The sequence below is a fragment of the Abyssibacter profundi genome, assembly GCF_003151135.1.
GTDB classification, from domain to species: domain Bacteria; phylum Pseudomonadota; class Gammaproteobacteria; order Nevskiales; family OUC007; genus Abyssibacter; species Abyssibacter profundi.
In genome coordinates this window covers 1-41,126 of record NZ_QEQK01000021.1, presented here as the reverse complement: position 1 = coordinate 41,126, position 41,126 = coordinate 1, and the positions used below count along the sequence as shown (strand labels likewise).

Genomic DNA, 41,126 nt, shown 5'->3' with positions numbered 1-41,126 from the left:
GGTGTGAGCCAGGTCCGCCTGAACGACGTCGCGTGGCTGCTGAACACCCGGCCAAGAAAACGTTTTGACTTTCAGACCCCGCAGGAGCTTTTCGACCAAGCAACGGCGGATTATCTCAATCATGTTGCACTTGATTCTTGAATCCAAGTAGTGCGCCCACATTGGGATAACTGAAGGTGATTTAGAAAAACATGTGGTGGCGCGTTGAGGAAGATTCCCCACTGTTTCCGCATAGAAAGCCAGAAGTTCGGGCTTCTGATTGTAGTCGACGGCCAGAAACAGCTCATACGGGTCATTGAAGTCTTTCGGAAGTGAGCATTTGAAGCGACACTCTCCCTCGTTACTGAAAGATTTTTCGAGTATGTCAGGCCCAACATACTTGTATATCGGCTTACTCATGCTCTTTGCCTTGAAGCCCAACGCCCACCATGAGCGGCATATTTGGAGTGGAGCGCGAAGCGCGTAGCGGAGAATACGTCTCGCTCCATGGCGATGTTAGAGGGCATGCCACGACACCCAAACGAAATGAGCCGCCAACAGGCCGGCAAACAAATAAAGCAAGATGGTGCCGGTGATTGAAACCATCCTGCGTCTCTTGCCGGTACGGTCTGCTGCAATCCATTCTTCCGAAGGCACTAACTGAAAGACGATCGGGCCCGCTAGAAATCCGACGAGTGCCGCCGGCCAGAAACCTTCCAAGAACCATTCCGCTTTTTGTAGCCAGCGCTCCCACAAGGGCACACCAGTTGCGGCCCAATCAGCGGTGGGTAGCGCGTGCTGGAATTTCCACATGCCACCGACAACCCAACCAGAGATCAGTGCCAGAAAAAGAGAAAACCAGAGGTATGTGCGAATGCGCTTCATGCGCTCTAACGCTCATCGGATTGCAAAATGCCGTATAGCACGCAGGATGCTTGCGGTATAACGAGCGCTAATGCTCTGTAAGTCACTGAATCACCTAGGCGTTGTCGTGCAATTGCGGTGTGGCGAGCGTGGAGTTACGGCCAAATGCCGTATAGCACGCGTCTTGAGCCAGCGTAGTGCCCTAAATTCCATCACATACTACGAGTTCTGCGGAAAAAAACGGACACAGCTGGTGTTTGAGGGTATGACTAGGTGCCGTGTGCTGGTGTCGTCTCGTTGGTAGTCTGCGATGCAGGGAGTGTGGGGCGGTACCAACACAACAAGGGAGAGACGCGTGCGAGCAGTGGTTTGCCAGAACACCGCGATGACGGTGGAGGATTTACCCGAGCTGGTGCCTGCCAAGGGGCAGGTGTTGATTGAGGTGGAGCGCTGCGGGATTTGCGGGTCGGATCTGCACTTGCGGCATGCCTGCGATGAGATGAAGGGCTTGCTGGGGCGCGTGGGTGCAGGGCACTTGGTGCCGTCGAGCTCGGATCGTCTGGTGTTTGGGCATGAGCTGTGCGGGCGGGTGCTGGAGCATGGGCCGGGTACGCGCAAGCGATTAAAGGTCGGCACGCGGGTCGTGGCGCAGCCGTTTTTGCGGGTGGGGTCGGATATCCACCTCTGCGGGCTATCGCCGATTGCCACCGGTGGGTACGCCGAGCGGATGTTGTTGCAGGAGTCGGCCCTGCTGCCGGTGCCCAATGGGCTGTCGGCGGATATGGCGGCGTTGACGGAGCCCATGTCGGTGGGCCTGCATGCGGTGCAACGCAGCGACATCGGCAAGCGCGATATGGCGGTCGTGATCGGCTGCGGGCCGGTGGGGCTGGCGGTGATCTGCCTGCTCAAGGCGCGGGGCGTGGCCACGGTGGTGGCCAGCGACTTTTCACCGGGGCGGCGGGCGCTGGCCCGGCAGTGCGGGGCCGATGTCGTGGTGGACCCGGCTGAAGACAATCCCTATGCCGACCGGGGCAAACATCAGTTTTTCCATGAGTTACCGGATCTGCTGAAGCTGGGCGTCGATACCCAGGATGCGCTGGCGCGTCTGCCCATTCCGTCGCATCTGATCTGGCGTGCGGTTGAAACACTGGGTGTCGGTATGCCCCAGCGGCCGGTGATTTTCGAGTGCGTGGGCGTGCCGGGCATTGTTCAGCAGATCATCGATCAGGCGCCGATCATGTCGCGCGTGGTGGTGGTGGGCGTGTGTATGCATGTGGATCGATTCGAGCCGGCTTTGGCCATTCAAAAAGAAATCGACCTGCGCTTTGTCTTCGGGCAAACGCCGCTGGAATACCGCGACACCCTGCATCTGATTGCCGAGGGCAAGGTGGCCTGCGAGCCGATGATCAGCGGCGTGGTGGGGCTGGATGGTGTGGCCGGGGCCTTTGATGCGCTGGCCGATCCCGAGCAGCACGCCAAAATTCTCATCGACCCCAGCTCGGTCGCCACAACGCCGGAGCCGCTGCAGCGCTGATGGGCTGCGCAGCCGCACGAGGGTGGCTGCGCGTGCTCTATAGTCTGGGCGATCTGATCCGAGCCACACCGCAGGGACCGCCGCGTGCCTCAACCCATGAATGACCTGATTCTGTTTGGTGCCACCGGGTTTACCGGCGGCCTCACGGCGGAGTACCTGGCGCGCCATGCGCCGGACTCGCTGCGCTGGGCGCTGGCCGGGCGTAGCGTGCGCAAGCTGGCCGATGTGAAGCGTCGCTTGGCCAAGCTGTCGCCCGCCTGCGAGTCGCTGGGGCTGGTGCAGGCCGATGTGAACAATCCGGAATCGCTGGCCGCCATGGCGGCGTCGACCCGGGCGGTGGTCACGACGGTGGGGCCGTACATTCACTACGGCGAGCCGCTGGTTAAAGCCTGCGCCGAGGCCGGGACGCATTATCTGGACCTGACCGGCGAGCCGGAATTTGTCGAGCTGTGCCTGCAGCGCTACGACGCGGTGGCCCGCGACACGGGCGCAAAGATCATCAATTGCTGCGGCTTCGATTCCATTCCGCATGATCTGGGCGTGCTGTATACCGTGTTGCAATGCCCGCCGGATGTGCCCTTGCGGATTCGCGGCTATGTGTCGCTGTCTATGGATGTGTCTGGAGGCACCTGGCAGTCGGCCATCCATGCGTTCTCGCGGGCCAGGCATTACCTGCAGCTGCGCCGCCAACGGGGGCGCTCACCCGCGCCCTCGGGCCGGCAGGTTCGGGCCTTGCCGCCGGGGCTGCGCCGGGAGCCGCAGATCGGCGGCTGGGCGGTGCCGTTTCCTACCATCGACCCGCAGGTGATCCGGCGTTCGGCCCGGGCACTGGACCGCTACGGACCGGATTTTCGCTACGCCCATTATCTGCAGCTCAAGCACTGGCCGCTGGTGCTGGCAGGCGGGGCCGGGGCGACAACGCTCTTCGCACTGGCGCAGATACCGCCAACCCGGCGCTGGCTGTTATCGCGACGTACGGCCGGGCAAGGGCCCAGCCCGGAGCGGCGAGCCAGAAGCTGGTTTGAGGTGCGGTTTCTGGCTGATGCCGGGGGGCAGGCGCTGCGCACGCAGGTCAGCGGTGGCGACCCCGGTTATGACGAAACCGCCAAGATGCTCGGTGAGGCCGCGCTTTGTGTGCTGCTGGATAAGACGCCGGACCATGCCGGTGTGATCACCCCGGCCATGGCGTTTGGCGAGCCGCTCATCCACCGCCTGCAACAGGCCGGCATGCGTTTCGACAGCCAATGGACGCCACGCCCAGGGAGGGCCGTATGACACCGCTGGATCTTGCACTGATCGCGCTGGACGACGGGCTGAAGCCATACCAGGCGGCGCTGGGTACCGATCTGGTGGCCTACCGCAACCACTGTGCGCGTGTGCTGCACGCATTCGACTCGCTGGTCAGTGACGAGACCGCCATGCGACAGGCCGCGGTGGCCACGATCTACCACGACCTCGGCATCTGGACGCACGGCACGCTGGATTATCTGGACCCTTCAGCCGACCTGGCGCGCGACGCTCTGGTCGAGATGGGTGAGCCCGGCTGGGTGGATCCAGTCGTGGCCATGGTGGTCTGGCACCACAAGCTCCGGCCTTATACCGGCCCGCATGCCGATGTGGCCGAGCCCTACCGGCGGGCGGATTCCGCCGATGTCATGTTGGGGCTGGTGCGTTATGGCATCGACGGCGAGGTGCTGCGGGCGGGGCGCGCCCGCTTCGCCAACGCCGGCTTTCACAAGCGGTTGATGCAATTGGGCGGCCGGCGCTTTCTGCGCAAGCCCTGGTCACCGCTGCCGATGTTCCGCTGGTAACGGCCCACCGGCAGCAGGCGGCTTAGCCCCCGAACAGGCGATCGGCCGTGCGGTCGGTGGCATCCACCAGTCGGTCGACGATGCCGGGCTCGGTGGCCGAATGGCCGGCATCCGGCACCATGTGGAACTCGGCTTCCGGCCAGGCCCGATGCAGGTCCCAGGCCGTTTGCGGCGGGCAGACCACGTCGTAACGGCCCTGGACGATAAAGCCCGGGATGTGGCGGATGCGCTCCACGTTGTGGATGAGCTGGTCAGGGTGGTCGAGAAACCCGCCATGCACGAAGTAGTGGGCCTCGATGCGGGCAAAGGCTTCTGCGAACTTGGCATCCTCAAAAGACTGCACCAGCGAATCGCTGGGGATGAGCTTGCTGGTCGAGGCCTCCCAGGTAGCCCAGGCGCGGGCCGCCGGGATACGAACCTCGGGGTCGTCGTGGGTCAGGCGGCGGTAGTAGGCCTGCAGCAGGTCATCGCGTTCCGCTTCCGGAATGGCGTGGTAGTAACGCTGCCAGGCATCGGGAAACATGCGGCTGGCACCGTCCTGATAAAACCATTCCAGCTCCTGCTGCCGCAGCAGGAAAATGCCGCGCAGAATGATGGCCAGGCAGCGGTCGGGATGGTTTTGCGAGTAGGCCAGCGACAGTGTCGAGCCCCAGGAGCCGCCAAACACGACCCAGGCCTTGATGTCCAAGTGCTCGCGCAGTCGCTCCATGTCGCTGACCAGCGCCCAGGTGTTGTTGTGTTCCAGCTCGGCGTGGGGCGTGGACCGACCGCAGCCGCGCTGGTCGAACAGCACGATGCGATAGCGGTCGGGATCGAAAAAGCGGCGGTACAGCGGCTGGGTGCCGCCACCGGGGCCGCCATGCACGAACACCACGGGAATTCCGTCCGGGTTGCCCGACTCTTCGAACCACACGGTGTGGCCGTCTTCGGGGGGCAGGGTGCCGGTCACACGGGCCGGCAGTTCGGGATATAGGGTTTTCACGGCATCCAGTCATACGGTGAAGTCTGCCCCGCAGTGTCGCACGAGCGCGGGCGGCTTTGCGCAGCGCGCGCAGCAACTTGGCGGTGCGAATAGATTCGTGTTTCCTTAACGCATGTATACCGCTGCCTTCTCCCGTTTTCTGGCCGACCCCGAGCGGCTGCACTTTGCCGCCCATAGCCACCATCCCTGGCCGGATGTCGCGCGCGATGCCCAGCTGCAGGCCTGGGATGATGCCGCGCGCTGGATCGACGCCAAATGGGAGCCGGTGTTCGACACTGTAGTGCCCACCGCGCAGCGGCACATCGCCCGGCTGCTCAAGCTGCCCGCGGCGGAGAGCGTGGTATTCGCCCCCAACCTGCATGAGTTTGTCCTGCGGCTGGCCAGCACGGTGCAGCGTCAGCCCATGCGCGTGCTGACCACCGATAGCGAGTTCCACTCCTTTGCCCGTCAGCTGGCGCGCTGGGAGGAAGCGGGCCTGGCCACGGCGGTGCGCGTGCCGGTGGCCCCCTTCGACAGTTTCCAGTCGCGCTGGGCCGAGGCCGCCGCCGGCGCGTTCGATCTGGTCTACCTGTCGCAGGTGTTCTTCAACTCCGGCTTTGTGGTGCCGGATCTACCGGCGGCGGTGGCCGCCGTGCAATCGCCCGAAGCGGTTGTCGCCATCGATGGCTACCACGCCTTCATGGCGATGGAGGTGGATTGCTCGACCATCGCCCACCGGGCGTTCTACCTGGCCGGTGGATACAAGTACGCCATGGCGGGAGAGGGGGCCTGTTTCATGCACTGCCCCCCTGGCTGGGGCGAGCGGCCGGTCAACACGGGCTGGTTTGCGGGGTTCGACGGATTATCGGGTGCCCAGCAGGGCGTGGCCTATGCCGCGAATGCCATGCGCTTTGCCGGGTCCACCTTCGACCCGACGGCCTTGTACCGCTTCAATGCCGTGCAGGGGTGGTTGGAGCAGCAGCACCTGACGCCGGGACTCATCCATCTGCATGTCGAAACCCTGCAGCAGCAGTTGCTCGATGGCCTGCCGGCGGGTGGACTGACGCGCGACATGCTGGTGCCGCCCGAGCCGCATTCGCGCGGCAATTTTCTGACCTTTCGCACGCCGATGGCCGCCACGCTGCACCAGCGCCTGGCCGAGGCTGGGGTCATGACCGATGTGCGAGGTGACCGCCTGCGTTTCGGGTTCGGGATCTACCAGACCGGCCCGGACGTGGTGGCCTTGCTCAGGCGGCTGGCCTCGCTCGCGGACTGACGCCCGGCGCCGGCGCAACCCCCAATTTACGAGGCGTGGTTGCCGGCCTGTCGCTGTTCGGCAAATTCCAGCGAGTAGCGGTCGTCGGCAATGGCGCGCATGGCGTCCAGTTGTTCTCGAATCAGCGGCCAGGGCGATTCGCTGGTCGGGCCGGGTGTCGCGCTGTTGCGGCTGGCCTCATCCGAAGTCGCCAGGCGAATCGACCAGCCCACCGCGGTGCTGATGACCACGACCTCACGCTGCGCTTCCAGTCGCTCGACGGCATCGATGACGTCGCTGGCGCGCAGCTTCATGCGTTCTGTGAGCGCCTCGACGATATCCAGCAAGGGTTTCGGGCAACTGACGGGGAGTTCGGAGCCCAGGCGCAGCACGTCCTTAACGGCGCGATCCACCAGCGTTTGAAATAGCTCGGTGCCGGGTGAGCGGTCATCCGAGCGACGGTCTTGTCGGGCTGGGTCGTCTTGATGCTCCATGAATCGTCTCTTCGCCGCACTTTATTGTGATGCTTCGACGGTAGGCGTTTTCTGCTGAATCTTGTGTCAAGTTTTGACTGAACGTGCTGCTAAAAAACGCGTTCTTGCCCGCCGCTCGTCGGCAAGTTGGCGGCTTTTTGTAAAGCCGCCGTAAAGGCCTGGGTGCGGGTCGGCGGTGTCGGCGCCCCGCCTGCCACCGGTCGGGCCTGTTGTGGCCTTGAGTCATTTTTACGATGTGATGAACCCATCGATTGGCGCAGACTGAACGATCAATAAGGTGGCCCGTCGTCTGAGCGGGCCCCGCTAATGATTCGACCGGTGTGGCGACCTGCAGGCTGCAGGTTGTGGGAGACGACAACATGACGATGCGTCGCGTGCTGGCCCTTGCGGCCACGAGCTTGGTGTGTGCCTGTGGGGGCGGTGGCAGCGGTAGCGGTGACAATCCGCCCGTGACTCAGCCGCCCGAACGCCTGAGCGGCGTCTTCGTCGATGCGCGCGTGGCCGGCTTGCAGGTACGCGCCGCGGGGCAGCAGCAGCTGACCAATGCGCTGGGCCAGTTCGATTACGACGCGGGCGAGTCGGTGCAGTTCAGCATCGGCGATATCCAGCTGGGTTCGGCCCCTGGCGCCGCCGTCATCACGCCGGTGGAGCTGGTGCCGGGTGCCACAGGCGAGGATCTGTTCGCCGATCCGCCGGCCGTGCTCAACATCATTCGCTTGATGCTGACGCTAGATGCGGACGCCGATCCCGACACCGGACTCACGCTGACCCGGCAAACCCGCACGGCGGGGCTGGGTCGCAGCCTGGACTTTGCCCAATCCCTGGACGAGTTCGGAGCTGACCCGGCCGTGGCCGAGTTCATTGCCGCAGCCACGGGTGGGCTGGCCGCTCGCAAGACCAGTCGCAGCCTGGTCAGCGCCGAGGCGGCGGCTGCGCATTTCCAGCAGACACAGGACGAACTCGCCGACCCCGAGCCCAACACGCCGCCCCTGGTCACGGCGCAGGCGCCGGCCGAGGTGTCCGAAGGCAGCAGCGCCACCTTGTCGGCCAGCGCCACCGACAGCGATGGCAGCGTGACGGGGCTGGCATGGACGCAGGTCGCCGGCCCGGCTGTGAGCCTGACGGCTGCGCAGTCCGCCAACGCCACGTTCTCCGCGCCGCAGGTCAATACCGATACGCGGCTGGAGTTCCAGGTTGTCGCCACCGACGACCAGGGTGCGCGCTCGGCCGATGTGGTGTCGGTCATCGTCCGTGATGTGCCGGGCAACCCGCCGGTGAATGCAGTGCCCACGGCCGATGCAGGTGCCGATCAGACCGTCGACCCGGCAGCGGACGTCACGCTGGATGGTCGCGCCAGTGCCGACAGCGACGGCGCGCTGGTCAGCTACGCCTGGCAGGTGCTCAACAGCAGCGCGATCACGCTTGTGGATGCCGACACCCCGCAGGCCCGGTTCGTGGCCCCGGATACGCCGGCCGAGCAAGTCCTGGTTTTTGAACTCACCGTGACCGATAACGACGGCGCCAGCGCCCGCGATCAAGTGCGGGTGACGGTGCGGGCCGGTAATGCCCCGCCCGTGGCGGCGGCGGGCGATGATCAGACTGTCAACGAGCAGACCGAGGTGACACTGGATGCCTCGGCCAGCAGCGATGCCGACGGCGATGCGTTGCAGTTCGCCTGGCAGCAGCAGGCGGGCACCGCGGTGACATTGGAGGCCGCCGACACCGCCCAGGCGCGGTTCGTCGCGCCGGTGACGACCGAGGTGTTAAGCCTGCGGTTTGAGGTGACGGTGACCGATGCCGAAGGCGCAACGGCCAGTGATCAGATGACCGTGAACGTGCAGCCGGTAAACGCCGCGCCGACCGCGGCGGCCGGTGAAGACCAGGCCGTCGATGCGCTGGATGTGGTGACGCTGGACGGCCAGGCGAGTGCCGACAGCGACGGCACGATTCAGCAGTACGCCTGGTCGGTGATCGACGCCGATCTGACCATCGATGATGCCGACCAGCCGGTGGCGCAGTTCACGGCGCCGGATGTCGACGTGCCCAGCACGCTAACCCTGCGCCTGGTGGTGACCGACAACGAGGGCGCCTCGGCCAGCGATGAGCTGAGCGTGACGATAACGCCCAACGAGCCGCCGGTGGCGGATGCCGGGGCCGATCAGCAAACCGACGAAGGCCAGACCGTGGTGCTGAGCGCGGCCGCCAGTACCGATGCCGATGACGAGATCACCGACTACGCCTGGACCCAGCTCAGCGGGCCCACGGCCGAGTTGACCGAGGCGGACTCCGCGGTGGCCAACTTCGTCGCACCGGAAGTCGAGGCCGACAGCGAGCTGGTCTTCCAGGTGACGGTGACCGATGCGCGTGGCAAATCGGATACCGATACCGTCACCGTCGGTGTGTACGACATTCCCGTGGGTAAGCTGCGCATCGGCGCAGCCAAAGCCTCGGTGGTGCCGTCCCAGGCGCATATCGACGGCATCGAAGAGCCGCGATTCGCAGGGGCGACCCACCTGCAGAAGTTCAACCTGGGCGGCTTTGGCATCGACCCGGCCGGGAATTTCCCCGATCCGTTTGGTGCCCTGGGCGAGAACCTGACGGAGCCGGCGTCCGAGCGTTTCCATGAAGGGCCGCATGGCCCTGAGCAGACCTGGATTCGTGCGTTGTTCGTCGAACAGCGCAACGCCGATGACTCGCGCACCCAGGTGTTGTTCCTGGTGCTCGACGCCATCGGGGCCGGCAATGTGATCCAGAACGAGCTGCGCGCGGCCGTTGTCGCGGCCACGGGCATCGCGGCGGACAACATTCTCTTTGGCCAGACGCACAGCCACGCCGGCGCCGATCTGCAAGGCTTGTGGGGTGGTGTGCCGCAGGACTGGATTCGCAACACGCTGTACCCGGCGGCTGCCCAGGTCGCGCTGGAAGCCATGGCCGGGCTGGAGCCGGCGCAGCTCGAGGTCAGCCATGGCGACATGGCGCAGTGGAACAACTACCGGCGGCCTCGCCGGCTCGACCCCGAGGAAGACGCCGACACCCTGGCCACGCTGATGAAGGCCCGCGGCCTGCGCAGCGGTGAGGTGCTGGGCACCTTGCTGCAGTTCAACGCCCACCCGACCTCGATCAACGAGGACCCGCGTGTGCCGCACCCGGACTACATCCTCGGTGCGGTGGACCATCTGGAGCAGCAGTATCCGGGCAGCGTGTCCCTGTACTTCAACGGCCCCATCGCCGATGCCTCGGCCTCTGGGCCGACCAGCGGCGAGACACCCTACGACCGGGTGCGCAGCCGCGGCGCCGGCATGGCCACAGATGCCGAAGGCTTCACGCTGGACCGCATCATCGATGGTGGCCTGACCGTGCGGCATGAAACCGTGTTGCTGCCCGTGACCAATCCTTTGTTCATCGGTGCCGGGCTGCTGGGCGCATTCAACCGCTACTACGATTTCCTGGAGCTGCCGGTGGCGGATATTCCCGGCATCGGTCCGGAGATCGCCCCGGTGCTAACCACGCTGCCGCAGGTCACGCCCACCGCGCAGACGCTGGTGTCGCGGGTCAGTCTGGGTGAGACCGGAAGCGGGCTGGAGCTGGTGACATTGCCCGGAGAGGCAACCGGCACGTTCGGCGCATTCGTCCGCTCCTTGGCCGCGCCCGGCGATCATGTGATGTTGCTGGGCCTGACCCAGAACTCCTTCGGCTACATCCTGCCCGAGGAGGAGTTCAGCTACATCAACGCCAGCGGCGACGATGGCTTCACCCTGCCGTTTACCGGCTACGAGGAATTTGTCTCGCTGGGGCCGCTGACGGCGCCGCTGCTGCGCGCACAGGGTTATCTGCCCTTGTTCGATGCCGAGAACAGCGAGCAGGTGCCGCCCTATCTGCAGGCCTGCGAGGCCGACCCGGCGGCCGAGGGTTGCATCTTCAACATCATCGGCCAGCGGATGGACTACGTGCAGCGCGGTCTGGCCGGTGCCTGTCTGGACAATGGCGGGCCGGAGGAATTCTGCAGCCTGCTCAACCCGGATACCCCGCTGGCTGAACCCTGCCGCGATGCCGGTCTGCCCGAAGGCGTGTGCGCCGTATTCGAGGGCGCGGGCAGCGATGAGCCCGACGACAGCATGCTGATCGGTGATGCCCTGCAGGCCGCCGTGGCCGGTTGTGATGTGCTGGACCCGGCGCACTGCCTGCTGCCGTTTCCCAGCAACCATTTCACCGTGACCGCACCGGAGGGCAGCCCACAGGCGGCGGGGACCGGCCGACGGGTGAATTTTGATGTGCTGGCCATGCCGCGCAACACCGCGGGCAAGCCCATCGAACCCACCGAGTGGAACCGCAATGACGGCTTCTCGCCAGGTCAGATGCTGGTCACGTTTGTGCCGGATCTCGCCGCGAACGCCGATGGCAGCATCCCCGGCGCGCCGCCGCTGAGCCATATCCCGGCGTCGCTGGATGTCGCCGGCAGTTCGGTGGTGGTGCTCAATGCCGAGACGGGCGAGCCGCATCCGGTCTGGGCCGAGATCAACCTCAATGCCGGCCTGCTGTTGCCGGGGCAGGGCACGCCCAACCCCGCGGGTGCGCAGGCGGCGATGTTAATCCGTCCGGCAACCAACTTTGATGAAGGGCAGCGCTATGTCGTGGTGCTGAAGTCGTTGGTTGATCAGGCCGGTGCTCCGATCACCGCCCAGCCCGCGTTCGCCACCTGCCGCGACGCCCGGGCCACGCAGCTGCCACCGGTGGCCGAGCGCTGCGATGCACTGGCCCGCGACGTGTTCCCGGTGCTGGAGTCGGCGGGGATCGCCACGGCCGGTAACGAGGCGCTGTATCTGGCCTGGGACTTCACGGTCGCCAGTACGGAAAACAATATTGCCCGGCTGCGGCATATGCGTGACGACGCCTTCCGCAATCACCTGGGTCAGGTTGAGGACGCCAGCGGCGCCATCACCGATCTGGGTGCGGCGCCGGGCTTCACCATCGACCGTGTGACCGAGCAGCCCTACGGTGATAGCAGCTCGCGGCGCATTGCTCGGCGTATCGAGGGCACATTGACCGTACCCAGTTATGTCACGCCGACGGACCCCGCCCCGGTGGACAATCTGTCCCTGCAGCTGGAAGCGCTATGCAACAGCTTCCCGCAGGCCGACATTGCCGATGGCTGTGCCGAGGTGCTGGGTATCGCCGATGGCGGTTCGCTGCCGCCTAACCGCTTGTTCTACAACCCGGCGGATGGTCTGAACCCGGCCGATCCCGTGGGCTCGCGTTTCGGCGACGGGCTGCCAGATTCAACCGGTACGATGACCACGCGCTTCACCTGCCAGATACCGGCCGATGCCTCGCCGGACAACCCTGCGCGGCCCGGCGTTTACGGCCACGGCCTGCTCGATGGCCATCAGGCAGTGAACTATGACCGCGTGCCGGAATTCTCTTCGGATCACAATTTCCTGTTCTGCGGCGTCGACTTGTTCGGCTTTTCCACCGGCGATCTGGTGAACGTGCTGGGCTCGCTGCTGGACCTGTCCAATTTCCAGGTCGTGCCGGATGCCTCGCAGCAGGGTTTGCTGAACTTCCTGTTCCTGGCGCGTGCGCTGCGCCATCCGGACGGATTCGGCGCCCACCCGGCGTTCCAGCAGGCCGGGCAGCCGGTGTTTTCCAACCGCGAGGTGTTTTACGACGGCAACTCCCAGGGCGGCATCAGCGGCGGTCCGGTGGTGGCCTTGTCCAAGGACATTACCCGTGGCGTGCTGGGCGTGGTCGGCATGAACTATTCGACGCTGCTACGGCGTAGCGTCGATTTTGACAAGGCCTACAACTTTGACGGGCTGCCTCCGTATGCGTTGCCACTGTATCTGTCCTACACCAACGATCTGGATCGAGACCTCGGCTTTGCCTTGATCCAAATGCTGTGGGATCGCAGCGAGAACAACGGCTACGCCCATCACATCACCGATAACCAGGCGCTGGGTGGGCCGGACAATCAGGTGCTGCTGCACCCGGCCTTTGCGGATCATCAGGTGACGCACTGGAGTGCCCAGGTGATGGCGCGGACCATCGGCACCCAGGTTGGCGATTTGTACCACCGCCGGCCGGGCGAGGATGTGCCTTTCGTCTATGCCTCACGCGAGGCGTTCTTCGACGCGCGTGATCCCGATACCGCGCCGTTCTGGGACATCCCGCTGGTCGGCCGCGATGCCGAGGCCCGCTACGACGAACCCGGCTGCGCCGTCGCGCCCTGCCGGACGGACAAGTCCGGATTCATCGAGTTCGACGAGGGCAAGACGGCCTCGCCGCCCATTGGCAATGTGCCGCCACGGGCCGATGACGAAGACCCCCACCAGTACCCGCGCCGGACGGCGTTCGGCATGTGTCAGAAATCGCACTTCCTGCATGAGCAGGGGCGGTTGATCGATACCAATACCCAGCGGATCGTCGCCAGCCGCGCCGAATGCCCGGCCGTGCCGCCGGTGCTGCCGGGTGACGCGGGCACAGGCAGCGGGGGCACGGGTGGCTTCACCGAAGCCGACTGTGTGGACGCGGCCAGCCAGATCAGCGAAGAGGGTGCGGAGGCCTTCTGTGCCGCCGTGTTTGCGCTGTCGCCACCGGATGTCGAGGGCTTTGCCGCGGCGATCCAGCAATGTGGTTTCGACGAGAGCGGACCGAACTGCGTGTTCAATGCCGGCTTTGATCATCTGGGCGGCGACACGCTGGCCCTGTTGCTGGCCACGGTGGCCGAGCAATGCGATGCCTCGGGCGATGATCTGTGCGCAGCCTTTAATGACGCCGTGCCGGATGTCCTGCCTGCATTGTCGCGCCCGCTGGTGCGCGGGGGGCTGGTTTCCGAAGCGCTGCCGCCCGTCGTTCCCAGCCACAAGACTGTCGATGGCAACCCGTCCGACTGGGCGGGGGCGTCCAGCTATCTGGGGGGTACGCAGCATTGGTCGGCGGGCGAGCATGTCTACACCGACTACCTGTTCGACGCCCGGGGCGCGGACAACGGCGACGACGCTCGTCGGCTGGCCTTGTTGGGGCCGGTGATCGAGATCAACGATCGCGCACGCCGTATCGATCAGCTGGAACAGGCAGTGGGTGATCAGTTGGGCGTGCCCAAGCCAGTGGGGGCCTCCGACAGCTACGGCGAGACCGGCTTGGCCGATGGGACCGACCTGCATGAATTGCGGCTGGCCTCCAACGGCAGCGAGTTGTTTGTGTTGGCCCGGCTGGTGAATCTGGTCGATGCCGCGACAGCCGATCTGCTGCTGCTATTCGATACCCAGGATGATGCGCCGCGTGGAGCCGGTATTGGCCACGGGCTGCAAACGGATCAGTTCGATCTGGCGGTTCGCCTGCGCCAGGGCAGCGTCACGGCCTGGTCCATTGCCTCGGGCGAGGCCGTGGAGCTGGGTGGTGTCGTGCAGGCCAGTGCCGAGCACAACGCGGTTGAAGCCGTGCTGCCGCTGGAGGCGCTTGCCGTCGATGGGCTGCTGCGCATGACCGCGCTGACCCTGGATGCTGAGGGCCGGCCGTCCAATGTGGCCTATCGCTTCGGCGAGCCCATTGCCGGGGTTTACAACGAACAGCATCAGGCGCTGGCGCTGCATGCCGGCCGTGTCGATGCCTTCGTGAACCTGATCGATGTCGCCTCGATGACCGGGGGGCTGAGCGAACGGGTCCGCCCGGGCGTGGGCTACCACGAGCGTCAATTCCTGTCGGGCGCGAATATTTCCACCGAAGGGGGCGAGAACGGCCGCCTGCAGCATTACGGGCTTTACATCCCCAGTGGCTATGACGGCAGCACGCCGACGCCCATCACGTATTGGCTGCACTATCGCGGCGGCAAGGGCCATAGCGGCGCGGCCTGGACACCCCGATTGATCCGCCAACTGGGTGAGGACGTCGGCAACATCGTCGTGACCCCACGCGGCCGAGGCACGTCGAGCTGGTACACCACCGATGCGCATCAGGATGTCTTCGAGGTCATGATGGACGTCGAAGGGTTGGATGTGTCCGACCGTGCCCCGACGGTTGATGCCGCCACGGGTCTGGCCCAGGCGCTGGCGCTGAACGTGGACAGCCGCCGCCGATATCTCAGCGGCTATTCCATGGGCGGCTACGGCACGTATTTGTTCGGGCTGCTGTACCCAGACCTGTTCGCGGCCGGCTATAGCAGCTCGGGTGCAACCACCCAGGGTGCCTGGACCGGGATCGGCCCGGATGTGGACCTGTGCACGCAGACCTTCGAGGCCGGGGGTGAATCCGGCAGCGCCTGCTTTATCGAGGCCAATGACGGCGATGCCAATGCCCAGCTCAATTTCCGCTTGCTGGAGAATGCCCGCCACTTCCCGCTGTCCATCCATCACGGCACCACCGATGAACTGGTGCCGTTCCCGGGCGTGGAACGGCTGGCCGACCGCCTGACCGAGCTGGGCTACCGCTCGGACTTCCTGCGCTTTATCGGCTACGAGCACTTCTCCCAGGCCGCCATTGACGAATGGGTTGACGGTGCGCGCTATCTGCAGCGGTTTGCTATCGACCCGAATCCGCGACAGGTCACCTACAAGCTGGTGCCGGCGCTGGTGGATGCGCTGAATACGGTGCGTCCCGATCCACGGGATGCGACTTTTGCCTTTGCGCCGGACGGTGCCTACTGGGTCGACGGTCTGGTGGTGCGGGGTGTTGATCCGGCCAATCCGCGCGATACCTCCGTCACGGGCCAGATCGATGTGACCTCGCAGGCGCTGCCGGGTGCGAGCATCGTGCCCGTGCCGCAGACCGGCCTGTGGCCAGATGCACCGGCGGCTTCCAGTCCGATTCTTGCGGCAGGGCACAGCACACCCTTTGTGCGGTCGGGCCTGGAGTGGGTTGAGGTCGGCGACGAGCCGCTGGCCAACGCCTTTGAGGCGACACTGACCGGGCTCACCGCCGCGTCGCTGGATGTCACGCGCATGGCGCTGGACCTGAGCCAGCCAGTCGATGGCCAGGTGATGACCGATGGTGACGTGACGCTGCGGCTCACGGCGCTGAGCGTCGAGGTGGATCTCTGGGTCAATGGCCAGCGGCAGGCCCGCCGGGTTGCCGGTGAGATCGACATTGCCTTGCCGGCCGGCCTGCATACCGTGCAGCTGCTGCCGCCGGGGCAAACCCCGGCCACCGCGCCGCCGCCACCTAGCAATGTGTCAGAAGCTGCCGAGGCTGCGGTGACGGAACTGCAGGCGCAATGCGACGCGCAAAGCCCGTCGAGCGAGTTCTGCGAAGTATTCGACTTGCTGACCGGCACCTTGTTGCTGGGCGCGGAACAAGCGCTGGGCATGCTGGCCCAGCAATGTGAAGCTCTGCTGGCCGGTGCACCGGAATGTGCGTTGATTGCCGATGTCCCGCTGGGGGGTGACGGCGTGGCCAAGGCCGGCGCGGCCATTGTCGATGCCAGCTGGCACATGGGGCCATCGGCGGGTCAGTTCGCGGCGACAGGTGCCGGCGTGGACGGCGGGCGTGGCTACGACCCGTACATGCACGCGACGCGCAAGGTGAGTTCCGACACCCTGGCGGACCGCATCACCACACGGGCGCTGGTGGTCGAGGGCGGCAATGGCAAGCGTGTGGCCGTTGCGACCAACGACCTGTACCTGCCCAACGACCTGATGCGGCGCCGGCTGGTGCAACTGCTGGCCGAGCACGATGCGCTGGCCGTGCTGGAGGGCCGCACGCCCACCGGTATTACCGAGGCCAATCTGGCCATGACGGTGTCGCATTCACATGCCTCGCCGTTCTACTCCACCCCGGCCTTTGGCACCTGGATCTTCCAGGATGTATTCGACATCCGCTTTTATGACTACATGGCGCAGCAGATGCGTGATGCCATCGTCGAGGCGGCCGAGTCCATGCGACCGGTGACCATGGGTGGTGCGGCCGTGTATGCCAACGACGTCCGTGGTCATACCTACGGGCCCAAGATTTCGCAGGAACAGCGCAGCCCCAATACCCCGGCCGGGCAGCCCTACGACTACACCACGCGGCAGCTGTACGTGCTGCGCTTTGATGATGCCGTGACCGGCGACAACCTGATCAACTGGGTGGTGCTGGGTGTGCACCCCGAATGGGTTTGGGGCGAGGAAGTGATCTCCGGCGACCTGACCCACGCAACCATGCGATTGCTGGATCGCGAGACCGGCGCCATCAATTTGATGTCGCAGTCCGAGACCGGCACCGCCGGGCCGCATAAGGATGAGCGGGCTCACGATGGGGCCGAGCGTCACGAGTATCAGGAGGCCGCGTTTGCCGGCGCGCATCGCGCGGCCCTGCAGGCCGCCGACACGGTGCTGGAGGCGCTGGAGCGGATCGCCACCGACACGCCCTGGGATCCCCACCAGTTCGCCGCCCGCAGCAATGACTTTGTGGTCGACTATGCCTATCAGCGCTTCGCGCCGCCGGTGACGCGGCCCATCCCCGGGGTGTCGAACTGCAATGCGGACCGCTTGTATTACGACGCCAATCCAGGGGTGCCGGTGATCGGCTTCCCGGATTGCGAACACGTGGCCGATGATGTTGAGGGCACGGTCGTCGAGCCCTTTGAGGACGCGCTCACCGAGTTCTTCGGAGAGGAGCCGCCGGTGAGCTACGACGACGTGCATGCGGCGCTGACCAGCGTCACGGGCGGACTCGCCGATCAGCTGGCCGAGCTGGGCGTGCCCTTGCCGGTGAGCTACAGCGCCACCACGCTGGGGCTGGTCGAAGAACAGGCCACGGTGCCGATCCAGGCCTTCAAGCTGGGCGATGTCGCCGTGACTTTCTGTCCATGCGAGCAGTTCACCGATCCGGCGCTCAACGTCATCAGCCGTCTGAACCAGGTGGCCGGCGATATTCACACGGGCTGGGACTGGGATGTGGGCTATGCCGGTGACAACCCGCTGCGTGATCCCGGCGCCAATGGTGACTTCGTCCACGGTGCCGATGAAGTCGGTTGCACGGTGGATGCCGACACCGCCGTGTGTCCACACCCCAGCCGCGGCAATGGCAGCCTGCTGAGCACCACACGCACGGCCTTTGATGTGATGAAGGCGCAGATTCACAACAATGCTGCGGGCTGGGATGACGAGTTGATCCGGGCCGATGCGAACGGCGGCCTGTGGACGCCGCTGCATGCCGAGGCCGAGCCGACCGACCCGGCCCAGATTCTCGGCAACTTCACGCATGAAGAGCACCCGGATCAGGGCTATGGACTGGTGATTCCGGTGGGCATGGCCAATGACTACTGGGGCTACATGCCGGCGTATCGCGAGTACCGGGCGCATGACCACTACCGCAAGGCATTGGCCGGCCTGGGCCCGCATGGCGCGGACTTCCTGGCCACGCGCATGTCGCGGTTGGCCGCCAGTCTGAATGGTGGGGCGGGCATGATGCCGTCACCGCGCGATCTGGCGTATCTGGCCGAATCGGGCCGGGCAGAACTGCTGGCGCAGTCGCTGGGTGAAATCGGCCGGGGCGTGCGTCTGGTCTACGACCTGACCCAACCGACCGACGGCGGCACGCCGAGCATTGTGACGCAGCCGCAGGACATCGAGCGCTTTGACGCCGCGACGGTCCAGTGGATCGGCGGGGCGACCTGGCTGGGCATGCCGACGGTGACGGTGGAGCGGCTCGAAGGCGAGCAATGGATCGTCGTGGGCGACCAGCAGGGCGAGGTGCCGCTGCATGTCGACTTCCTGGGCGGGACCTACATCGAGGGCGACGGTGACTTCCAGGGTGTGGTGATTCCCGATCCGGCCGACTACGGTGCCTGGCGCGCCGGGCAATTCGAATGGGTGTGGACCGCAGGCTATGAGGCGTTTGCCTCTGAGGTGGCGGTCACCGATGCGAATGACAGCAGCCGCCCGCTTGGGCCGTATGCCACGCCAGCGGGGACCTACCGGTTCGTGATCGCGGGCCAGCGGCAGGATCTGGGTGGCCCGGTCGACTATGCCTTGACCAGCGATCCCTTCGAGGTGCGACCCTGGGGCGGGATTACTGCCGAACAGGCCGCCGTCAATGCGGGCATCGTCCGCTTCGGCCTGGGCCCGGTGACCGTGCACGAGGCGTTCCAGCGCGGTGCCAACACGCGTGAACCCACAAACCAGTTCGGCCCGCGCACGGTGGGGCCCATCGACTACCCGGACACCTGGTCGGTTGTCGCCGCGGGAGATGCGTCGCTCATGCCCTGGCTGCGGAACGAGCGCAACATGCATCGCTATGCCGGTGGTGTCGAGGAGCAGTACTGCCATCGCTGCAGCTTCCGACCCTGGCGGGATACTGGCGTGGGCGAGCAGGTGGAGGTGACCACGGTGGAAGCCGGTGGCCAGATTCGGACCGTGCCCGCGCAAAGTCCGGATGGCCTGAACTGGGAGGCCACCGTCGGCGACGGCCCGGCCTACATCGCCCCGGGCGGTATTCGTGATGCCTACGGCAACACGAACCGCAGTTGCATCAATCTCGTCGGCGACGCCTGCCCGACGAGCTAGGGGAGCCCTCTGCGGCTCCATAGATCGACCTCAACGCCTGCGGGAGACCATCCCGCAGGCTCTGCAAGAGCACAGCATGTTTGAACAATCTACACGGCGCCTGATGCCGTGCCTCACCGCTTTGGCGGTCCTGACGGGCTGTGGCTCGAACGCCGGTACCCCGGCTGCCGAGCAACTGGCCGACACGCGTTTCGCCTATGCCAATGCCTGCTGGCTCATCGGCGACGGTCAGCGTTTCATCGCGGCCGATTCCAGTGGCTACCACCTGGTGGACGATCGGGAGCAGGCCGCACCGATCTACTTCAAGCCGTCGGCGCTAGGTCGCTACCTGTTGCAGGATGTCGACGCCCGGCTGCTGGCCGCGCAGGCCGGTGGCCTGGCTCCGGCCGATATGGCAAGCGAGGCTGCAGACTGGGTGGTCTCGCTGGTCGACGGCGGCACGGCATTCCAGGCAGGGGACGGATCGGGCCAGCTCGTGCTGACGGCCGATGGTGGTCTGGCCGTCACGGATGCGCCGGCCGACGGGGACGTGACGGCCCTGGCGGTGCCCGCGGGCACAGGCTGCACGCCGTTTCCCGAGGCCGAACTCAACGCCGTGGGGACGCCGTTCTCGGGCAGCTTGGCCGATGGCACGGTTCGGGGCTTCACCGACACCCATGTGCATTTAATGGCCTTTGAGCGGCTGGGTGGGCAGGTGGTCCACGGTCGTCCGTTTCATCCTTATGGCGTGACATCGGCGCTGAACGCCTGCACCGAAAACCACGGCGTTGACGGATCGGCCGATTTCATCGGCAATTTTCAGCGTGAAGGCCAGCCCACGGGTTCGCATGCCAGCGACGGGTGGCCCACGTTTAGCGAGTGGCCGGTGCATAACACCCTGTCGCACCAGCAGACCTACTACGTCTGGTTGCAGCGTGCGTGGATGGCCGGATTACGGCTGGTCGTCAACCACTTCACCGCTGACGAGGGGCTTTGCAACATCGCGCCGCTTAAGCGCAACAGTTGCGATGAGATGACCTCGGTGCGCCTGCAACACCAGGGGTTGCTGGAGTTGCAGGACTATATCGACGCCCAGGCCGGCGGTCCCGGCCAGGGGTTTCTGCGGATCGTGACGTCGCCCGCCGAGGCGCGCTCGGTGATCGAAGCCGGGCAGCTGGCCGTGGTCATGGGCGTGGAGTCATCCAAGATCTTTGGCTGCGGTGAGGTCATGGACGCGCCGCAGTGCACGGCCGAATCCATGGAGGCGGCGATCGACGAGATCGAGGGCATGGGCATTCGCTCGATCTTCCCGTCGCACTGGTTCGACAATGCGGTGTCGGGGCCGGGCTTGTTCGGACCCACGGAGCTGGCGATAGGGAAGCGCTGATTGATTCGCACCACCAAGACGGAGCCGGTTTTCCCGCGAGCCCAGGCGGAGTGAGTGCCGCTTGGTCATTCCAAGTCAGCGAACGACAACGCAGGCTCGCGGGAAAACCGGCCCGTTCCGTCAGGATTGCGCCTGCAAACAGGCCAGACTGCGTTGCTCGTCGCTCATTTGGAATGACCAAACTTCGCTCCTCGCGCCTTGCCTGGCCTGTTTGCAGGCAGCAACTTGGCGGCGCGAATCAATCAGTGCTTCCCTAAACCTGTTCAACAAGCTGGAGACGGGGCATTACTACCGGGTCACACAATGTCGCGAGCCGGGGCAGGGCTCGCAGCAGGTCTCCGGCGGGGTGTTCTTCGAAGGTGACGACCCGGTTTCTCAGGCGCTGAACGAGGCCCAGGCACTGGCCGTGCCGACCTACCCGCCCGGTCCGCACTGCAATGCGCTGGGTCTCACCGAGCTGGGGCACCAGATGATCGAAAGCCTGATGCGGCGCGGTCTGCTCATCGAGACAGACCACACCAGTGTCGAGTCCAAGGAGGCGATTTTCGCGCTGGCCGAGTCGGTGGGGTATCCGCTGATCTCCGGTCATACCGGAACGGGTGGCATCACCACCGAGACCCAAAAGCGTCGCATCTTCGCCCTGGGCGGGCTGGTCTCACCATTCAACAACCAGGCACCTGCCTTAATCGACGAGCTGCTAACCCTGCGCGAGTTGATCGGGCCGGAGACCTTCACCGCGGCGGGCTTTGCCTCCGACGCCGGCGGGTTAGCATCGCAGCCGGCGCCCCGCGCCGATGCCGGTGACAAACCGCTGGTCTATCCGTTCACCTCCCATGACGGCGCCGTTCGTTTCGACCGGCAGGTCACGGGGGAGCGTGTGTACGACCTGAATGTGGACGGCGTGGCGCACTATGGCCAGTACGCGGACCTGCTGGCGGACATGGCGCAGCACGAAGGCGGGGACCAGGCGCTGGAGATTCTGTTCGGCGCCGCCGAAGCCTATCTGCAGATGTGGGAGCGGGCCGAGACGGTGGCCGCTGAGCTGCGGGAGTCCGCGGACCCTTAAGCCCGCACACCGGCGCGGCTCGCGGCCTGGTTTTGAGTTCGCGCCGCAGTCGGTGTGTGGAAGGGCGGGGCCGCGCTCAAGGGTCTCGATGCTAGGTGCATGGCGGCGCGGTGGCGTGCGTTCGGCGGGATGGTAGTGCGAACCCGACCGCGGCGCCGTCCCTGCATCGATTTGCTTTTTCGTCAGATAGTCCGATAATGGACTATATAGTCGATCAACGCAGGACCCATGACCGAACGATCACATCCGATGGCGAACCTGCCCGTCATGCAACTGGTCCGCGAACTGGTCCGGACGTATCAAGGGTTTACGGCCACCGCCTTCGCGCAGATCGAGTCGACCTCCGGCTTGGGGGCCGCCGAATTCGATGTGTTGTCGGCACTGGCCGGCAACGAGGGGCTGACGTTCAAAGACCTGTCCGACCGCACGCTGATCTACAAGACCACGCTGACCAGTGTGGTTGACCGTCTCCAGAAGAAAGGCCTGGTCGAACGCCGACATTGCACGGAAGACCGCCGCTGTATTTATGTAGCGGTCACCCAAGACGGCCAAGCCTTGTTCGACCGCGTATTTCCGGCCCATGTCGAATTTCTGCAGCAACGGCTTGCAGGGTTGTCGGACGGCGACCTCGAGACCCTGCGGTCGGGCCTCAGCGCCCTGCGCCAGCGATTCGACTAACTTATTTATCTATTTAGTCCGAAATAGGACTATTCACAGAGGGATTGACCATGGACGAATCGATTGAACGGATACCCCCATCTGTGCGGTGGCAGGCATGGGCCTTGCGCTTGGGATTTATCGGGTTGTTGATGCTATCGGCTGCCGCACAGGCCCAGTCCCCATTGGCGCGGGTCGAGGCCATTGGCCTGCAGGGACAGACGGCGTTCAAACACTTCGACGGTCTGCAGCAGCAGGCGGTGTCACTCAAGCTCGATCTCCAGGCCATCGAGCTGCCTCGACACTGGGTGCCCGGCCGGGTGCGTTTGAATGCTGTGGCGGGCACCCTGCGTGCCCGCGAACAGCAGGGTGCCATCGTTTCGATTGGGCCTGAGTGGTCGTCAGCGCGGCGCTGGCCCATCGAGATTGCCATCGGCCTGGCCCCAACCTGGCTCAGTGAATCGCAGTTTGCGGGCGACGAACTGGGCGGGCATTTCCACTTCACCTCGCACCTGGCGGTGGGGGGCTATCTGGATGATGCGCGGCGCCTGGAGCTGCGCTACCGGGTGCAGCACATCTCCAATGGTGGAATCCGTCGCGATAATCCGGGTGTCGACATGGCGGGCGCGGAACTGCGCTATCGATTCGGCCTGCGGCGCCCTGCTGTCCTGCGGCATGTGGCCGCAGTGGACCGGCGGTCGGGGACTGGACTGGATTTTCAGCTCGGTGCCTTCTGACGCCATTGCGAGATAAAGGGTCTGTCGGCATGCTCGGGGTCCAGCAATGTCGATGCCGCCTCGCAACGTACGGGCGGCCGCAGGAGACCCATGGATCAGTCAGCAGGGGGCGCAGCTGCGCGCCAACGCGAAATTTATGTACACGGGGCGGCCGGACGGCGCTCCCCCGTTCCGGTGGATGTGGAGGAACTGGAGCTGGCGGCACGCGATGTCATGACGCCGGAGGCCTTCGCCTACATCGCCGGTGGTGCCGGACGCGAGCGGACGATGGAGGCCAATCTCGCCGGATTCGATGCCTGGCAGATCGTGCCCCGGATGTTGCGTGATGTCGGCACCCGATCGCTGCAAACCGAGTTTCTAGGCCAGACCCTCGCATCGCCGCTGCTGCTGTCACCCATCGGGGTGCTGGAGATGGCCCATCCGGAGGCTGACCTGGCCGTCGGCCGCGCGGCGGCGGCCTGCGACGTGCCCTACATCTTCTCGAATCAGGCGTCCGAGCCCATGGAAGCCGTGGCCGAGGCCATGGGCGATGCCCGGCGCTACTTCCAGCTTTATTGGAGCAAGTCGAACGAGCTGGTCGAATCCTTCGTCAGCCGAGCTGAGGCGGCGGGTTGCGAGGCCATTTTCGTCACCCTGGATACCACGCTGCTGGGCTGGCGAACCCGCGACCTGGGGCTGGCCTACTTGCCGTTTCTACGCGGCAAGGGTATCGCCCAGTACACCAGCGACCCGGTGTTCGAACGACTCATGCAACAGGATACCGAGGGCGATGCACCGCGGGCACCGATTAGCGTCAAGGCCCTGGCCACGCTGGTGGAGTCCGCCATGTCGTATCCCGGCAGCACCTTGTCGGCGCTGGGCTCTGGCAATGCGCTTAAGGCGGTCCGGACCTTTGTCGATATTTACTCGCGGCCGACCCTGACCTGGGACGATCTCGATTTCCTGCGGCAATGCACCGATTTACCCATTCTGCTCAAGGGCATCCAGCATCCGGACGACGCCCGACGCGCGGTGGATGCCGGCGTCCAGGGGATCATGGTGTCCAACCACGGCGGTCGTCAGGTCGACGGCGCCATCGGGAGTATCGAGGCCTTACCGGCCATTGCAGAAGCGGTGGGCGGGCAAATCGACATCGCCTTCGACAGCGGGATTCGAGGTGGGGCCGACATGCTCAAGGCCCTGGCCCTGGGTGCCGATGTGGTGGGTGTGGGGCGACCGTACTGCTACGGACTGGCCATTGCCGGTGAATCCGGCGTCCGCGATGTACTCGGCAACCTCCTGGCAGACTTTGAGCTGACCATGGCCTTGTCCGGCGTCAGCGAGGTTTCGCAGATTAGTCGGGACTTGCTCGAAGTCTGATCTGCGCCAGGCCGGCCCCGCACCCCGAGGGGCGCATCCATCGCATTGACCCACCGACACAACACGCAACGCGCATGACTGACACGATTACGCTTAGCCGCTTCGCCCGAAAGCGCCTGTTTCCCAAAGCCGGTCGAACCGACAAGCTGCAGGGCACAGACCCGGCTGCGTTCGAGTCCCACATCAACAGCCATGCCCCCATTAAGCGGCTGGCGGGCTATGCCCCGTTTTGCGAGCTCTGGGTCTATGAGAACTGGACCCCGACACGGGTTATGGCCGTGCCGATTACCGACGACAACCGGCACTTGCTGCGTTCGGCCTATGAGGCGCGCACAGCCAAGGAGCTGCCGGTCCTGACGCGCTGGTTCGAAGGTGTGGACCCGCCACGGGCCAACTACCTGATCGTCATCCTGTACAACGCCGAGCAAATGGCGAAGGAAGGTGATCCGATTGATGCGGACTGGGGGGTGGTCGGTTGCCTGCCCACCGCCGAGCCCGAGGAGATCCCGATGGCGCCGATCACCATGCTGCGCAATGCGCTGGGCGTCGAAGAAGGGGGCTCGGGGGTCCCGCTGGATCGAGAGGCCTATGCAGCCAGTGTCGCGTTCTGGGATGCGCACGCCAACTGGCGTGAGTACGCGGCTTCATGATGCACGGCGAGGCCGCTTGGCAGCGACGGTTCTGAGCCACCGGGCCGGCAGTGATGGAGGGTAGCTACCACCCCGGTCTGGTGGCCTTGTCGGTGCTGGTCGCCATGGCCGCCGGCTACGTGGCCCTGGACATGGCCGCGCGTGTCGCCGACACCGATGGCGCGGCCCGGCGGCAATGGTTGCTGGGCGGTGGTTTGGTCATGGGGCTGGGCATCTGGTCCATGCATTTCATCGGCATGCTGGCGTTCGAGCTGCCCATCCCGGTGGCCTATGACGGCGGCCTCACGGTGTTATCGGCCGTCTTCCCGATTGCGCTGTCTGTGCTGGCCATCCACTACGGCGCCGGGCGCCGGTTAACGCATCGCAAGCTGCTGGTCGGTGGCTTTGTGATGGGCATGGGGATTTGTGCCATGCACTACACCGGTATGGCCGCTATGCGGATGCAGCCGGCGATTCGTTACGAGCCGAGCCTGCTGGCCGGATCCATGCTGGTGGCGGTCAGCGCATCCTGGGCCGCACTGGCACTCGCGTTCTACCTGCGAGGCCGAACCGGACCGGGCGCCTTCTTGCGGCGTGGCAGTGCCGCGGCGGTCATGGGGCTGGCCATTGCGGGCATGCATTACACGGCGATGGCTGCAGCGCGGTTCTCCGAAGACGCGGTCTGTACGGTCACCACTGCCTTGCGTGTCGATAGCTTTGTGCTGGCCTGTGCAATTGCGGTCGTGGTGCTGCTGCTGATCCTCGCCATCCTGGCCATCTCGGCGTTGGATGCCGCATCCGCCAAGCGGGTACAGGTCATCATGGACCGTCTGCGCGAAACTAATGCGGCGCTGACTGACGAGGTGGCCCAGCGAGAAGAGCTCACCACACAACTGCGTCGTTCCAATCGCGAGCTGGAGCAGCTGGCCGAACTCGCCGCGCGTCACCTGCAGCGTCCGCTTCATGCGCTCAGAGGGTTTGTCGAGGTCCTGGACGATCGCCTGGGCGCGACGGCCGATGCCGACCTTCAGGAGTTGATGCGGCGGGTCACAACCGGCACGGGCGAAATGCAAACGCTGATCGACGCGTTGGTTGAGTTGGCCGATATTTCCTCGGCGCGGGTGCAGCGGGACTGGGTGCCGCTGCGGCGAGTGGTCACCGATGCGCGTTTGCGGTTGGCGGCCACCATCGGTCAGCGCAACGTGCAACTGACGGTGGGGCCGCTGCCCACCGTACTGGGCGATACCGAACTGCTAGCCAGGGCGTTCTTTCATCTCATCGACAATGCCATCAAGTTCCAGCCCGTCGCCCAGCCGGTGGTGGAGATCTTCGCGCAGCCGCTGAACGATGGTTGCCGGGTGGTGATTGCGGACCATGGCATCGGCATTCCCGAACAGCACCACGGCGGCGTGTTCGAGCTTTTTCGTCGACTCAATCCGCGGTCGTACGACGGCGCGGGCATCGGACTACCGGTCGTCCGCCGCATCGTTTATCTGCATGGCATCGAAATCGAGTTAGCTGAGCACGCAGAGGGCGGGCTTGCCGTCTGCCTGGATTGGCCGGCGGAGCTTGTCCAGTCCACGCCAGGGCTGGACCCAGACACCCCCGAATAAGCAGCTGTTTGCGTATCACCATGCGAGTTCTGCCACACTGTGTACGCAGCGTTACAAAGCCGCGTTCGACGGTGGGTAGGAGGAGCGACATGCTGGATCGATGGTGGATGCTGGGATTGATGATTGTGTTGGCCGGCTGTTCCGGCTCAGGCAATGAGCCAGCGGGTGGGGCGGCCGCCTGCGACTCGCCGCCGGCGCTAACCGTACCGACGTCCACGCTGGACGCAGCGCTGGCCTGCAGCGCAGGTCTGGCGTCTGCTACGCGTGCTCCGGTCCTGCTGGTCCCCGGCACGGCGACGACGCCTGACACCGCATTCAGCTGGAATCACCAGCCTGCGCTGGAGGCCATGGGCTGGCCCTATTGCACGGTGGAACTGCCCGAATCGGCCATGGCGGATGCGCAGGTTTCGGCCGAATACATCGTGCATGCGATCCGGCAGATGGCTCGGGTCAGCGGCCGGCGCGTGGCGGTCGTGGGCTACAGCCAGGGTGGCATGCTGCCGCGCTGGGCGCTTCGTTTTTATCCGGATATTCGCGAGCGCGTCGAGGAGCTGGTGGGTTTGGCGCCGTCCAACCACGGCACGGAAACGGCGGCCCCGTCCTGCGTGAGTGGCTGCCAACCCTCCATCTGGCAGCAACGTAGCGATGCTGCGTTCATTGCTGCGCTGAACGCGGATTTCGAGACGGTGGCGGGTGTGGACTACACCGTGATCTATACCCAGCTCGATGAGGTCGTGGTCCCCAATGCGGGACCCAACCCCTCGTCGCCGCTACGGGCGCAGGGTGAGCACCTGGCCAACATCGCGACCCAGTCGGTGTGTCCAGCCAATGCCGCCGACCATCTGGCATTGGGGACCTATGACCCGGTTGCCCATGCGTTGCTGGTTGACGCCCTGACCCATCCGGGCCCGGCCGATCCAACCCGGCTAGCCGGCTATGCCGGTGCGCCGGGAACCGCCGCGGTTTGTGCAGAGGTGTTCATGCCGGGCGTGAATCCCGCGACTTTCGCCCTCGACTATGGCGGTCTGCTGGCCGGCATTAGCGAGGCGACGGCGAACACCGAGCGGGTCGACGCGGAGCCGGCCTTGCGCTGTTTTGCCGATCCAGCCGGCTGACCGACAACAGGCTGCCGTCACAGATGGGGGATACCGGCGACCTTTGTTGACGCTTAACGTGCGTGGGACTTCCCTGATCGTGAGCGCAGTGCATGAAAACAATGGTTCCCTTGACGCTGGGTGTGGCTTTGCTGGCCGGTTGTGCCTCGACGCAGACTGCCGCACCGCCCCCGGAGTTCAACCCCGCGCTGGATGCCGCCAGCCAAGTCTCGAGCTTCATTCGGCCCGCGAACACCAAGACACGCGGTGAGTCTCGGCGGGTTGCGTTGACCTCTTGCGTGGTGGCCTTTGGCACCAAGACCAGCGGTTTTGCCCAGACCCAGGCCGGGACATTTGCCTATCAGGATCCCGACAAGGCCAGAGTCGAGGCCAAGGTCAGCACGCTGTACCAGCTGGAGGGGATTGGCGATGCGCAAATGCAGTCGATGACGGATGCCATCTGTGCCCGGGCGGAGCGCCAACTGGCCGACGCCGGGCTGGACGTGATGCCCCATGCTGAGTTGGCGGCCACCTCGGCATACCAGGCCGTGGCGGCCAAGGGTCGACAGGCCCCTGTCGACTGGTCGCTGGGCAAGTCGGACTATCGTGTCTTCGTGCCCACAGGTTGGACGTTGTTCGATCAGCGTTTTGACGGCAAGGCCCGGGGCATCAAGAACATCTTTGCCCAGGCCTCGCGGAGCAATCCGCAGGCGCTTGAAGCCAAGCTGGTCGACGAACTGGGCGTGACCGGTGTTCATCTTGACCTGATGGTCGACTTTGCCAATGTCAGTAGCAGCGACGAGCAATACACCGGCTTTATCGGCCGTAACGTGGGCCGCGACGAAGCCTCGCTGTCGACTTCGGTCAAGCTGGCAACCAGCGGGGTACTCAAGCTGGTCACGCCGGACGTCATCCATTGTCACAAGCTGGGCTGCGACACCATGTGGACCGCGTGGCCGGCGTATCAGTCTTCGCGACCCCTGGTGTCCTCTGATCCTTTCTACACGGGAATGTCGGATGCCCAGTCTGCCGGAAGCAAGGTGGCCGAGGGGCTGGCCAGTGCAATCGGGGTGCTGACCGCGTTGGCGGGCGGCACCGGCGGATCATACGACCGCACGGAGTGGGCCGTGGAGGCCGATCCGACGGCCTACGAAGATATTGCCACCCGCTATGCCGGCTACTTCGTGGACATGGCGGTCCTGGCGCAGCAGCCAAACTAGGCTGACAGACGCCCCAACGAAACAGGCCCGATCCTGAGATCGGGCCTGTTTCTATTCGCGGCGACCAGCGCCGCTTAAGACATCAGCGCTGCCTTAGAGGGCGATCTCTCCGCCGTCTTCACGACTGATGATCACGGTGGCCGACCGCGGGCGGTTGCCCGGCCCGTCGGGGAAGCTGCCACCCGGATGCTGGATATTGACGAACATGGTTCGATAATCCGGTGTCATGTCCACGCCGGTGACCTCGCAGCCGGCCGGCCCGACGAAGAAACGCTTGAGCTGCGCCTGGGTCTCCGGACGGATCAGTCGATCGCCCTCCAGGCCGGCGGGGATGACGGCCAGCATCTGATCATTGCTGTCCGAGTCCAACGGCGCGCCGTTGTCGGTCTGAATCCAGAGCACGCCGCGCGCATCGAACCACAGGCCATCCGGGCTGCCGAACTCGTTGTCCAGCGTCAGGCCGGAGATGTTGAAGGATGGGTCAGCGGAGGCGTTCGAGCCGAAGACGAAGATGTCCCAGGTGAAGCTGGTCGCAGCCGGGTCGTCGTTGGCTTCTGCCAGGCGGATGATGTGACCGTGGCTGTTATTGGCGCGCGGGTTGGCGGGGTTTTCATCGCCCTCGCTACGCCGGGTGTTGTTGGTCAGGGTGAGGTAGATCTCGCCGGTATTCGGGTCGGTGGTCGACCATTCCGGACGGTCCATCGGCGTGGCGCCGACGAGATCCGCGGCGATCCGTGCGTAAGTCAGGACCTCGGCTTGGGAGGTAAAGCGGGCGGCCAGGGCCGGTACGCTGATATCCAGTTCGACCCATTCGCCGGTGCCATCTTCGGCGAACTTGGCCACGTACAACCGGCCGTTATCCAGATACTTGCTGCCCGCCTGGAGTCCGCCGTTGGCGTCGGCCGGATCCCAGTTGGCATTCGAGACATACTTGTAGAAGTAGTCAAAGCGGTTGTCGTCACTCATGTACCAGGCGATGGGACGGCCTTCGAACACGCGACCGGGTTCGGCACCCTCATGGAGGATGCGGCCCATGCCCGTGCGCTTAACCGGTCGCGAGGTCGGATCGTACGGGTCGATCTCGACCAGCCAGCCGAAGGTATTGGCTGCGTTGCGGTAGTCCAGCGCTGCAGTGGCTGCGTTGGGCGTCGTGTCCCAGCGAGCGAACTCGCCGTTTTGTTCGGACGGATCGCCTGCCACGGCGGCCCACTGGTAGCCGAATCCGGTGGCGCTCAGGCCGTAACGAGACTTTTCTTCGGGGACCGGATCTTCCTGGGTCGTCTGATAGCCCTGGAAGTTCTCCTCGGTGGCCAGATAGGTGCCCCAAGGCGTGAAGCCGCGACCGCAGTTGTTGACGGTGCCGCGCGTGCTCATGCCGGTGGCGTCGTAAGCGGTGACCACCAGGTCGGTGCCCGCAACCGGGCCGGCCAGATCGATGGGCGTGGCGGCCGTGATGCGTCGGTTAAAGCCCGTGTTGGCCATCGACCACTCGCCGTTCATGCCGCGCACCATCTCCACGACCGACACGCCGTGGGCGTAGATGTCCTTGCGGACTTCGTCGGGGTCGGTGGGCTTGCCGTCGGCGTCCTCGCTGCGGCCGTCCCCGGCAAACAGGGTGCTGTTGGAATACTCGTGGTTGATCACCAGCAATCCGTGGTCTGAGGTGTTCGACCCGGCCGGCAAGGGATAGAACTTCATGCCGTCATGGTTGGAGCCAATCTGGACTTCCTGCTCTGCCGCAGTGTTGGTGCCGTCACCATTGAATGTGGGGGCAACGCCGTTGAGCGGCGTACCCCAGGGCAGCATGACCTGCATGTTGTAGCCAGGCGGGACGCGCACGAGGTCTTCGGGGCCACCGGCGATGGAGTCGAAGGTCAGCTTGGCTGCGGTGCGACCGCCGTTGTCGGAGTCACTGCAGGCGGAGAGCCCGGCGCCAGCAAACAGCGTGGTGGCGGCAAGGCTGAGCCCGCCGCGCAGCGTGTCCCGACGGGACAGGCGCGCCGCCAGGATATCGGCGAAGGGCCGGCTATCGGTATGGGGTGTGCTGGGGTCCAGGTCGTGCAGCGCCTGAGAGTCCCGAATCGGGGTGCGGTTACGCGTCATGCTGTGAGCCTCCTGCTGGTTGATGACGTGGATCGGTGGATCGATCCCGGCAGGTTAGGCAGGCTCTGTGACGCTAGCGTGGGGGTTTGTTGACAGTCCGTTGACAGTTCCGTGACATCGGCGCCGCGGTCAACCGACCGCGGCGCCGATGTCATGCCGCCGCTGGCATCGGCAGGCGCAGCGCCTGCCAGAGTTCCAACGTGGGTGCAGCGCGGTTGAGCGTGTAGAAGTGCAGGCCGGGGGCGCCCAGGTCCAGCAGGTTGCGCGATAGCTGCGCGACCACATCCAGGCCGAAGGCACGCAGCGACTCGCTATCGTCGCCAAAGGCTTCAAGGCGGCGACGAATCCAGCGCGGGATTTCCGCGCCGCAGCGATCCGAGAAACGGATCAGCTGGTCGTGGTTGGTGATCGGCATGATGCCGGGCACAACCGGCACGCGCACGCCCCGTGCGGCCAGGCGCTCGACTAGGTCTTCATAGGCGTGCACGTTGTAGAAATACTGAGTCATGACCGCATCGGCGCCGCATTGAACCTTGCGAACCAGATTGTCGAGATCGGCATCCGGCGTGGGTGACTCGGGGTGATACTCCGGATACGCAGCGACTTCGATGTGGAACTCATCGCCGGTGGTTTCACGAATGAAGCTGACCAGCTCGTTGGCGTAGCGGAACTCGCCGGGATCGGTCATGCCCGGCAACAGGTCACCGCGCAGTGCGACCAGGCGGTTGATGCCCGCTTGACGATATTCGTCCAGCAACTGGCTGATGCGCTCGCGGGTGGAGCCGATACAGGAAATATGTGCGGCAACGTCGCAACCGGTGTCCTGCTTGGTGGCGATGCAGGTTTCCAGCGTGCCGGACTGGGTACTACCGCCGGCGCCGAAGGTGACCGAGAAGAAGGCCGGCTGCAACGCAGCCAGTTGCTTGCGGACCTCGGCCAGCCGCGTCGCGCCTTTCTCACCCTTGGGCGGAAAAAACTCGAAGCTGAATTGAAGCTCGCTCATGAATGCTCCGGGCCGCGAAGGGCCTCTAATCTTTGAATCGCCGCCGACAGATCGTTGCGATCTGCCGGCGACTCGAACATCAGCGCGTCGGCCTAGTACCGATACGCTTCCGGCTTGAACGGACCGTCGACGGTCACGCCGATGTAGTCGGCCTGCTTCTCGGTCAGCTTGGTCAGGCGAGCGTTCAGCTTGCCCAGGTGCAGGGCGGCAACCTTCTCATCCAGGTGCTTGGGCAGGACGTAGACGTCCTTCTTGTACTGGTCACCCTTGGTGAACAGTTCAATCTGCGCCAGCGTCTGGTTGGTGAAGGAGCTGGACATCACGAAGCTCGGATGGCCGGTGGCACAGCCCAGGTTCACCAGACGACCGCGGGCCAGCAGGATGATCTTCTTGCCGTCGGGGAACTCGACGTGGTCGACCTGCGGCTTGATCTCATCGAACTTGCACTTGGCTTCCAGCGCGGCCACGTCGATTTCGTTATCGAAATGGCCGATGTTGCAGACGATGGTCTCCGGGTGCATGCGCTCCATGTGCTCGTAACGGATGACGTTGTAGTTACCCGTTGCGGTCACGAAGATGTCGGCGGCCTCGATGACGCCCGGGTCTTCGAGGTTCACGACCTTGTGGCCTTCCATGCAGGCCTGCAGGGCGCAGATCGGATCGACTTCGGTGACCCAAACCGTGCAGCCCAGGGCCTTGAGCGACTGGACCGAGCCCTTGCCGACATCGCCATAGCCGCAGACGATGGCGGTCTTGCCGGCCACCATGACGTCAGTGGCGCGCTTGATGGAGTCGACCAGCGACTCGCGGCAGCCGTACAGGTTGTCGAACTTGGACTTGGTGACCGAGTCGTTCACGTTGATCGCCGGGAACGGCAGCGTGCCTTCCTTGGCCATCTTGTACAGGCGAGCCACGCCGGTGGTGGTTTCTTCGGTCACGCCCTGAATCGACGCCAGACACTGCTTGTACCAGCCCGGACGCTCGGCGTTGCGCTGCTTGATGGCGGCGAACAGGTATTTCTCTTCTTCGCTTTCCGGGTTGGCGATTAGCGACGGATCGTCTTCAGCGCGGGCACCCAGGTCGATCAGCAGCGTGGCATCACCGCCATCGTCGAGGATCATGTTCGGCACGCCGCCGTCTGACCATTCGAAGATCTTGTGGGTGAAGTTCCAGTACTCCTCCAGCGACTCGCCCTTAAAGGCAAAGACCGGCGTGCCGCCTTCGGCAATGGCCGCGGCTGCATGATCCTGCGTCGAGTAGATGTTGCACGAGGCCCAGCGCACGTCGGCGCCCAGTGCCTTGAGCGTCTCGATCAGCACGGCGGTCTGGATGGTCATGTGCAGGGAGCCGGCGATGCGCGCGCCCTTGAGCGGCTGTGACGCGGCGTACTCTTCACGCGTGGCCATCAGGCCCGGCATTTCGGTTTCGGCGATCTCGATTTCCTTGCGGCCAAAGGCGGCAAGGCTGATGTCGGCGACGACGTAGTCGGCCGTGTTCATGTCTTCTGCTGCAACACTCATGTGTTTCTCCGTGAATTCTGTGTCGGGGGTCGAATGGGGTGCGATTAGGCTGCCGCGGCGCCGCGCAGGGCCTCGGCCTTGTCGGTGCGCTCCCAGGGCAGGTCCAGGTCTTCGCGACCGAAGTGTCCGTAGGTGGCGGTGTCTCGGTAGATCGGCTTGACCAGATCCATCATCGTGACGATGCCGTAGGGGCGCAGATCGAAGTGTTCGCGAACCAGCTTGGTGAGGGTTTCCTCATCGACCTTGCCCGTGCCGAACGTCTCGACCATCACAGAGGTCGGCTCGGCCACGCCGATGGCGTAGGACAGCTGGATTTCGCACTTGTCGGCCAGCCCGGCGGCGACAATGTTCTTGGCCACATAACGGGCGGCATAGGCTGCCGAACGATCGACCTTGGACGGGTCCTTCCCGGAGAACGCGCCCCCGCCATGGCGGGCGTAACCGCCGTAGGTGTCGACGATGATCTTGCGGCCGGTTAGACCGGCATCGCCCATGGGCCCGCCGATGACGAACTTGCCGGTCGGGTTGATGTGGAACTTGGTGTCCTGGCTGATCCACTCGGCTGGCAGCACCGGCTTGATGATCTCTTCCATCACCAGTTCCTGCAGCGCTTTCTGCTCGATGTCCGGGCTATGCTGCGTAGACAGCACCACGGCATCAATGGCCGTGGGCTTGCCATCGACATAGCGGAACGTGACCTGCGACTTCGCATCCGGACGCAGCGTGGTCTGGTGCTTGGTGCGTCGGACTTCCGATTGCTTGCGAATCAGGCGATGCGCGTACTCGATTGGGGCCGGCATCAGCACTTCGGTTTCGTTGCAGGCAAAGCCGAACATCAGACCCTGGTCGCCAGCACCCTGTTCTTCCTTGGTGGCGCGGTCCACGCCTTGGGCGATCTCGGCCGACTGCTTGCCGATCAGCGACATCACCGCGCAGGAGTGGCCGTCGAAGCCGGTGTCGGAATGGGTGTAGCCGATGTCGTTCACCACGCCGCGGACGAGGTCATCGAGGTCGACCCAGGCATTGGTCGTGATCTCACCGCCAACGATGACGCAGCCGGTCTTGACCATGGTTTCGCAGGCCACACGGGCATTCGGGGCGTTATCGCCTTCCTGGCGCAGGATCTCGTCCAGCACGGCGTCCGAAATCTGGTCGCACATCTTGTCGGGATGGCCTTCGGAGACCGACTCCGAAGTGAAGAGATAGGATTTGCTCATGGTTGTGTCACCGTGTTGTGCAAGACGAAACACCGCGGGGGCTTGCCACCACGGCGCAGGTGAAGAATGACTCCGGCAAGCCGCATATCTGCCTATCCGGATGGGCGGATGATAGTAGCGGCAGTTGCGATGGAATGCACGCGGGCATGAACAGGGAACCGACGAATGACGCGGTCGCGCCGCTGGGAGGGTGATCCCGGCCCTCTCTAGATTTAAAGTCTGCAGGCAGCAACTGGGCGGCGCGAACCCGTCAGTGCTTCCTTACTAATGGAGAATGCCGATGGCCCTGACGGAATCGACGATGCTGGCCCTTGGCTCGAAAGCCAGCGACTTCCTGCTGCCAGATACGCGTGGTGGCGACAAGCTGTCCTACGCCCAGGTGGCAGGAGAGCGCGGCACGGTCATCCTGTTCATCTGCAATCACTGTCCCTACGTCATCCACGTCCGCGACGAGTTGCTGCGTATCGGCCGTGCGTATCTGCCCAGGGGGATTGGCTTCGCCGCGGTGAGCTCCAACGACGTTTCCACGCACCCAGAGGATGGGCCTGACGCCATGGCCAAGCTGGCAAAGGCTGAGGACTTTCCGTTCCCCTATCTATACGACGAAACCCAGGACGTGGCCCGCGCCTATCGCGCCGCCTGTACGCCGGACATTTTCGTCTTTAACGCCGAGCGGGCGCTCGTCTACCGTGGGCGGCTGGACGCATCGACGCCGGGTAACGGCGTGCCCGTGACGGGTGCTGACCTACGTGCTGCCCTGGATGCGCTGTTGCAGGGCAAGCGGTTGGATGTCTCGCAGCAGCACCCCAGCATGGGCTGCAACATCAAATGGGCGAGGTGACGGGCCAAACGAAGGGGGCGCCAATGAGCGGGCAGCCAATCACGGAAGAAGCGCAGGCGGCCATAGAAGCGAAGGGCCGGCGCGGCGTTTAACGGTGTAATTCGTAAGGTTTCACCCTAATTCCTGACGAAGCCAATCCTGCAGACGAGGCGGTGAGGACATGGCAGTATTTATCCGACAGGATCATTCGTTGACTACGCGAATAGCCCGTCAATCAGGGCAATCCGTGGACAACGGCCGAACCGAGGCTGCGTGTTATACGGCAATTTGCCGCATTTGCTCGCTCGCGCGGCTGCCTTTTCACAGCACACGCCAATGAAATCAATCAATTACAGCCCATTCTTGCTTGTTATACGGCCTGCCGCTCGTGCGTTATATGGCATTTTGCAACCCAATAAGCGTTAGAACGCACGCATGATTCTGCTTGATTACGAAAGCAACCATTCTTTCGCCGTTCGACTGCTTTGTCTTGCTGGCGCGTTACTGGTTGGTGGGACAGTTTTCTTGATTGTGCAGCTACCCGAGGCGGGTTTAGCCATTAAGGCCGTAACCGTTGTCTGCGGAACCTGCCTGGGGCTGTGGTTTTTTGGGATCACGTTTGGTTTTGTCGCCAAGTTTCCGTGGCAAGGGCTAGTTCTATTCGGTGTCGCCCAGTTCGTTGTGCTCGCAGTGCTCGTAGCGGCAATGTTCACTGAGGGCAGCTCGCCGCCAAGTTTTCCGCTTTTTGGGCTGGGTTCAGCAACTCTGCTGTTTCTTGGCGCAGCAAGCATTCGGCGTGGCTTGAGTCATCGTAACCGCAGCAATGCGTTCTAACATGGCGTTTGAGCCGGACGCTTTTCTCCGCTGCGCTTCGAAAAGCGCCGCTCAACTTCGGCGTTATGCCGCATATGTTGCGCGTAGCTGGCATGTTGGGCCACGCTTCACGTTTCGGCTACGTATACTGCTGTAAGAATGGCATCGAAACAGAAGAAAGGCAGAGGCAACAAGCGACAGGAAAAGGCTGCGGAGTACAACGGGTGGCGTGCTCTTGTCGTCTTCCTTGAAGGCATATTTGATCTCATCAACAACCGTCAGATTTACCCTGCGTTTGGTCTTGTACTCCTGAGCATCTGTGTCGTCGTGGTAGTACGATTGCCCGAGAACGAGTTGGCGGAAGTAATTAAGTTGTTGATTTCTAAGGCTGGCGGCTCGGCTGGCGGCATGTTCGCCCTGCTAATCGTGACAAATGGGGGTTGGTGGTACTTGACAAAGCGGCTTAGGTCTATATATAAGCATGAGATTGAGCGCCTAGTCGCGGTGCGTAGTGAGTTGATGCATGGACCTGATGCCAAGATTCGTCAACATCGCTCAAGTGAGGAAGACTGCCCCGAACAGTACCTCATGCCCACCAACCCTGCGAAAGCCGCTGACGAGTAGATGATGGAATTTTTTATCGGCGTTTGTGTACTGCTTATAGTGCTGTACTTCGCCGCACAACAAATTAAGCTTTATAACGAAATCATGTTAGACAAATACAGATTTCGTTATTTTTCCCTGCGTGACCGTTTGGCGCTAATGGTCATAAATGGCGACCTTGAAGAAGATTCCTGGGAATACAAGAAGATTGTTGACACGCTCAACTACCACATTAAGAGCGTAGAGACAATGTCTATCGATCATATCGTTTCAATGATCGCCAAGTATCACACCTCTCCAGAAGAACAAAGGACCGTTCGCATTATCGAGAAGCGCGTAAAGAACGAGGCCATTTTGCAGTTGATGGTCGAGTTTTTTAGCGTCACTCGTCAGGTTCTTTGGAGAAACAGTCGGACCCAGATCCGTGCACTCAAATACGTCGTTGGAAAGTCACAACGGCGACAAAGGCGCGTAGCAACTGTCCCTGAAATCGGTGTCATGAGAAATTCCAAAGCCGCACTGAAACGAATTGACGGCTCATTGGAATCACTCAGCTCAAGCCTCTCTGACGTACACGCCGCTGCGGCATAACAAATCGTTGCAGCGGACGTTTGACCCGCCGCCCATTTTTGCTGCCGCAAAAACGGGCGTCGCCTCAAACGCCGCTGAACTCAGGCGTTGGGCATCATGAAACGATTTTCAGCCGCTTCTTTTGCGCTGAGCGCCTTCTTCGTCACGGGCGCAGTCACTGCTGCCGAAGTTGCACTATTTGATCGCGAATTCCCACTACCCGTAGGCTGCGTTCTGTTTCCAGGTCCGGCGCTCGTCGACGGTTATACTCGCATTCAATGCGAAGAGAGCCTCGAGTCTCCTACGCTCTACCTTGCGTTTCTAAAGGCAGAAGAGTGTGAAACTCGGGAAGAACCTTCCGCACTAATTCAGCGGCGCGTGCTTTCACAACAAACGATAGGGAACCTCGAAATGCTGGTAGCTGTGGAAAGAGTGAACAACCAGGAAACCGAATTCCACACAACACGAATCTTCGACAAATTAACGTGTTTACAAGCTTCAAGCACTGATGCACAAGCAGTTCAATCGTTTGTTGAACCAGCGTTGTCGGAGTGATGCCCAACAAATCATTGCATCGGACGCCAAACACGCTCCGCGTGTTTGGTTCCCTACGCCCTGCGGGCTCCGGCGCCGCTGAATTCAAGCGTTAGATGCCATCCATAGCCCAATGAGAATCGGTGAGCTCGCAAAAAGCGTCGGGGTATCCGTCGAGACAGTCCGGTACTACCAGCGGCAGGGGTTGTTGGATACGCCTGAAAAGCCATACGGCCAAAACCGGCACTACACAGAATCGCATTTCAAGCGCCTGAAATTTATCAAGCGTGCTCAAGCCCTTGGCTTTTCCCTTGCTGAAGTGGTTTCATTGCTTAGCCTCTCTGCGTCGGACTGTTCCGAAGTGGAAAAAGTGGCGAGTCGCAAGCTCTTGCTCGTTCGTGAAAAGCTGGCAGATCTGTCCAGAATTGAGTCCGTTTTGGTGGAGGCTGTGGCGGGCTGTCAGGAGCGTCGTCCTTATGAGGGGTGCCCAATCATCGAAAGCTTAATCGATCAGAAGTCTTGAAGCCGTACCTAGGTACGGAGCTTATGCTGACCTTGTTCAACCGTTGGAGGTCGCTTCAAGATGAAAGAATCCTTGGTCAGTATAGGCGGCGTCGGAAGCATCGCTTCGGCTGCCGCTGCGGCAGCCCCATGCTGTTTGCCGTTTCTTGCATCAGTCGCTGGTGCCGTAGGCTTGTCGGCGTTGCTGCCTTATTCACAATACATTGCCTACTTGGTTCAGGCGTTCGGAATCATCGCCGTAGTCGGAGCCATCTTGTCATTTCGGCAGCATCGAAAGTACGGCCCCTTGGTCTTAACTGCTGCTTGTGTCATCGGCCTGCTTGTTGTCTATAACGTCTCACTAATCGCATGGCTGCTGTATTCTGCTTTGGTCGGGTTGGTTCTTGCGGCCATTTGGAATACCTACGAATCAAAGAGGTGCAATCAATGCTCAGCCGAGGCATAGAGCTAGAATCGACGATTACTTGTCCGCACTGTGGTCACAAGAAAACCGAAACCATGCCCACAAATGCTTGCCAGTACTTTTATGATTGCGAGGGTTGTCAAAAGGTCTTAAAGCCTCACCTGGAGGATTGCTGTGTATTTTGTAGCTTCGGTTCGGTCAAGTGCCCACCTATCCAAGAGGGCGAGTGTTGTGGGTAATGGCATCTAACAAGTGACTATGGTCTGAAGTCAACTATTCAGGCTAGTTCAGGATCCCAGTGTTGACCGTTTTTCATCATTACGTTCAAGATGGTGATGAGTTTTCGCATGCAGGCCACCAGTGCGACTTTGGGCGGCTTACCGGCCGACAGTAGACGCTGATACTGCGCCTTCAGTTTGGGATTACTCTGAGTGGCCGACATGATGGCCATGAAGAGGACGGTCCGAATACGTGGCCGACCCGCACGGATGCGTCGTTTTCCAGTGAACGCCCCGCTGTCCTTGTTCATCGGGGCCACACCGACAAGCGCTGCGATCTCCTTTCGATTGAGTGTTCCCAACTCTGGAAGCTCGCTGAGCAGGGTGTAAGCTAGGACGCGCCCGACGCCATTTACGCTCGTAAGCAGCGCTTTCTTCTCGGCCCACTCGGGCACTTTCTTTGTCGCCTGGTCCAGGGCGCGATCAATCCGGTCAATCTCGTCGGTCAGTTGTTTGATGTGACGACGAACACTGACCAAGAGCGACTTGGGCAGGATGCTGGCACGGTTCTTTTCCATGCTCCGCATGTCCATGAGTTGCGTGCGTCTGGCCAGAAGATCGCTGATAAGACGACTGGATTTGTTCTTGGCCGGTGTCAGCGGCGGCTGTAGGGCCTCGCCGAAATGAGCAATATCCTGCGCATCCAGCCGATCTGTCTTGGCCTGACGTCCGGTGGCCTGGGCAAAGCGTCGGACTTGGGTCGGGTTCGCCACGACAATCGGAAGGCCGGCTTGATGCGCGGCATCGACAAAGGTGCTTTCCAGCCGACCAGTGGCCTCGACGACGATCCGTGCCGGGCGAATGGCACGGCAGCGCTTGATCGCGGTCGAGATCCCTTCTGGCGTATTAATCACGTGAAAAGTTTCGCCGGTGGGGCGCACGAAAACGTCTAATCTCTGCTTGCTGACATCGATGCCAATCGTGATGTCTTTGTGGTTTGAGATATCCATGAGATAAGCTGACTCCGCCTTGCTATACGGGCTCGGGGCCCCGATGACTATTCGAGTTATTGCCTATAGAGATCAGTCACGCGCGCACTTGTTAACGGTCTCTGCGAAGCAGGAGCCAATCGTTTCTCGCGCTGTGACTGATAGGCCTTCGGTGGCCGCCGAAGGTGGGCCCCATTTTTACCCGTTTTCTGACGAATACGGACCATACAAATCGTATATGGACTCCTCCCGCAACCGGGCAGTCGAAGACGTCTAGATCTCGGCGATAGAGGTGCGGTTGCGGTCGTATATTCGGCCTGTTGATGGGCTCTTACGGCCCTGGCCTTCATGGAAATCCGCATCGAGTCGTGCCACACGCTGCAACTGAGCTTCTCGCTCTGATTTGTTACCGGCATCTAGACCCGATGGGGCCGACCCGTTTCGCCATGATCGCTGCCTTCTCCTGCACAACCGCTGGTGGGAAAACTTAAATTTGAGTCTGTCAGGCAGCCACGGCCTGATACTCCGGATCAAAGCAGGTGCCATTCGCCCAGCTCGCCCAGGCGATCCGAGCCAGCTTGTTGGCCACGGCACAGGCCGCTTTGTTGTGATTGGATCGCGCCTGCACGCCCAGCGCCCAGTGCTGGAGCGGGCTCAGGGGTCTGCCCGCGTTCTGGTTGCGCCTAGCACTGA

The 41,126-nt window shown here is 63.3% G+C and carries 30 protein-coding genes and 1 pseudogene; 22 read left to right on the top strand and 9 right to left on the bottom strand.

Features of this window, described 5'->3' with window-relative positions:
* Positions 1-495: 495 nt before the first annotated feature.
* Positions 496-864, bottom strand: coding sequence for a hypothetical protein (locus DEH80_RS16575; RefSeq protein ID WP_109721638.1), 369 nt, complete (start codon positions 862-864; stop codon positions 496-498).
* A 334-nt stretch (positions 865-1,198) separates the two neighbouring features.
* Here DEH80_RS16575 and DEH80_RS16570 point away from each other — a divergent pair, with 334 nt between their 5' ends.
* From DEH80_RS16570 to DEH80_RS16560, 3 genes are all read left to right on the top strand, one after another.
* Entirely contained in the window at positions 1,199-2,377 is a 1,179-nt protein-coding gene (locus tag DEH80_RS16570; protein WP_109721637.1) for a zinc-binding dehydrogenase, read from the top strand.
* 96 nt (positions 2,378-2,473) lie between these two features.
* Positions 2,474-3,652: a saccharopine dehydrogenase family protein gene (locus DEH80_RS16565; protein WP_109721636.1), complete on the top strand. Its 1,179-nt coding sequence runs from the start codon at positions 2,474-2,476 to the stop codon at positions 3,650-3,652.
* Positions 3,649-4,188 (top strand): phosphohydrolase, encoded by a 540-nt coding sequence (locus DEH80_RS16560; protein ID WP_109721635.1) that lies wholly within the window; start codon positions 3,649-3,651, stop codon positions 4,186-4,188. Before DEH80_RS16565 ends, DEH80_RS16560 begins: the two co-directional genes overlap by 4 nt.
* A 22-nt stretch (positions 4,189-4,210) precedes the next feature.
* Here DEH80_RS16560 and pip read toward each other — a convergent pair whose 3' ends face one another.
* Positions 4,211-5,170, bottom strand: a complete 960-nt coding sequence (pip, locus tag DEH80_RS16555) for a prolyl aminopeptidase (RefSeq protein ID WP_109721634.1) — start codon at positions 5,168-5,170, stop codon at positions 4,211-4,213.
* Positions 5,171-5,282: 112 nt separating this feature from the next.
* Here pip and DEH80_RS16550 point away from each other — a divergent pair, with 112 nt between their 5' ends.
* On the top strand, positions 5,283-6,425 hold the full coding sequence (locus tag DEH80_RS16550; protein WP_109721633.1) for an aminotransferase class V-fold PLP-dependent enzyme: 1,143 nt from the start codon (positions 5,283-5,285) through the stop codon (positions 6,423-6,425).
* A gap of 26 nt (positions 6,426-6,451) precedes the next feature.
* Here DEH80_RS16550 and DEH80_RS16545 read toward each other — a convergent pair whose 3' ends face one another.
* Complete coding sequence (locus tag DEH80_RS16545) at positions 6,452-6,898, bottom strand: hypothetical protein (protein ID WP_109721632.1); 447 nt, start codon at positions 6,896-6,898, stop codon at positions 6,452-6,454.
* A 359-nt stretch (positions 6,899-7,257) separates the two neighbouring features.
* Between DEH80_RS16545 and DEH80_RS16540 the strand changes: the two genes are divergently transcribed.
* The 10 genes from DEH80_RS16540 to DEH80_RS16495 all read left to right on the top strand — a co-directional run bounded on the left by DEH80_RS16540 (position 7,258) and on the right by DEH80_RS16495 (position 29,118).
* Positions 7,258-19,377, top strand: a complete 12,120-nt coding sequence (locus DEH80_RS16540; RefSeq protein WP_133249300.1) for a PKD domain-containing protein — start codon at positions 7,258-7,260, stop codon at positions 19,375-19,377.
* 76 nt (positions 19,378-19,453) lie between these two features.
* Positions 19,454-20,743 (top strand): hypothetical protein, encoded by a 1,290-nt coding sequence (locus tag DEH80_RS16535; protein WP_133249299.1) that lies wholly within the window; start codon positions 19,454-19,456, stop codon positions 20,741-20,743.
* Between the two features lie 211 nt (positions 20,744-20,954).
* A complete protein-coding gene (locus DEH80_RS16530; RefSeq protein WP_109721629.1) occupies positions 20,955-21,809 on the top strand; it encodes a hypothetical protein in 855 nt (284 codons plus the stop codon).
* Between the two features lie 228 nt (positions 21,810-22,037).
* Positions 22,038-22,487 carry a MarR family winged helix-turn-helix transcriptional regulator gene (locus DEH80_RS16525; protein ID WP_207774663.1) on the top strand — a complete coding sequence of 150 codons (450 nt, stop codon included), beginning with the start codon at positions 22,038-22,040 and terminating at the stop codon, positions 22,485-22,487.
* Positions 22,488-22,537: 50 nt separating this feature from the next.
* Positions 22,538-23,203 carry an acyloxyacyl hydrolase gene (locus DEH80_RS16520; protein ID WP_109721628.1) on the top strand — a complete coding sequence of 222 codons (666 nt, stop codon included), beginning with the start codon at positions 22,538-22,540 and terminating at the stop codon, positions 23,201-23,203.
* Between the two features lie 90 nt (positions 23,204-23,293).
* The gene (locus DEH80_RS16515; RefSeq protein WP_109721627.1) at positions 23,294-24,562 is read left to right on the top strand and encodes a lactate 2-monooxygenase; all 1,269 of its coding nucleotides are present in this window, start codon (positions 23,294-23,296) and stop codon (positions 24,560-24,562) included.
* A 74-nt stretch (positions 24,563-24,636) separates the two neighbouring features.
* Entirely contained in the window at positions 24,637-25,212 is a 576-nt protein-coding gene (locus DEH80_RS16510; RefSeq protein WP_109721626.1) for a DUF3228 family protein, read from the top strand.
* 53 nt (positions 25,213-25,265) lie between these two features.
* The gene (locus DEH80_RS16505; RefSeq protein ID WP_109721625.1) at positions 25,266-26,804 is read left to right on the top strand and encodes a sensor histidine kinase; all 1,539 of its coding nucleotides are present in this window, start codon (positions 25,266-25,268) and stop codon (positions 26,802-26,804) included.
* Between the two features lie 89 nt (positions 26,805-26,893).
* A complete protein-coding gene (locus DEH80_RS16500) occupies positions 26,894-27,919 on the top strand; it encodes a lipase family alpha/beta hydrolase (RefSeq protein ID WP_165831531.1) in 1,026 nt (341 codons plus the stop codon).
* Between the two features lie 92 nt (positions 27,920-28,011).
* Positions 28,012-29,118 carry a hypothetical protein gene (locus DEH80_RS16495; protein WP_133249298.1) on the top strand — a complete coding sequence of 369 codons (1,107 nt, stop codon included), beginning with the start codon at positions 28,012-28,014 and terminating at the stop codon, positions 29,116-29,118.
* A gap of 93 nt (positions 29,119-29,211) precedes the next feature.
* Here the strand turns inward: DEH80_RS16495 and DEH80_RS16490 are convergent, their stop codons facing one another.
* The 4 genes from DEH80_RS16490 to metK all read right to left on the bottom strand — a co-directional run bounded on the left by DEH80_RS16490 (position 29,212) and on the right by metK (position 34,961).
* Positions 29,212-31,221: a PhoX family protein gene (locus DEH80_RS16490; RefSeq protein ID WP_109721622.1), complete on the bottom strand. Its 2,010-nt coding sequence runs from the start codon at positions 31,219-31,221 to the stop codon at positions 29,212-29,214.
* Positions 31,222-31,372: 151 nt separating this feature from the next.
* Entirely contained in the window at positions 31,373-32,224 is an 852-nt protein-coding gene (gene metF, locus DEH80_RS16485; protein ID WP_109721621.1) for a methylenetetrahydrofolate reductase [NAD(P)H], read from the bottom strand.
* A gap of 92 nt (positions 32,225-32,316) precedes the next feature.
* A complete protein-coding gene (ahcY, locus tag DEH80_RS16480) occupies positions 32,317-33,744 on the bottom strand; it encodes an adenosylhomocysteinase (protein WP_207774662.1) in 1,428 nt (475 codons plus the stop codon).
* A gap of 44 nt (positions 33,745-33,788) precedes the next feature.
* Positions 33,789-34,961 (bottom strand): methionine adenosyltransferase, encoded by a 1,173-nt coding sequence (gene metK, locus DEH80_RS16475; RefSeq protein WP_109721620.1) that lies wholly within the window; start codon positions 34,959-34,961, stop codon positions 33,789-33,791.
* Between the two features lie 280 nt (positions 34,962-35,241).
* Between metK and DEH80_RS16470 the strand changes: the two genes are divergently transcribed.
* From DEH80_RS16470 to DEH80_RS17715, 8 genes are all read left to right on the top strand, one after another.
* Positions 35,242-35,802 carry a thioredoxin family protein gene (locus DEH80_RS16470; RefSeq protein ID WP_109721639.1) on the top strand — a complete coding sequence of 187 codons (561 nt, stop codon included), beginning with the start codon at positions 35,242-35,244 and terminating at the stop codon, positions 35,800-35,802.
* Between the two features lie 414 nt (positions 35,803-36,216).
* Positions 36,217-36,615, top strand: a complete 399-nt coding sequence (locus DEH80_RS16465) for a hypothetical protein (RefSeq protein WP_109721619.1) — start codon at positions 36,217-36,219, stop codon at positions 36,613-36,615.
* Between the two features lie 138 nt (positions 36,616-36,753).
* Entirely contained in the window at positions 36,754-37,218 is a 465-nt protein-coding gene (locus tag DEH80_RS16460; RefSeq protein WP_109721618.1) for a hypothetical protein, read from the top strand.
* Complete coding sequence (locus tag DEH80_RS17215) at positions 37,219-37,788, top strand: hypothetical protein (protein ID WP_165831530.1); 570 nt, start codon at positions 37,219-37,221, stop codon at positions 37,786-37,788.
* 96 nt (positions 37,789-37,884) lie between these two features.
* The gene (locus DEH80_RS17210) at positions 37,885-38,322 is read left to right on the top strand and encodes a hypothetical protein (protein ID WP_133249296.1); all 438 of its coding nucleotides are present in this window, start codon (positions 37,885-37,887) and stop codon (positions 38,320-38,322) included.
* 112 nt (positions 38,323-38,434) lie between these two features.
* Positions 38,435-38,824: a MerR family transcriptional regulator gene (locus tag DEH80_RS16455; RefSeq protein ID WP_109721617.1), complete on the top strand. Its 390-nt coding sequence runs from the start codon at positions 38,435-38,437 to the stop codon at positions 38,822-38,824.
* Positions 38,825-38,884: 60 nt separating this feature from the next.
* Entirely contained in the window at positions 38,885-39,268 is a 384-nt protein-coding gene (locus tag DEH80_RS16450) for a MerC family mercury resistance protein (protein ID WP_109721616.1), read from the top strand.
* Positions 39,250-39,465 (top strand): GDCCVxC domain-containing (seleno)protein, encoded by a 216-nt coding sequence (locus DEH80_RS17715; RefSeq protein WP_109721615.1) that lies wholly within the window; start codon positions 39,250-39,252, stop codon positions 39,463-39,465. The genes DEH80_RS16450 and DEH80_RS17715 overlap by 19 nt, the downstream gene beginning before the upstream one ends.
* Positions 39,466-39,503: 38 nt before the next feature.
* Here DEH80_RS17715 and DEH80_RS16440 read toward each other — a convergent pair whose 3' ends face one another.
* Entirely contained in the window at positions 39,504-40,454 is a 951-nt protein-coding gene (locus tag DEH80_RS16440) for an IS110 family RNA-guided transposase (protein WP_109721614.1), read from the bottom strand.
* 481 nt (positions 40,455-40,935) lie between these two features.
* Positions 40,936-41,126: pseudogene (locus tag DEH80_RS16435) on the bottom strand (IS110 family transposase); the annotation flags it as partial.

Excerpts from the sequence above, each read along its gene's own strand:
- DEH80_RS16575 (WP_109721638.1), bottom strand. The coding sequence starts at position 864 with ATGAAGCGCATTCGCACATACCTCTGGTTTTCTCTTTTTCTGGCACTG.
- DEH80_RS16565 (WP_109721636.1), top strand. The coding sequence starts at position 2,474 with ATGAATGACCTGATTCTGTTTGGTGCCACCGGGTTTACCGGCGGCCTC.
- DEH80_RS16560 (WP_109721635.1), top strand. The coding sequence starts at position 3,649 with ATGACACCGCTGGATCTTGCACTGATCGCGCTGGACGACGGGCTGAAG.
- DEH80_RS16550 (WP_109721633.1), top strand. The coding sequence starts at position 5,283 with ATGTATACCGCTGCCTTCTCCCGTTTTCTGGCCGACCCCGAGCGGCTG.
- DEH80_RS16545 (WP_109721632.1), bottom strand. The coding sequence starts at position 6,898 with ATGGAGCATCAAGACGACCCAGCCCGACAAGACCGTCGCTCGGATGAC.
- DEH80_RS16540 (WP_133249300.1), top strand. The coding sequence starts at position 7,258 with ATGACGATGCGTCGCGTGCTGGCCCTTGCGGCCACGAGCTTGGTGTGT.
- DEH80_RS16535 (WP_133249299.1), top strand. The coding sequence starts at position 19,454 with ATGTTTGAACAATCTACACGGCGCCTGATGCCGTGCCTCACCGCTTTG.
- DEH80_RS16525 (WP_207774663.1), top strand. The coding sequence starts at position 22,038 with ATGACCGAACGATCACATCCGATGGCGAACCTGCCCGTCATGCAACTG.
- DEH80_RS16520 (WP_109721628.1), top strand. The coding sequence starts at position 22,538 with ATGGACGAATCGATTGAACGGATACCCCCATCTGTGCGGTGGCAGGCA.
- DEH80_RS16515 (WP_109721627.1), top strand. The coding sequence starts at position 23,294 with ATGGATCAGTCAGCAGGGGGCGCAGCTGCGCGCCAACGCGAAATTTAT.
- DEH80_RS16510 (WP_109721626.1), top strand. The coding sequence starts at position 24,637 with ATGACTGACACGATTACGCTTAGCCGCTTCGCCCGAAAGCGCCTGTTT.
- DEH80_RS16505 (WP_109721625.1), top strand. The coding sequence starts at position 25,266 with ATGGAGGGTAGCTACCACCCCGGTCTGGTGGCCTTGTCGGTGCTGGTC.
- DEH80_RS16500 (WP_165831531.1), top strand. The coding sequence starts at position 26,894 with ATGCTGGATCGATGGTGGATGCTGGGATTGATGATTGTGTTGGCCGGC.
- DEH80_RS16495 (WP_133249298.1), top strand. The coding sequence starts at position 28,012 with ATGAAAACAATGGTTCCCTTGACGCTGGGTGTGGCTTTGCTGGCCGGT.
- DEH80_RS16490 (WP_109721622.1), bottom strand. The coding sequence starts at position 31,221 with ATGACGCGTAACCGCACCCCGATTCGGGACTCTCAGGCGCTGCACGAC.
- metF (WP_109721621.1), bottom strand. The coding sequence starts at position 32,224 with ATGAGCGAGCTTCAATTCAGCTTCGAGTTTTTTCCGCCCAAGGGTGAG.
- ahcY (WP_207774662.1), bottom strand. The coding sequence starts at position 33,744 with ATGAGTGTTGCAGCAGAAGACATGAACACGGCCGACTACGTCGTCGCC.
- metK (WP_109721620.1), bottom strand. The coding sequence starts at position 34,961 with ATGAGCAAATCCTATCTCTTCACTTCGGAGTCGGTCTCCGAAGGCCAT.
- DEH80_RS16470 (WP_109721639.1), top strand. The coding sequence starts at position 35,242 with ATGGCCCTGACGGAATCGACGATGCTGGCCCTTGGCTCGAAAGCCAGC.
- DEH80_RS16465 (WP_109721619.1), top strand. The coding sequence starts at position 36,217 with ATGATTCTGCTTGATTACGAAAGCAACCATTCTTTCGCCGTTCGACTG.
- DEH80_RS16460 (WP_109721618.1), top strand. The coding sequence starts at position 36,754 with ATGGCATCGAAACAGAAGAAAGGCAGAGGCAACAAGCGACAGGAAAAG.
- DEH80_RS17215 (WP_165831530.1), top strand. The coding sequence starts at position 37,219 with ATGATGGAATTTTTTATCGGCGTTTGTGTACTGCTTATAGTGCTGTAC.
- DEH80_RS17210 (WP_133249296.1), top strand. The coding sequence starts at position 37,885 with ATGAAACGATTTTCAGCCGCTTCTTTTGCGCTGAGCGCCTTCTTCGTC.
- DEH80_RS16455 (WP_109721617.1), top strand. The coding sequence starts at position 38,435 with ATGAGAATCGGTGAGCTCGCAAAAAGCGTCGGGGTATCCGTCGAGACA.
- DEH80_RS16450 (WP_109721616.1), top strand. The coding sequence starts at position 38,885 with ATGAAAGAATCCTTGGTCAGTATAGGCGGCGTCGGAAGCATCGCTTCG.
- DEH80_RS17715 (WP_109721615.1), top strand. The coding sequence starts at position 39,250 with ATGCTCAGCCGAGGCATAGAGCTAGAATCGACGATTACTTGTCCGCAC.
- DEH80_RS16440 (WP_109721614.1), bottom strand. The coding sequence starts at position 40,454 with ATGGATATCTCAAACCACAAAGACATCACGATTGGCATCGATGTCAGC.